The organism is Mucilaginibacter pineti (assembly GCF_900101875.1).
Lineage (GTDB): Bacteria > Bacteroidota > Bacteroidia > Sphingobacteriales > Sphingobacteriaceae > Mucilaginibacter > Mucilaginibacter pineti.
Genome location: NZ_FNAI01000008.1, coordinates 285,313 through 333,209 on the forward strand (window position 1 = coordinate 285,313; position 47,897 = coordinate 333,209).

Consider the following 47,897-nt stretch of genomic DNA (forward strand, 5'->3'; position numbering starts at 1 on the left):
CAGCCAATAAGGGTATACAAAGGCGGCCGTCACGTATGGTCAGAGAGCCATCGGCCGTCCATCCGCTTGATGATGCGTTTTTGAAGATCTGATCTATCTTTCTCCTGGCTTCCTGCTCGGCTTTGGCAATGCCCGATGTAATTTCCTGCAGATCGCGGGATGCGTTTGGTCTTATTTTTCCTTTAGGATCAATAATGGCATCTATCTTTTTAAGAATGGCCTTTTCAATGGGTAAGTGTTCAAATAAAGCTTCAAGGTTGGGGTATAATCCTTCCCGTTCACTAAAATAACCTATTACCGCAAACACGGTTTGCAACGAAGCCTGCACCTGGTAAAATTCTTCCTCGCTCAAAAAAACGCCTTCGATACGGGCTTTATTGGCAAGAGTTTTTATATCGAAAAAGTGATGTATGGGGAGTGCGGCATCGTTAACCAGGATATTTTTGAACTCATTGGCCTGGTTTAAAAACTTGTAGATCTGGTCGAAATTGCTCATCACCTGAATCTTGTCAACCATTTGCTGACCCATTTCGCTAAGGCAATGCGCTTTTATTAATTCCTTTACCTCGGTAAACCCAAGCTTATCAACACTATTTTTTGGGTATAGCATGTAAACGTTTTAAATTTAATTTCCGGATCGAATCCATTCTTGAAGATATCCTTTGTCGTGCCGACACATTTCTGGCCGAATCCATCCGCTGGGCAGGTGTGAGCGGTTTGCGGCGCGATTTTAATGCCGAATCGGTTTTTAATGAATCGGCCTTGCGGGTGATGGCCCGTTCCTTAGCGCTTGCTACGTTTACGGAATCCGTAAGTTTTTTAAGTTTATTATCCACAGAATCATATATAGCATACAACTTGCCCGATTCATTGGCATAGTAATTCATGCTTTTCCTGAATTGGGCCGAATCTACATGGAACTTTTTTAAGGCTGCCTCATACTTGCCGTGCCCGTATTTATACAAACTGTCCGGCATTTGTACACTGCTGTACAATGAGCCGTCAATAAGGTGAATTTGCAGGAGCAAGCCTGTCATTACTTCGGGTTTTATGATCCCGCTTGGGGTGCCATTGCCTTTGCAGCCACACAAAAAAAGTGTTGCTGAAAAAAACAAGATTAAATATTTATGCATTCTGTAATTTAGCGGCTAATTAATTTGATTTGAAAATTTGAAAATTCGGCAATTTGAAAATACCTGTTTAAACCGGTGAACATTTTCAAATCTTCAAATTCTCAAATTTTCAGATTGATAACGCAAATTTACGGATAAATGAGCATTGCAGATAACATCAAAAGTTTAAAAAAAGAAACGGAAGCAAGTAAGGTATTATTATTGGCGGTATCAAAAACAAAACCCGCCGCCGACCTGCAGGAAGCTTACGACGCCGGGCAGCGTTTATTTGGCGAAAACACCGTGCAGGAGCTGGTTGAAAAACACGAACAACTACCTAAAGATATTGAGTGGCACCTAATAGGGCACCTGCAAAGCAACAAGGTAAAATACATCGCTCCTTTTGTTAGCATGATACAATCTGTTGATAGCATTAAGCTTTTGCAGGAGATAAATAAACATGCCGAAAAAGCAAACCGGGTGATTGACTGCCTGCTGCAAATTTACATTGCTGATGAAGAAACCAAATTTGGTTTGGGTTTTGACGAAGCTATTGAACTGCTTCGCAGCGATGAGTTTGCCACATTCCAACACATCCGCATACGCGGACTGATGGGCATTGCCACCAATACAGACAGCGAGAAGCAGATAAAAGACGAATATTACGAACTAAAGACCTTTTTTGACGGCATAAAGCAAAGCTATTTCAGAAAAGTGGATAGTTTTAACATTTTATCAATGGGCATGTCAAACGATTACAAACTGGCCATTGAACAGGGCAGCAACATGATCCGTGTAGGCAGTACCATTTTTGGCGGTCGGGTGGTGAAGCATTGGAAGAATAATTGATTTGGGAGGTCGGAGGTGTGAGATCAGATGAGTGTGTTTTTGAGCGAGGTGCGGGGATCGAGGTGCGACTTTTGGGATCGAGCACGAAGAACAAAGCGTTAAGCGAATGACAGCGTAGCGAAATGACTTAATGACGCGAAGCTAATGACTAATGACAGCATAGCTAATGACAGCGAAGCGAAATGACTTAATGACAAAATGACTAATTTAAGAATTGCTGTAAAAGAAGATTGCCCGCGCCTGATGGAACTGGTACATGAGCTGGCACTCTTTGAAAAATCTCCGGAGGAAGTTACCGTTACTTTAGATGAATTTATTGAGGCCGGTTTTGGTGCCAAACCCGTGTGGAAAGCTTTTGTGGCCGAAGTTGAGGGGGCAATAGTGGGTTTCGCGGTTTATTATATCCGATACTCTACATGGAAAGGCAGTCGCTTGTATTTGGAAGACCTGATCATTACCGAAGCCTATCGCGGCAAGGGATTAGGCAAGCTATTGTTCAACAGGCTTATACAGGAAGCCAAAGAACTTGGTTTTAGCGGTATGGTTTGGCAGGTACTCGACTGGAACGAACCCGCCATCAACTTTTATAATAAATACGAAGCCAATATTGAGGCCGGATGGCTTAACGCTTCGTTATCAAAAGAACAGCTTTTAAACTACTAACTATGAAAACCATATACAGGTTCAGTTTATTGTTCGCGGCAATGGCCACAGCATCGTCATGCCAGTGGGGTGTTGATACCAATAAAAAGGCAGAAACCGTCTTTAAGGACACGCTTGCTTACAGCTATAAAACCATTCACGAACGCGCTGCCGATTGCGGTGATAAACCCGACAGCACCTGTACGGTAGTAAAAGTTAGATACCCTGTTTTCAATAATCAGAAAACGCTGAACGATTCTGTTACCCGCAAGCTAACCAGTCTGTTTGCTATGGATGGCAAGCCCGACAGCAGTATTGAACTAATGGGCAAAAACTTTTTAAAAGCCTACACCGATTTCAGGAAGACAGATCCGCGGTCGGTAATGTTTTTTACGCTGGACAGCTATGCCAAAGTATTGATGCAAGATTCCAGCCTTACCACTTTACAACTTGGCGGTTACAGCTTCCAGGGCGGGGCACATGGCGCATCGGCTACGTTTTTTATTAACTGGGATACCAAAGGCAACAAAAGCATCGAACTGAAAGATATACTTACAGCTGGTTACCAGGATAAGTTAAACGCCGAGGCCGAGCGAAATTTCAGGAAGGATGAAAAACTCAAAGACACCTCCTCTTTAGCGCGCGATTACTTTTTCAAGGACAACAAATTCGCGCTGAACGATAACTTTGTTATCACGCCGCTGGGCTTAAAATTCGTATACAACCAGTACGAGATTAAGCCTTATGCTGCCGGCATAACCGAGCTGTTTATTCCCTTTACACAAATAAAATCATTACTACAGCCCGGTTCGGTTGTGGCTAAATACATTAAATAAATGCTTGTTTTTAAATTCGGAGGTGCATCAGTTAAGGATGCCGGTGGTATTATAAATTTAGCCAGTGTTGTAAAAAAATATAGCGATCAGCAATTACTTATTGTGGTATCGGCCATGGGTAAAACCACCAACGCGCTCGAAAGGCTTACCAAAGCTTATGTAGATCAGACAGATGATATGCACGATATTTTTAATGACATCAAAGAATATCACTATAATATCCTCTCCGAATTGTTCGAACCATCGCACGAGGTTTTTGACGATGTGGCCAATACTTTTGTTGAGATAGACTGGGCCATTGAAGATGAACCGCATGACAGCTACGATTTCATTTACGACCAGATCGTATCCATAGGCGAACTGGTATCAACCCGCATTGTAAGCGCTTATTTAAATAAAGACGGCATTAAAAGTCAATGGCTTGATGTACGCGGTTACATACATACCGATAACACCTACCGCGAAGGCATAGTGCAATGGGATAAAACCCGCGCCAGTATTGGCAAGGATATTCCCGCGCTGCTGGCTAAGGGCGCTGTAGTTACGCAGGGTTTTTTGGGTGGCACATCTGAGAATTTTACCACAACATTAGGTCGCGAAGGTTCCGATTACACGGCATCTATTTTTGCAGCTTGCCTGGGTGCCGAGTCGGTTACTACCTGGAAGGACGTTCCCGGTATCCTGAACGCCGATCCTAAGTTTTTTGCTGATACCGTAAAGTTTGATGAACTTTCCTATTCCGAAGCTATCGAGATGACCTATTACGGTGCCAGCGTTATCCACCCAAAAACCATAAAACCCCTGCAAAACGCCAAAATCCCCCTGCTTGTAAAACCCTTTACAGATCCAACCGCACCCGGCACGGTTATTAAGGAGGATGGCGTTAATAAATTTGAAAAACCGGTTATCATCTTAAAACAAAACCAGGTACTGCTATCGGTATCCACAAAGGATTATTCCTTTATATCCGAAGATCATTTAAGCGAGATCTTCCGCCTGTTTGCGCAAAGCCAGGTAAAGATTAATGTAATGCAAACATCAGCTCTTAGTTTTTCGGTTTGTTTTGATTTTTATGAAGAACGCTTTGAAAAACTGCTTGCCAACCTGCAACAGGATTTTAAAGTGAAATACAATAACGATTTAACCCTCATTACCATACGGCACTACGGCCAAAATTCAGTTGCCGAACTAACCGCAGGCAAAAAGGTGCTCTTAGAGCAGATCAGCAGGAATACAGCGCAGGTTGTGGTGAGGTAGGGTTTTGTTGGCGTTGATTTGCGTTGTGGCATTGCTTGTCGCATATCCGCTCTTGGCCGCGGGAGGGCCAGTTACTTTGTAGCCACAAAGTAACCAAACGGCTTTCACCAGAGAGGCTTCTTTGCCGCACAAGGCCCTTGCCCTGCAAATCAGTCAGAACCACGGGCTGCAATTATTTGCCCCAATTCACTGCCCCTTCTGCAAAACTTGCTATGCCCCCGCAACCACACGAGGCCACCATTGTTCTGCCCGCTTTCGTCCGAAGCTTATCTGCTGACGAGAAAAAGAAAAAATTGTTTGAACCTTGATTTTAGGGATTAAAGGATGGCCAGTATTTTTATCTATGGTACTCCAAAAGCACCCCACCCTCGTTAACCGTAAATCCGGCATCAGCAGCTTCAGATGCACAAGCCCAGCAAAAGCAGAAACTTTCATAGAAGCTGGTGCAGCCGGGAGTTTATTCACGGCCGTTTATTTTAGACGTTCATGAGATCGCTGCGCTAAGTTTCTTTGGTTACTTTCTTTTGCGGAAAAAGTACGGCGAAGACCTCTTGAGTTCCTTTAAAAACAAACAATCACGAAAAACGTGGCATCCACTGGCTTAGATATTGCACTGCCATTACTCATAAGCACAAATAATAAGCGCGAGAACTCATCCAAACGCTTAATCAACCACCAAAACCCCATCTGCCATAATCTCAATATCTTTTTTGGGCTGGGTGATCTTAGCTATTTCGTCTTTGCTTTTGCCGGCATCGGCGGCGTAATGTTGCAGGCGGGCTACTGATGTTTCTTTTACATTGGCTTTGCCCTCAACTACTACCGTTTTACCTACAATATTTTGCGGCATAAAGTAAGCATAGTCGGTAAATCTAATCATTACGGGGCTGGCATTCTCCCGGGCTATTTTCATGAAACAACCCTTCTTGGTACAAACCTCAACCACCTTACCGGTTACCCTGCCCTTATAAACCGAATCGGTATTTAGCGTTTTGTTTAAGGCCGTAACATCTATGGCTTTATCGGCAGTTATGGTTTTGCCATAGGTTACTCCCGGTGCTGCCGGGGTTATTTTATCTTGTGCAAACGTTATGGTAGTAAGCAGTAACGCGGCGATAAAAAAGGCAAGTGCTTTCATAGTTTTAATGTAATAAATGAAATATTTGTACCAAAAATAGTAAATAAAAAGTGGTTTAGGAGGTAAACAGCACGGTTTTGAGGGCGTTTTTAGGCACAGATAAGTTATATTTGGACATGAAGGGAATGAAGATATTTAAAGATTCAATAATGATAGGGCTGGGAATCATATCAGCTGCGTTTGGCCTCAAAGGCTTTTTATTATCGAGCCATTTTATTGATGGCGGGGTAACCGGTATCTCCATGCTGGTAGCTGATCTGTCGGCCATACCTATTTCCATACTTATATTTGTTATCAATGTGCCCTTCTTGTGGCTTGGCTACAAAAAACTGGGCTTATACTTCGCCATAAAAAGCACTATAGCTATCGGTCTTTTATCTGTGAGCCTTGTGTTCATTAACTTTCCGGATGTTACGCACGATAAACTGCTTACGGCCGTATTCGGTGGCGTATTTATTGGTACGGGCAGCGGTTTGGCTATTCGTGGCGGCGCAGTGCTTGATGGCACCGAGATTGCCGCTGTGCTGGTCAGCAAAAAAACACAATTACTAAAAGTGAGCGACTTTATCCTGTTACTAAACGTATTGATCTTTGGCCTCGCTGCCTTTTTCCTGGGCGTTGAACCGGCCATGTATTCTATCCTCACCTATATGGCAGCCGCCAAAATGATAGATTTTATTTTGAACGGTATTGAGCAATACTCGGGCATTACGGTTATCTCCCTGCATAGTGAAGCCATCCGCAGGGCAATTACGGTAACATTAGGGCGTGGTGTAACTATTTACCAGGGCAAAAGCGGTTATGGGAAGGATGGCCATATTAACGATCCGCGTGATATTGTTTTCACGGTGGCTACGCGGCTCGAGATCCCTTTGCTAAAACAAACCATTTTACGGATAGATCCCAAGGCATTTATTGTTCAACAAAGTATTGACGATACTACAGGCGGATTGCTAAAACGCAAAGGGCTGCATTAATAAAACCATTTGACACTTGGTATTTAGGTTAATCATATCTGGCGAAATATTTTTTTTGCGATATAATTATATATCATAAAAAACCGTTTATTTTCGCCCCCCTAATTAATATAACAGATATGAAAAAAACCTTTACCACAATTATTATTCTTTTAGGCGCTTACACTGCAACATTTGCGCAACAAAAAAAAGGCGATGTTGAGCTGGGTGTAAACACTGGTGTTAACTTCTCTACAGTTATTAACTCACAAGCCACCAACACAAACTACCACACTGGGTTTAACGCAGGCGTAGCTGCCGACTATTATTTTTCAGACAGGTGGAGCATCAAGGCAAAAGCCCTTTATGATCAAAAAGGCTGGAATAATGGATTTATTATTTCGGATCAATCAGGATCAAGTTCGGTATTAACTACAAATTTTAAGCTTAATTATATAAGTATACCCGTAATGGCTAACTGGCATTTTGGTAAAACCCGTAACTGGTATCTTAATTTTGGTCCGTATGTTGGTATACTAACCAGCGCTTCAGAAACGGCATCAAATACCGATTTAAAAGATTATTTGAACAGTACAGATTTTGGACTTGCGTTAGGCATTGGTGTTAAAATTCCGGTGTCAGAGAAAGTGAAAGTATTCTTCGAATATGACGGTCAGTCCGGCTTTACAGATATTGTTAAAAACAACCAGGGCACTTCCCTGCAAAATAACCGGGGCAGCTTAAATGTTGGTTTGAATTTCATTTTGAAATAGGCTAAAGGCTAAAGGCTAAAGGCTAAAGGCTAAAGGCTAAAGGCTAAAGGCTAAAGGCTAAAGGCTAAAGGCTAAAGGCTAAAGGCTAAAGGCTAAAGGCTAAAGGCTAAAGGCTAAAGGCTAAAAAACACAAAAAGCGGCTTGCGCCGCTTTTTGTGTTTTTTAGCAAACCTCGTTATTGCTGTTAGGTTTTCGGTGCTTTGCTTTTGGCTTTCAGCCTTCCGCTTTACAATACGCTTACTTTCTGCTTATGCTCGTCAATTGCTACAAATGTGAATGTGCCGGTGATGGCTTTTTCGCGGTTAAAGGAGTACATCTCTTCAATGTAAATTTCTACTTGTACTTTTAGGCTGGTATTGCCAATGTGCGATACTGTACCAATCAGTTCAATGATTGTACCTGCGGGAATAGGGCGGGTAAAGTCAATTCTGTCTGACGATACGGTTACCATTCTTTTACGGGTGAAACGGGTTGCTGTAATAAAGGCCACCTCGTCCATAAGGTGCATGGCGGTACCGCCAAAAAGGGTATCGTAGTGGTTGGTGGTATTGGGGAATACTGCCTTAAATATGCGTGTTTCGGATGCTTTGATCCTTTCGTCTATGGTCATTTGAATGAAGTTTGGGTGGATGGAACACAAAGGCCTGTCATGCTGAACTTGTAGAAGCATAGCGGGCACTTACCCAGCACGCACTCTTTCTATAAGCTCAGGGTGACAGGCCTGTAAATTAAAATGTATTAAATAGAGACTATCGCAGTTTGCCCCATTTTAAATACGTTGCGCCCCATGAAAAACCTGCGCCAAAGGCGGTAAGGATCATGTTGTCGTTGTATTTAAAATCGTTTTTAAAATCCCAAAGTACAAGCGGGATAGTTGCGGCAGTAGTATTTCCGTATCGTTCGATGTTTATTTTAACGCGATCGGCAGGCAAACCCAAATTATCGCCAACGGCATGTATAATACGATAGTTAGCCTGGTGAGGTATCAGCCAGTCAATATCGTTAATTACCATATCATTGCGCTTTAAAATATCGGTACAGGCTTCTGTCATTCCTTTAATGGCGGCTTTAAAAACAACCCGTCCATCCTGGAAAATAAAATGCTTGTTTTGTTCAACACTTTCTGTAGTAGCCGGTATTTTTGAACCACCACCAGGCACTAACAAATGTTCGCGACCGTGGCCATCGGTTTTAAATACACTATCTATCATACCAATATCCTCAGTAGTTTGCTCCAGCAAAACAGCGCCGGCACCATCGCCAAACAAGATACAGGTATTACGATCTTTATAATTTATGATAGCGCTGTTTTGATCGGCACCTACAACAATAACTTTTTTGTAGCGGTTACTCTCTACCAAACTGGCGCCCAAAGTAAAAGCATAAAGAAACCCGCTGCAGGCAGCGTTAACATCCGTAGCCCATGCATTGCTTAAACCAACCTTATCGCAAACTATGCTGGCGGTTGATAAAAGCAGGTGATCTGGCGTTGAAGTAGCAATAATTATACAGTCAATTTCGGCCGCAGAAATATTAGCAGTTTCCAATAAATTTTTCACTGCTGCAGCGGCCATATCTGATGTTGCCTGCATCGGGTCGGTTAAAATTCGCCTTTCCTTAATGCCGGTTCTTGAAACTATCCACTCGCTGTTAGTTTCAACCATCTTCTCTAAATCGCTGTTACTCAATATAGTATCCGGTACAAACCCTCCAACTCCTGTAATAACTGCGCTACTCTTTAATCTCATAAATACTCAAAAATCTGAAAAAACAGGCAAGTATACGGAAATTGCCTGTTTTTTCTTTGTCATGCTACTGTTGTTTCTACAACTAACTGCCTAAGTTGTTTCGCAGCTTGTACCATATTTACCAGCGCTACCTGTGTTTCGGGCCAGTGACGGGTCTTTAAACCGCAATCCGGATTAACCCAGATATTACCGGCCGGCAACAAATTTGCAGCCTTTTCAATGAGGCTCACCATCTCGGTAACAGTAGGTACGCGGGGCGAATGGATGTCATAAACACCGGGGCCAATTTCGTTTGGATATTTAAAATCAGCAAAGGCGCTTAGCAGGTCCATTTGCGAACGCGAAGTTTCAATGGTAATAACATCGGCATCCATATCGGCAATGTTGCCAATAATATCGTTGAACTCGCTGTAGCACATGTGCGTGTGAATTTGCGTTTCATCGCGCACGCCGCTGGCCGAAACCCGGAAGGCCCGCACCGCCCAATGCAGGTAAGCCGCCCAATCCTTTTTACGTAAGGGCAAACCTTCGCGTATGGCGGGTTCATCTATCTGGATAACTTTTATGCCTGCCTGCTCCAGTGCCACAACCTCATCGCGGATGGCCAGTGCTATCTGGTAGGTGGTTTCTGACCGCGGCTGATCGTCCCGTACAAACGACCATTGCAGTATAGTTACCGGGCCTGTAAGCATGCCTTTCATCAATTTATTGGTATTGGCCTGCGCAAAGCTGCTCCAGCGTACCGTCATATCTGCAGGGCGACTGATATCGCCATATATAACCGGGGGCTTTACGCAGCGGCTGCCATAACTTTGCACCCATCCGTTTTTGGTGAACAGGAAACCATCCAAACGTTCGCCAAAGTACTCTACCATGTCGTTACGTTCAAACTCGCCGTGCACCAGCACATCAAGGCCAATGTTTTCCTGCCAGCGTATGGCATCTATGGTGGCCTTCTCAATGGCTTCATCGTATTGGGCAGTAGTTAGTTCGCCTTTTTTAAGTCGTGCCCTTAGCGAGCGGATATCATCTGTTTGGGGGAATGAGCCTATGGTAGTTGTAGGGTACAGTGGGAGTTTAAAGCGCGCCTGCTGAATTTTTTGTCGCGCGGCAAATGAACTATCGCGTTGTGCATCTGTATCAGTTATGGCTTCGGTACGCTGCTTCACATCGTGCTTATGGATCAGTTTAGACAGGTTACGGCTTGATATAGCTTGAATATTAGCCTGTAGCAGTTCGTTATCGCCATCAATAATACTGGCCAGTTCATTAACCTCGTTCAGTTTCTGTTTGGCAAAAGCCATCCAGTTTTTTATTTCGGGGTTGATGGTAGTTTCCAGATCCAAATCAAAAGGTGTATGCAGCAGTGAGCAGCCAGGGGCCACCATCACCCTGTCTTTACCTAATGCGGTTATCGCCTTTTTAATATGCGATAAAGAGCGGATATAATCATTTTTCCAGATGTTGCGACCATCTACCACCCCCAGCGAAAGGCTTATCGACGCTGGCAATAAACTCAACACATGATCCAGTTGGTGCGGTGCACGTACCAGATCGATATGAAGTGCACTTACGGGCAGATTTACTGCCAGTTCGGTATTTTCATGCAGGCTTTCAAAATAGGTAGTAAGCAGCAGCTTAACGCCTTTACAGTTTTTGCTGATCTCTTTATAAGCATAAACGTAGGCCTCCTTTTCTTTTTGGGTCAAATCAAGCGCCAGATATGGTTCATCTATCTGCACCCATCCGGCACCGTAGCCTTTTAACCTGTTCAATACTTCAATATAAACAGGCACCAGTTTTTTGATCAGATCGATCCTGTCAAAACCTGCCTGTTTTTCTTTCCCTACTAACAGATAAGTTACCGGGCCAATTAGCACCGGCTTAGGCGTGTTTTGCAGGTGTTGTTTAGCAAGATTAAATTCGTCGAAGATTTTTTCGCTAAACAGGCGAAACTGCTGATCTTTTACAAACTCTGGTACAATGTAATGGTAGTTGGTATCAAACCATTTGGTCATTTCCATAGCGGTAATGTCCAAACCATCTCTTTGATAGCCGCGGGCCATTGCAAAATACAGGTCAATTTCGGTGTTGGCTTTGTTTTGGGTAAGCACTGGGGTGTAACGCTCAGGAATGTTACCCAGCATCAGCGAGGTATCCAGCACCTGGTCGTAAAAACTAAAGTCGTTACAGGGAATAAGATCGATACCGGCATCAGTTTGAATTTGCCAGTGTTGCAGCCGCAGCTTGCGGGCAACGGCAAACAGATCATCACGGCCATACTGACCAGACCAGTACAGTTCACTGGCTTTTTTGAGTTCACGGAGGGCGCCCACACGAGGGTACCCGAGATTGTTTTTGAGCATACGCATAAAACTTTTTTGGTTAAACATTAAATTGAATTAATGCTCCTTACGGTTTTCGGTATGCTTTCGGAGGAAATGGTAATTAAAGGTAAAAGCCTAACATGCAGGCACGCGAATGCCCGGACAGGTTATTCTTTTTCTTCGACTACTGCTTCAAAACGCGAAAGCATTGTCTTAATACATTGAGGCAAGTATCCTGGCTTATAACATTGTTGCCGTCCTTCTCGCCCCGGTTGGTTGGGACAATGGACTTGATAAAGGCAACAACCTTTTGTGTTACTTACAGTTGCGCGACAGCCCGTGATTTACACACGGTTCCTTATTAATCCCTGCCTTAAACAGGGAACCACATTGCAGAAAAAAAGTAAAGAACTTTATTGGGAGCGAATATAGGGAATAATCAGATATGCAGATGTGCAGATTTCAGATGTGCAGATTTTAAATGTGAAGGGGGGGCAACAAACGCAGATTACTTACCCGCCCATCGCTGCGCTCGGGCACCCTTTCTTCAGCTTCGCTGGAAAGAGGGTTTGCATAGTTAACGCTTCAAGAAATCGATAGAAAAACAAAACATGTTATCACCCTCTTTGCGGCGAAGCCGGAGAGAGGGTCGGCCAGCGAAGCGTAGCCGGGGTGAGTCGAAACAGCAAGCAGAGCCGATTTCCATCAGCCGCACACCACACCAACCACACCTCAGAAACCAGTAACTTATTTGACCTGCTTTTTACGGCTTGATCTGCTTTTTATGAAAGAATTTACCATTATACAAACCACACTACACGCTACCAACAGGTATACTAACATTACTGATTTTTGCATTTGTTTACAATTAGATTATAAATGTAACAGATGTGATACAAACAATGCAAGTGTTTTTGAAAATAATCATTTTACCGGTTTGGATGAAAAGTCAGCAATGGCTTATTTTATCGCTCCGCGTCAAATTTACTTTTTCAAAAACAGCAACGGCAAAGCACTGCCCGCGCCTAATACGGCTCCGGTTGCTACATCTGTAGGATAATGAACTCCAAGATACATGCGCGAATAACCTGTTGCCCCCGCCCATAAATAAGCCGGAGCAATCACATACCATTTTGGATAAGCTATCGATAAAGCCGTAGCCGTAGCAAACGAGGATGAACTATGGCCCGATGGAAAAGAATAGCCGCCGGGGCGGTAAACAGGCGTAATACTTATATTTTGAATAAAGGGCCTCGGCCGTTTTACTATTTGCTTAATAAGGGTTGTAAAACCATAAGATAGCAAAGTGCTGCTGGCAACATACAATGAATTTTGGCGCATCTCTTTATCATTGCTGATGATGCCGCCAACCAGCAAACCCGCGGGTACACCTACATTTCCATACATGAGGTTTTTGCTGATGAACATGAAAAAACCAGTTTGCTCGGGCGTGCGGTTATTTGCCAGATCAATCATGATTCTGTCGTCCAGCTGTTGCAGGCGCGCCTGGGCATGTGTTGAGAATGAGCAAAAACTGGTGGCTGCCTGTATAAAAAGGAGGAGTATTAAAAATTGGGTTCGAAGGATCTTTTTCATAGATGAACGCTGCCGGCAATAAAATCACAAGGTAAATATTATTTCATCAACTTGGGGCTTCATACAAATACAGAAGTTGTCATTCTGAGCGATAGCGAAGAATCTGATCGTCGATATGCAAGCCGCTCAGTAGATTCTTCGCTATCGCTCAGAATGACAAAGTATTATTAATTATAGTTCATTCATCTTCGCAATGATCTCATCAGCGGTGCCTATCTCTCCCAGCCTTGGTAAAATATATTTCAGGCTATTAATGTGCGCGTCCATAAATAAATCTGTCACGGCATCGCTGGCAAAGGCTATGTTATAACCGCGTTCGTTGGCCTGGCGGGCGGTGCTTTCAACACCAATACTGGTGGCAACGCCGGCGAGCACAATTTGGGTGATACCCCGTTTCTGCAACTCATCATGCAGGGCGGTTTCGTAAAATGCGCCCCAGGTTGTTTTAGTAATGCGGATATCATCTGCTTCAACAGCAATTTCGGGTGTTATGTCCAGCCAATCTGCTTTGGGGGCTGCGCCGCCTGTGGGGTTACTGTCCTTGCGTGTTTTTGATGCAGCCGAACCAATCGGATTAACATTTACAAGCACGACCGGCAAACCTGCCTTACGAAAAGCGGTTACCAATTTGGCCGACTTAGCTATCACCCCGGCAATTGGATGAGCAACGTTTAACTGCACGATCATCATCTGCAGATCTATAAGTACAAGGGCTGTGTTTTTATCAATAGTAGTTATCATATTAATGCGGTTTAATTAGATGTAAGTGTATTTATTGGTGAATGTTCCAACGTGAGCTCTGTTGCTTTTTTAAGCTTACTTTTCTTTAAGAAACGCAGGTGCAGCAGCCCGATGGAAAGCGCTACCAAACCCTCGCCCAAAACGGTATCGGGTACCCCTATGCGTTGCGATACAGCCCCTACTATTAATCCGCCAAGCGGTTGCATCCCAAAGAACGCCATAGCGTAAAAACTTATTACACGACCGCGCATGGCAGGATCTACCGTGGTTTGGATGAGGGTGTTGCTGATCGTTATCTGCGACATCATGCCGAAACCGGTAACCGCTGCGAAAAGCAGCGCCAGCGGGTAATTGTTCATATGCGAAAATATCACCAGTCCGGCACCAAATACCAGCGTGTTTATGGCGAGGATCTTCTTTAAATTATGCCCCGGCTTTAACGAAGCCAGGTAAATAGCCCCCGAAAATGCACCTAACCCTATCAGGCTGTCTATCACTCCAAAAGTGGATGCCGTACCCTTGAAAATATCCTTGGCATACACCGGTATCAATGTACTAAAGGGCAATACCAGCAGACTTATCATGGATAGCATGATGAGCACAAATTTAATAGATGGTGTATTTTTGATGTAAGTAAAACCTTCCTTCAGCTCAAAAAAGATATTGTGGGTATGCGGTTTCGATTCGGATTTAGGCAACTTCATCAGCAACAACGAACCTATTACCGCTATAAAGCTGGCTGCATTGGCGCCAAAACATACGGTATCTCCAAATTTCTCCAGCACCAAACCTGCAATACCCGGGCCTATTAAACGCGACAGGTTCACCATAGATGAATTAAGCGCCAGGGCATTTGGCAAATCTTCTTTACTGTTCACCATTTCGTAAACCAACGATTGCCGGGCTGGCACATCAAAGGCATTAATAACGCCCAGCAGCGCGCTCAGTGCAATAATTTCCCAAATAAAATAATGTCCGAAAAACACGAGCAAGGTAAGTAGCACTGCCTGTACCATAGATGCAGCCTGCGTAGCCAGCAGCAAGCGGTAGCGGTTATACCTGTCTGATACCACGCCGCCCAAAAACGATAACATAAACGATGGGAACAAGCTGGCAAAAAGTGAAACTCCCAGCATAAACTTGGAGTGCGTTTGTGAATAAACCACCCAGCTTACGGCGGTTTTCTGCATCCAGGTACCTACCAATGATATGGACTGACCTGCAAAGTATAGCCGGTAGTTACGGCTCTTAAAAGCGCTAAAAGTATTAATATTCATCACTCACTATCCCCTCTCCACGGGAAAAATCAATCAAAATTTACAATTTTTGTTAATGGCCCTATTACCTGCCTAAGCATTTCCTGCTCCTGGGCCGTGCAGGTAGCCTCAATGGCATCATTAAGCCAGGCGTTACGCTCGTTACGCACTTGGTACAACATCTGCCTGCCTGTTTCAGATAAGGTGATGATGGCCTTGCGTTTGTCCGTTTCAGAAATTCGCCGGTTTATTAAGCCGCGCTGCTGCAGGTTGCTTAATATTTGCGACATGCTTTGAGTGGTTATCTTTTCCATTGCAGCCAGCTCATTGGGCAGCAATTCCTGGTGCTGATCAAGCAGGGCAATGGTTGATCGTTCGGTTAACGACAGCTTATCGGCAGTTTGGGAATGCTTCCGCAATACCTTTATCAGCCTGGTTACTACGGTTCGCAGGTCGCCTGCCAGTTGAATATCTTTTTCTTGTGCCATATTGGTAAGTAAACTTGTAAGTTTACCTTACAAATATAGGAATTAAATTATCTACCTAATGTCATATCATGATTTAACGTGGTAACTGTTTATTTCTACTGTTCATACGTAATGCTTTCTTAAGGATTATAAATATCATTTTGTAAATTTGCTTATCGCCAGCCACCAATATTAAATAAAACGGTATCGCACATGAGCACCAAACATGATATAGCATCTATCAATGATATTAAGCTATTGGTTGATACTTTTTATACAAAGGTTGCTGAAGATGATATTTTAGCCCCGATATTTAACCAACGCCTCGGTAATAACTGGCTGCCCCACCTGGAAAAAATGTATACTTTTTGGCAAACCATACTATTAGAGGAGTATACCTACAATGGCAGGCCTTTTCCGCCTCATGCCAGGCTACCGGTTGATGAAACTCACTTTAATGAATGGTTAAGCTTATTTACAAAAACTGTAGATAACCTGTTTATTGGCGAAAAAGCCGATGAGGCAAAATGGAGGGCCGGGAAAATGGCCGAAATGTTTCAGCTTAAAATTGCCCATATTAAAAACAACCCCTTAAATATATTGTAAACATCAATTTGTAAGTTTGCAGTGTGCCGCCTCCTGTTAAAAAAACAACTATAAAAGCTAAAACACCTGTAAAACGCAAGCCTGCAGCTAAAAATAAAAAGGCCGCTGGTATACCTGTGCAATGGAAAATTGCGGGTGCCGGTTTGCTGCTTATCCTGTTATCGCCATTTTATTACGGATACATTTTACGAAGCGCAAGCGCAACCTGGCGGTGGATCCTGGATATTGGGCAGGATACCAACTACCGCACCTATAAAAGTTTCAATATCCGCATCCCATCTGGGTATACGGTGCATGGTATTGATGTATCATCGTATCAGGGCAAAATAAACTGGCAAAAGGTTAAGGCCATGAATGAGGATGGTGTTCATATTTCCTTCGCCTTTATAAAAGCAACCGAAGGGGTTTTAAGTATGGATCCTTATTTTCAGCGCAACTGGCGCGAGGCACCTAAAGCCGGAATTATTTGCGGCGCTTATCACTTTTTCTTACCGCAAAAAAGCGGCGTTTGGCAGGCGCGTTTCTTTTTACAAACGGTAAAGGTTGAAAAAGGCGACCTGCCCATGGTGGTGGATGTGGAACGATTATATGGCACCACACCTGCTAAAATGCGCGAGCAGCTGCTTTCTTTTATTAAACACATCACTTCAAAAACAGGTGTAAAACCTATTATTTATACCAACCTAAGCTTTTATGCCGATTACCTGCAGGGCTATTTTGATGATTATCCACTCTGGATAGCACATTACTACCAACCCCAGCTAAGGGTGGGCAGCAATACCAACTGGCAGTTTTGGCAAAACTCCGATAAGGCCCGTATCAATGGCATTAATATGAAGGTTGATTTTAACGTATTTAAAGGCGATAGCACCGAATTTTCCCGCCTGCTTATCCCATAAACAGTTTATTTGTTGCTGCTAAGTTCGGCTTTAGGTATTGTAAATTGATCTTTAGCCTTTATTTGTACAATAACCGGGTTGCCGTTACTGCTGCCTTTGGCAAAATATTGCTTCAGGTTATTTGGATATTGATTTTGGGCTTTGGCAGCTGTTGCAAACATCAGTTCGGCTTTTATGCTGGTATACACATAAGTGCCATCGCTGGTTAAAAAGTTACGATTGTAAAAATTGCCGCCGTTGTAAATGTCGGTTATCGGCAGGTTATAATTTGTGGCATCGGGATAAATATCTTTTATGGCAGCCAGCGCGTTAGTTTTAAGGTTGTATATATACGATATGCTGCCATTCGTGCCGGCTATCGAGCTGTTTAGCCTGAAAAATATATTGTTGCCAGTTTCGTAGGCGAAGGATACTTCGCGTATTTGTTTTTGATTGGCATTAAAGTAGGTATATCTATGGCCTTTAAGCGAGTCGACAGTTAAAACATCCTGCGGGAAAACGTACTCCTGGGGTAACACCAATTTATATTTTACATATGCACGCTGGCTGGTAAGTTCATAAATATTATATTCAAAAGGGCGGCAATACAATACGGCCTTACTACTGCCGATATCAAAAAATGGTCCGTGCCATGTGTAAATATCATCGCTGTTTTGAATGCTTGCCAGTTTCATGTTATAAGGCAAATACCCGGCATATTGCCTGCCTTTACTGTACAAACGGTATTCGTGATTAACAGTGTCCGGCAGGTATTGTTCGCTAACGCGATAATCAGCATAGCCTATGCGCCCGTTTGCAAAGTAATAAGGTGTGCCGATGCTTTTTTCTGGCTGCTCGCGTAGTTTTTTTCCGTCGAAATTATAGTAAATCTCTGTACGACCTTTTTTAACCATGATCTCGCGTTTTTGGCGGTTTACGCTAAAGGCGGTGGAAAACGAGGGCACTTCTATTTTACAATGAAACTTTCCGGTTTTATCAAAAAGCAGCACATGATTGGTCTTCTGTTCGTTAATAATAAAATACTTATCGGTAACTACCAGTTGATCTATAGTATTGAAACGGCTTTGAGCAATAGTTTGCAGCGGAATGTAATTTACCTCATCAAAAACCTGCTGCTTTGTAACATTGGTAACGCTGTTAGGGTCGATATAAATTTCCTGGGGATGGGTTGGTTCCTGCGCAGCGGCAGCAATGGAAATAAAAAACAAGCAGCCCATAATGGCGGCATTTTTCAGGTTAAGGTTACGCATCATAAAATGTGTTTATAGGTTTGGCAGATTTTTTTTGCGTGATAAATAAACTTACAATAGTAAGTTTATTTATCACGCACTTTTTTTGGACTACTTGGGATGCTGATGGTTTAATCGCCTTAAAAATTAAATCAGTTTATAATATTTACAGATCATAAGTCATTAATTTGCGGTCAAAAAAAAATGGGACAAATCAATTTATGATTTTGTCCCATTACAGGGTGATAAGGTTAAAAAGAGCGGTTAAAGCAAGTTTTACCGCTCTTTTCTACATTTAAACAAAAATGTTACTATTTCTTATTGGGCTGTTTTTGGTTAATAGACCATTCTGCCAGCTGGAAATCCCTGCTATTGTTATTTCCTTTAATTTTTATGCGGAACCACTGATACAGAACGTTATTGTTGAATTGCCATATCCTTCGCATAGTACGCTTAGGGAATACTTCATTATAGGTTTGACCTGTAGCAGGGTCATAGGTAGGGTTATTCTTGCTATCCAATTGAATCCACTTGATGCCATCTGCCGAACCTTCTACTACCCAGGCTTTGGGGTCACGATCATCACTGTCATTTGCCGATGTCATGGTATACGCACCGGCAAGTTTAGGCGTATCTAACTTAAAAGTCATTACCAGATCACCGGCAAATCCCGATTGGAAGAACTTGGTATTAGGATCACCATCTACGACTTTTAATGAGCCCTCGTTGGCATTTGGGCCACCACCGTTATCACGTGATACGCTAAGTGTACCGCCTACAGTTAAAAAGTAGTTAGGCCCAACTTTGCTCAGGTCATTATTAGGGTCAACCACGTTCAACAGGATCTCTTGCTGGGCCGAATAGCCCTGTGAATTTCTTGTTGTTAAGGTTACGTAATATTTACCCTCATATACATATTTATGAAACGGGTTTTGTTCAACAGAGGTACTATCGTCACCAAACTGCCAAAGTATATCCTTAGCATTTTGTAGTGTGCTGGTAAACTGATACTCCAAAAATTTTGTAGTATCGGGTTTGGTATAAGTAAAGTTAAGTACGGGTTTAGGCTCATCGGGCACTACAGCCACCGGCTTTGCATCCTTTTTACACCCAACTGCAAACATGGCTACCAAACTAAGTACCGGTAGTATATTAAAAAGTTTTTTCATTGTATAATTCATTTACAGTTAATAATTATTGAGCGGGAAACAGCTGACTTTGCGGCACAACACGACGACTAATGCCAACAGACGGAACCTCATACTCTAATATAGCGCGCTGGCCACCTACGTTTTCACGGTGATCGGCTTCAATGGTATAGTATTCGCCACGCTGCAATGTTATTTTTGCAAAACGGCTCGGTTGATCCCATGATGTTGTATAATCGTTTATAACCGCAACACCATTAATCCAAAGCCTGCTTCCATCATCCCATTGAGTTTGATAAAATATATATTCACCTCTTACCGGTGCAAGGAACTTGCCTGTCCAACGGGTTGAGAAATTATCATGACTTATGCCCGGGGTTGCATCCTGCCACTGACCATCGTTTTGCCAGTTAATATTAGGTTCTACACGTACAAGTGTAGGTTTTCTACCATCAAAATCAGCCAGCTGGTTATCACTAAAATATTCGGCTTTTAAACCTGTACCATTACCCGTTATATAAGAGTTATTGTCGAGATTAACATTAGGATCAACTACTACAATTATTTTATACTTGGTTGGATGAAGGATGTGTTTTGTTGGCGCGCTCAGGCTTATTACAAACGCAAATTTTTTGCCGGCAACAATGTTAGCGTCAAAAACTGGCCATCCTATTTTCAACCGTATATCGGCCGAGCTGGTATTTGAATTTATCCTTACGTTTGAATCAAGGAAAAACTCATTTGGTTTTAACGCTATGGCATTTGCAGGTAGTACATTACTTTGTATAAGTGAGGGTATGGTATCTGTATTTAATTTAACGCCTACGTTAAAAGCAGAGCCTGGTATGCCAGCAAGGTTAATAGTTAAAGGAATAGTTATCCCAGCAATATCCGCTACATAACCTTTTTGATAAACTACGTTGTCTACAGTATCGCCACCGTGGAAAATTGATAAGTAATGAATTTCTTCTGGTTTTATTAATTCTGCGGTATTTATAACGACAAGGATATTAGAGCTTCCTCCTTTTATTTCATTGCCTTTACCGGGACTGCTAAGCTTAAATGCAAAGGCAACAGTTTTACCATAGTTTTTTTCAATTGCCGATAACCTTATGGTAGCTATACCCGTGCCATTATCTGACCCGAAGGCTACGTTTATAACACTTGGGAAATCGATAGAACCTGCTGGTATTATTACTGCATCCTTTAAGGTTCCGTTTGCTATAAGCTGCGTTACGGTATCGCTGTTAAAGCTCACTCCAACCTGGAAAGCCTTGGTTGCAGGTGCCGATAACAATATCTTAAAAGGTACTTTTACCGTTTCATTATCCTTTGTAATGCCGTCTGTAACTATTCCATCGCCAGATATGCTGCGATCTGTAGTTTTTATCAGATCAACATTATCAAGTTTATTATGCTTGCAGGAAACACCTGCCAGGACCAAAGCCCCTAATAGCATGCAGTATATTCTTTTTTTCATCTTCAAATAATTTAGTCTGCTATAATTCAGTTTATTGATCAGTCCACACTCGGCCATCAAGCGCCCAACTCTGCTTGCTGGCAATTTTAAACCAGTTAATGATTTGCGATGGTATATCTGTTGTTTGCGGCACCAGTACAGCCAATGACTCGGCCGGTGGCGAACATATAAGGTCATTAAAATCTTCCCAAACGTAATTGCCTTTTAGTACAAAATCACGAGCTTGCGGACCAGCATCTCTGATGAAACCGCCTTGCCCGTCGGTACCTGGCCAGTAACCTGCTATAAAGCTATAATATGGGTGACTTTCGTCAATTGAAGTTTCGCAAGCGTAGTTAGCTATTGTGTTGTCAGGCACAGCTGTTTTAAAGAACCTGATATCGCTTACATACACATCAGGCACGCCGTGATCATGACCGTTCAGGAAACCAAGTTTAAGCGGGTTACCATTGCTGATACTGCCCGAGCCTGTAATTTCTAACTCGTTGTTGAACACGCCATCGGTATAAGTACGTATAAACCTATGTCCTGCACGTACTTCTCCTTTAACTGTTAAGTGCTCCCATCTGCCTTTTTGCAAATCGGCTCCACGGCATTGGTGATAATCACCATCGTTTGTGCCGCGCCATTCAAAGTACCAGTAATGATCTTCCAGGTAAATTACCCAACCTACAGTTGGGTGACCAGGTGACCACTCGCCACGTTTACCCAATATGCTTGGCCAGAAATAAGTATCCTGGGTCTTTTTCACTTTTAACTCAATTGTAAATGGCGTTTGCGTTGTATCTTTATCGCCGCCACCAAGGTTAAATACATCAGCTGTATCAATTTCAGCCCTTACATCCTGATCATGAAGCCTTACAGTACGGCCCAGGTACCTGTTACCCGTAAAAGGTTTGGTTATAATACGCTGTTTATAATTTTGGTTATAATAAATAATAAAGCTATTTGATTGTGTTTTGCTGAAAACGGTATTATCTAAATCAGTTGCGGTGTATTTACCACCTCTGCTTGAGCTTATAACAACCAGCCAATCTTCATCTTTATAAGTTGGGCGAGCCTGCAATGCAGCCATCATATCTCCTACATAAGTATCAAATTTTTCAATAGCTCCTTTGTACTGAGGTTTTGAATTGTCATATGCAGATGCTGCACCTGCCTTATCAACGTCGTTAAATTCCCCCACAACAAATGAGGCGGTATCGGTTTTAAGATTATTCACCACGGCTGCAGATACTTCGGCATCTGTAGTATAAAGTTCGCTTACATCGGTACCTCCGGTAAGGTTGTTCTTAAACACTGCAGATGATGCAAAACTTACGATTTTATTGTTCGGTTGGATTTCCTTTATCCGCTTGAAAATCACCGGGTAAGTTTGCAGGTTTGATTTCGAAAAATCAGTAGTAAGCACCTGGTGCTTTTCTTTTTTTACACCGGTTAACGTATTTGCCCAATTAGTAACATCGGCAGTTGAATCAATATCGCTTAATGCTACCCAGCTATAAATAGAGTGCGGCAATAATTTATCAATATTGGGTGTATTGGCGCTTAATACAGATGTACCTCTTGCGCCATCAACTATTAAATACAACACTTTTCGTTTACCGAAAGTTACAGTTGCAGTATCAGTGTTTTTATCGCCGGGTATTTTTCTGGCAAACTCCTTATTACATGACACTATTGATGTTATAATTACAGTAGTTATTATTGAACTTAACAATAACCGATACTTTTTTATCTTGCTCATCTTTGCTATTATAATTTGGTATTACTTACGGTTTCTGAATAACTACACGTATAATATTATTTTGTTCGATGTTATCGAAACGGTTAAAGCTGCCTATTAACAACCATGCACGCTTGCCATCGGCCGATTTGGTGTCAACCACATCATTAAGGTTGCCCGAGAAAGGCCCTGTTGCATTATAACCTGCCTCAAGTGAACCTGCCGAATTTAATACCATGAACCCGTTACGTGTAACGTTGCCGTACTTCTTGAAGTAACCGCTTACTACAATCAAACCATCATCTAACTGACGGCCAAACCCTGCCGACCCACCATCAAACCCTGCCGAAGCGAAGGTATTATCGAAGCTGCCATCTTCATTAAGCAATGCCATACCAAACGCGGGCTGACCATTATACTGCGTAAAACTGCCCGTGATAAAATATTTTTTTAACGTGGGGTTATATGTTAATGAGTATATACTATTATTAGCTCCCGAACCGGTGTTAAAGGAGGCATCTATACTGCCATTGGGATTTAAACGTACAAGGCGGTTGGCGGCCTTACCATCAAACGTGGTAAATGATCCGTAAAGCACCAGTTTTTCAAATTCAGGCGCATCGGTATGCATAATTGAGTTTATTGGACCATTTGCACCAGGCAACCCTTGTTTTGTAGTTGGATTGTACCTAAAATTAGAATCCAGTGAACCATCAGCGTTCAAACGCATGATCTGGCGAATTTCTGTACTGTCAATTATAACCGAATCGCGGGTAAAATTGTAAGTAGGTTTGCCATATCTTCTGCGTACATAGTACCTAAAGTTGCCGGTAGCCAGTATTTTACCTTGCTGTTTGTAAATAGCACTTATATAGTCATTAGCACCACCATTAAACCTTGGGAAAAATTTAAGCGTATCTCTTGAGGTATCCTTAGGTGTAATTTTTCTATATACCTTTATTCCAACAGTATCAATGGCTCCGTTATTATTAAGTGTTGTGATGTTGCTGATGTTTTCGGTCCGTTGATCGTAACCGCTAAAGCCACCCGCTATAACAAACTTAGTACCTAACTCAATTATTTTTGATAAACCTCCGTTGGCAGCTTTACCCGGTCTGAAAGTACGGTCAAGCTCACCATCAGATGATGTTCTTACAATTCTGTTGGTTGGTGTAACCAGGCCTTTATTATTATAATTATTAAAACCGCCAATTACTATATTACGACCATCAACCAGGTTATAAACCTGAGATACAAAGCCGTTGGCGCCTAATGTAGCCCTAAAAGATGGATCGATACTGATGTAGCCCGACACGGTAAACTGTGGCCCCAATACCAATTGGTCATCAATGCTTAATGATGTAATACCTGTACTGGCATTATTCGGCACTTTCACTGTAATTTCAGTTGCTGTGATTGATACTACAGTACCCTCTTCGCCATTGAACATAAACTTAACCTTATCCTTAAACGGCACAAGTCCTGTAGCCTTAAAAACAACGGTAGTGCCTACTATACCCGATGCAGGTACAGGTACAACAGCGCGATTCAGATCGACACCTAAAGGTTGTTTAGCGCCACTGTATGGATCCGGGAAGTCTGTTTGTGACTTTTTACAGCTTTGAACTGCAATTGCCGCCAAAGCAAGTATTATTATAAATTTAAATTTTCTCATGATTTAATTTCATTACAGTTAAACAGTTACAAACAATATTATTCTGGTTTAGGCCCTAAACCTGTGTTATAAACATCATTTATAAAGTTGCCTATATCATATCCAAAATAGTATTGCTGATCTTGCAACGCATGTACCACTCCGTTTGTAGGCTTAATATCTGAAGAAGCTATGTGATTGGTATAGTAATTATCATCGGGATGTGAAATATCCGGTATGTAGCTGTACTCTAATGTACGGGCACCAAGATATTGAACTCCGTTAACTGACGCATATGAAACACCAATATTAACAACTGAACCGCTGTAGGAATAATATAATGCTCCAGGATGTATGCTTCTCAAGCTTAAATCAATCTGTGGATAATCTTTTAGCTTGTTAATTCCTTTGAACATAAAGCTCTGGATGTATTTGCGCCATACGATAGGGCTTATTTGCGAAAGGCTTATAACTGTATCGCCCTTACCACCAAGACTATAGGTGTACAAGTACCAGTTTAGTGATCCTGGCGTATGCATATTTCCAATTGTTCTTTTTATAACACCGTCATCGGGTGCAAAAAAAGTAAAATCTGTTTTACGGAAATCATCTTCTAACCCGGCCAGTTTCACGATCTGGGCTATAGTGTCAAAGCGTACGGCCTTTGTTTCAAGGTAGTTAAGCATATCGCCGTTCCAGTTTGGATTGGCCAGCCCTCCATCGGTATAATATTGGTCGCGCTTGCAGGCGTTTAACACCAGCATTAAAGAGCAACAAACAAATATCAGCTTTTTAATATTTTTCATAATTATTATAATGCTATGTTAATTAGTTACCTCCGTTAGTCCAATAGGTATTCAGGACCATATACGGGTTATTATCTCTTGCTGATCCGTCTATAGGCCAGGTCCACGCACCACGGTTAAATTTATCAAGCGTTAGTACATTGTATGACCATTCGCTACTTAAAATTCTCTTGGTGCGCACCAGGTCAAAATACTGATGACCTTCACCCATCAGCTCGCGTGATCTTTCCAGGAAAATAGCATCCTTCAAATCCTGACCGCCACCACCTGTATACCCGTCTAATCCGGCCCTTAGCCTTACCTTGTTTAGCATGGCTATGGCTTCGTCATCGCTGTTACCGAGTTCGGCAAGTGCCTCGGCGGTAAGTAATATTTCACCTGCATACCTGAAAATCATGAATGTGTTATCAGGATTGTTATCTTCCTCGCCGGTTGAAAAGTTATTCTGAGCAAATTTCAGCATCATGAACTTTCCATTATCGGCATAAATATCTTCATTAAACCATATGGTAGCTCTTTTATCGCCGTTACCTGGATATAGTTTCTGCATATACTCACCGCGGAAGTAGGCGAAGCTAACCCTGTGGGTGTATTCTGGGCGTTTATACGGGTAGTGCAAGAACATATCAGAAATTGGTGCAACATTTAAATTCTGATCGCCGTAGTTAACGCTGCGGTAAAACTCAAACAAACTCTCTTCTGAACGGCCTTTGATTACTGTTGCCCATTCTTCAATAGGTAATAACCTGAATACATTACTTGCTACTAACTCCTTACCTAAATCGGCAGTTGCACTATAATATTTAGTAGCATTAGTTTTATCAAAACCAGCATTCCACATGTTCATGTTCATCATTAGCGCAATGATGCTACCACGGTTTGCACGTACACCCCTAAGTGCGGGATCTCCGAATGACCATGGTGCATCATTTTTTGATGCAGCTAAATCAACCAAACAGTTGTTTAATACTTTCACCATGTTTTCCCTTGGTAACGGTGTAGAGTGAAATGCATCTGTATAATAAGGTACATCACCGTATAGGCGTACCATAAAGAAGTAGCATAACGAACGGATAAAAACTGCTTCGGCTTTGTATTGTTTTTTCTTTGCATCGGTAAGGCCCGGAACCCCGTCCACCTTTGCTATTAAAATATTAGCACTTTGTATTACCTGGTAATAGCCCGTCCAATATGTTATACGTTCAAAGTGGTAAATACCTGTCCAATCGCCAGGGCCATAAATTGTTCTGAGCAAATCATTACGACCCAATACCTCAACGTATTCACGTGCTGTACCCAAGTCAGATTGTGCTTCGTGCATTACTTCACCTGAGCGATACTCACCTGTTGCGCCTATAAACTGTGTTTCGTTAACTTTTGCAAACACGCCTCTTGACATATCGTAGATGCTGGCAAGAACATCATCCTCTGATTGGAAGAAGTTGTTACCTGTAAGCTTGTCAATAGGTTGTATATTAAGAAACTTTTTGCATGAAGGCAATGTTAATGTGCCCACAATTGCTAAAATATAAATTACAATCTTTTTCATAATTCTAAGTTTTAATTACCTGTGTTCAACTCAATGTTAAAGCCTAAGTTGTATAAGCGAGGTACCGGATATCCGTTTGAAATATCACGACCCAGGCTGGTTACGTTTTCTGGGTTAGGCCCACTGTAACCTGAGAAGGTAACAAGGTTATTGGTTGAAAAATATACACGTACATTATTAAATCCAAACCTCCTCACAAAATTTTTCTCAAACGTGTATGAAAAAGTTACGTTATTAATTTTCAGGTATGATCCTTCTTCGGCCCAAAGTGTTTGATCGGGTCTTAAAGGTTGTATCTGGTTAAACCGGGCGTAGTCATACGGGGTTGGATATTTTGAAACATCACCCTGTGCTCTCCAGATATCCAGGTTGTTCAATGGCACAACGGCAAGCAATGAATATGGATCACGCATGATTGACAAACGATCTGAAAGCGCATTGTTTAAAACGGTACGTTTTGCCGTAAATGTTGTATAGATATTTAAACCGAATTTTTTATAGTTGATGTTGGTTGAAATACCACCTGTAACAAGCGGCTGCGAGTTTCCGGTGATTTCGTAATCCCTGTCATCCATTATATAATCGCCGTTCACATCCTTCCATCTCGGATCTCCGCCTAAAAACGGAATACCGCCGGTTTGATATTTTTTACCTGTTACAGGATCTACAGGCACATCGGTATCTCTTGAATATACACCTTCGTTAATATGCAGGTAGTTTGAAAGTGTGTTTCTGCCAACACGGTATACTATACGCTGCGGATAAGAACTGCCATCTATTTTGATAACCTGCCCATTATACTCTTGTGGTATCCTTAGCAAAACATCGCGGTTAATTGCGCCATTTGCAGACATGGTTAAGTTAAAATCTTTAGCTGTAACAAGTTTGCCGGTAATCATTAACTCATAACCATAATTGGCAATACCAACATCATTACTTGATATGGTGCCAAACCCTGTTGAGTTTGTTAACGGGCGATCAAACAACAGGTTATCAACCTTTTTATAATAGGTATCAAACACTACATATACTTTATCCTGCCATAAGCCCAAATCAAAACCAAAGTTCCATTGAGTGGTAGTTGTAGGTTTTAAATTCGGGTTAGGGATAAAGCCATAATCAATACCAATAGTAGGCGTGTTATTGTAGTTGCCATTTAGGTTATAAGTACCATAAATACTTTGCAATGTACCGCTTGGCACAATGTTTTGTCCCCAGGTTAACCTTAAACTACCGGTTGATAACCAACTTAGGTTATTAAAAAAGGTTTCCTTTTGAAAGTTATACCTTACACCTATAGCCGGGTTTTTAGAGTATGGATTTTCTAAACCGCTTGTTGAGGTACCATCAAGGCGGTACGATAACTCTGCTACGTATTTCTTTTTATAATCATAAGAAAGTGCTGCTGCAAATGAAGCACTGGTAGCGTTTTTGTAAGTTGAAAGTACACCACCACCACGTGAGTTATAAGAGTCAAAACCTAACGGGCCCTGGTATTGATCATTAGGTGTTCTTACCTGATTAATGATACCTTGTTGTGCACCTCTTTTGTAAATTTCATTAAAGGTGTTAACAAAGATGGTATGATCGCCATTTGATCCGAAAGATTTTGCGTAAGTTATAGCGTTACGGTTATACAATGTATAGTTACGACCAACATAATCATACACTTTGGCAAACTGCGCATTTGCAGCTGCAGGTGTGAATGTTGCTTCACCATCTGATGTATAATCATAGCTTAAACTTGATGTTATTGCAAAACCTGGTATAAACTCATACCGGCCTTCAACGTTTGAACGGATGTTTCTTGTACTGTTATCATCATTTGTTTTTAAAGCCGATATGATACCGCCTGATGACTGGTAAAATGATGGCGGAGGCAATAAGGTTGATGCCTGCCCGTTGGCAGCTACTCCTGACTGTAATAAACCTAAACCATCACCTTTTTGTTGTTTACCTAACGAACCATATATCGACCCAAAGAACCTGAATTTATCGTTCGGTTTAAGCTCTACGTTCATACTAAGGTTATACCTGTCGAAACCGGTATTTTTAATTACACCGTTCTCTGTACGTAAACCAAGATTGGCCTTATAGTTAAACCGTGGATCACCACCGTCTAAAGCAAGGTTATGTTCTGTGTTGTAAGTAGTTGCGTAAAAAATATCCTGCCAGTTTGTTGAGTTGTTCCAATAGGCATTCAAACTATCGGCAAGGAAAGGTGTGGCATCAATTCTGCGGATATCATTAATGCTTGTAGCATTAAGAATGATCTGTTGAAGTTTTGCCTGGCGCTCTGAATTACCACCAAGTGTTTCGCGCAGCTTTGGTGGTGCATTCACGAAAAAGTTACTGGTTAACCTTACGCGTGGTATTTTTGAATTACCACGTTTAGTACTGATGATGATTACACCATAAGCACCGCGTGAACCGTATAATGATGTTGCCTGTGCATCCTTCATTACTTGTATGCTTTCAATATCTTCCTGCGGAATCAGTGAAAGCGGGCTCACACCCGGGCCCTGGGTTTGAAAACCGAACTCGGCTGCCTTATCGGCATCCAAAGGCACTCCATCAATAATATACAGAGGTGATGTAGGCTGCAGGAACGAATCATTACCGCTACCGCTTATGCTTAGCGTAGATAAACCACGTAATTGCACAGATCCTCTGAAACCTGGCGCACCGGTATTGTTCTGGATATTTAAACCAGCAACCTTACCTTGCAGCAATTGCTCAACGTTTGATACCGGTATATCCTGGATTTCCTTACCACTTATAATAGTAGCAGAACCAGTGGTAGTTTCTTTAGTTCTTTTTTGGTAAGCTACGATAACAACGTCGGCAAGGGATTTTTGATCCTCGCTCATGGTCACTGTTATATTTTTTGCAACTGTACCAATTTTTTCTGTTTGTGTAACGTAACCTATAAAATTGAATTTAAGTGTTGAGTTAACCGGAACTGTAACCGAGAAATGCCCGTCTACACCTGATTGCGCAAGTGCTTTATAAGGTTTTTCTAAAACTATGGTTACTCCTGGAAATGCGGTTTTTGTGGTTTTATCCATAACTGTACCGCTTATAGTAACCGTTTGTGCCTGCGCTTTCAAGTTTAAACTGATAAGGCAAACAAAAAGTGCTGTATAAAAAAGTAATTTTCTTCTCATTATTGGTTGCTTTAAAAGTTACTTATTCGTCTTTAAATCTTGGATTATCTTTTCTGAAATGAAACACTATTTCCCAATCGCCGGCACGGTAAATACCAAAATTCAATCCTAATACCGTAGTTACCCTTTGCTGTCCAAATCCAGTTCTTGAGTATTTCAGTTCAATGTAAGCGTTTGAGCCTCCTGGCGCGTAAATAGTTGACAGGTTAACCAGCGGAATAGGATAAGCAACATCATATTGTACGTATTCCTTGGTTTTTACAAGATTAAAACCGTGTACAAGCCTTACCCATTCTGTTTCATTAAAAAGGGCAGGATCAATAGCTACAGAATCTTTATTCAATACTTTAAACCTTAATGAATGACCATTGCCGCCAGTAAACGGACGAATGTATACAAGCACGTTGTTACGATGGTAATTATCATTTCCCAAATCAATATCAGTACTATCGCCAACAACATTATCCATTCTTGATGGCCTTATATAATTGCGACTGAGCACATTATAAGGAGTTTCAGGAAATGGTGCAGGACCGCCTGTGTAAAGATTCATATCATCAGCCGGGTCATAAGGACGCTCACGCCAAGGACGTATCTGAAAATCCCTGATTAATCTTTCGCCGCCGGTATTTGTGATTTTAACATCAAAAAACCTTGTATCCTGCGGATAGTTGGTACTATCGGCAGGCCTTGGCGTAACTAAATCGTTGGTAGCAGATGGCCACATGATAAATTCACCCGATGAGCGGATCTCAAAAAGAGGATGTTCCTCTAAATGACGCTTCGCTTCAATCTCGGCCAAACTTTTTTCTGTACCGGTATAAGCCGCAGTCCAAACGTAGGTTTGTGCCTTTTGAAAAATATCCGTTACCGGTCTACCATCGCCATAACGCGCATTCACAATTTCAAAATGTATTGGCTGGGTTGAATTATCCCCATTAAACCCACCTATTAAGTTAGTGCGGCCTAATACGGGTTCCAATATCTTGTTGGCGAAGTTTACATTATTACTTAAATATTCTTTTTCCTTGGGCAAATTGAATATTTTTCTGCAGCTGCTTGTAATAACCGCAGCAAACAAGAGGAAGATAAATTCTTTTTTGATGGTTGATTGCATCTGTTTAATTAGTTTAAATTTTTTAAATTCCATTCTTATTTAGCTTGATTAATGGTCCACTCGGCTAACTGGAAAGTACCGCCATCCCTTAATTCAGTTATATTAATACGATAGAATTTGTATGCCGTCGTATTACTACATTTAAATACTTTGGTCTGGTATCTTTCTTCAAAGAAAAAGTTACTTCTTCTGTCAAGTTCATCCCAGTGTGTACCATCTTGTGAGCCTTCATAAGTCCAGGCACGCGGATCGCGTTCAGGAGCATCATTGGCCGATGTTAGCGTATATACACCTGACACCGCAGCGGTTTTTAATTCAAACTGCAACCATAAGTTACCTTGCAGGTTAACCAAAAACTTAGTATGGCTATCACCGTCTATCACCTTTTTAGATCCTTCACCATTATCGGCACCACCGTCGCTTTCATGCTGTACGGTTAATGTTCCGCCAATTAACGTCATTAAATTTGGTGGTGGCGGCACAAAGGTTAGGCGTGTTACAAATTCATCAAAACCAAATATGTGCGATGCGCTTACAACATGCACAAATCCATTGTTGGTTTGAATGTTGTTTGAACCAGTTGTGGTGGTTGACCAAAACCTTACAAACTTGCTTTTTTTGGTATTGCTGAATTCTATTACCTCCGGCCCGCCGCCTACATATCCTGATGCAGAAGCATGACTGATTTGTGCGTGCATTGGATAGCCATAACGAACAGCTGATAAATCAAGTCCGTCCTGTAGCCTTAATGAATCTGAAGGCACTTTACCCCTTATTATGTAATAAGACGTCATGGTATCAAGCTGTATCCCATCAATATTCGACAGGAACAACGGATCTTTATCTGATTGCCTTCTTAAGGTATTTAAGTTGTTCAACGCAAGCTGAAAACTTGGGTTTGTTACAGCAAATAGTGTAACAGTACTATCGATAAGGGTTTCCTTTAAACCAGTCCTGTCAATTACGGCAAGCAGTGAATCATACACTCCCGGCTTACTTTTCAAATATTCATAGATGTTACCTGCAAATTTTGAGCTGTTGCCGGCTGTATCATGAAAGCCTTTATCTTTTGTACAAGCCGATTGAAAAATTGCCAGTGCTACTAAAAGCATCAGGGTTCCTCTGTTTCTTATTGGATTTTTCATAATTATTTCGGATTATTTCCAGTAAGTATTTTGAGTTAATAAACTATTTTGAGAAAGTATTTTACGAGATACAGGCCAGTAGATACCGCCAGTGCTTATAAGGCGTAACATCTTCGGATCGTTCTGTTTTATTTTGGCGTAGCGTATTTTATCGTACCAGCGTTGGCCCTCTCCCATCAGCTCACGACGCCGTTCCTGAAATATCAAATCAATAGTTTCACCTTCAAGAGTTAGATCGGTGGTGCCCGCTGGTAACCTCCTAAATATCTCATCAGTTAGTTCTTGCATGGCACCGCTCTGATCGCCCAATACGGCTAATGCTTCGGCACGCAACAGAACCATATCTTCAAGCCTGGTTAAAATAATGGCACTATTGAAGTACCTGAAATTAGGATCATTATTACCGCCCTGTATTACTTTGATTTTGCTGAAGATTGGATATTTACCATTAAAATTGGTGAAGTATCTTTCATTACGCGGATTACCTAAAGTATCTATGTTAAAGCGGTCGTCATTAGGTATCGTAAAATAGGCCAGGATAGAATCTTTAGGAAGATATATATCCGGAACGCTTTTAGTTAAAACAGGTTCGGCAAGTGTAAGCTCCTCAATATGGCCCGTTGATGAACCATCAATGTGACCATAATCTGAGTTAAAGCCAAACATTTGGCGGGTGTTTTTATTATTGAAGAAACCATTGCCGTTTGTAAGATCGTCTGATCCTGTATAACCACCATTGCTTTTGCCATAATTATCTTCAACAAATTTTGCATAGGTTGCTACATCGGTATAATCGGCAGTCCAGGCACAAACATGAGCGAGCATTGCGTAAGCAGTATTTTTTGTAGCTAAAGCTCCACCCCAGCGGGTTGCATCCTCGTTATAATAATTACCTTGCTGCTGTAAATCGCCTCCACTGTATATAAAAGGCAAATCGCCCGCAGCCTTAAGCATTTCCTGCTTTACCCATGATAAAATTTTATCTTGATTTTCGCGTGGTTTGTTTTCAAACTGCCCATCGTGCGATGCTGTAATAAAAGGTACATCGCCCCATATCCTAACCATGTAGAAATAGGCAAATGCTCTTAAAAAACGGGCCTGCGCCAAATCCACCAGCAAATTGCCTTGTGTATAGCGTTTATCTTTCGCGGCAACATCAGGTGCTTTTTCTAAAAAGATATTGGCTGCGTTAACTATGGCGTAAAATCTGGTCCAGTTGCTTAAAGCCTCTAACGTTGGATAAGCAGCATTAAGATTGTTGCTTATAATTGCTTTTAAATCCTGTCTGTTTGGGCTCGAAAACTCACCTGATCTCACGTCGCCATAAATCCAGTGCCCGTCATTATCAGATAGCGCTGCACGTGTTAAGGCATAAACACCCAGTAATCCTGCGCGGGTGTCTTCAAGCGAGTTCCACATATTCTTCTCGCCTACTACCCTTACAGAATCTATGCTCAATGTTTTGTTACATCCGGTAATTACAACCATCGAAAACAGGAGTATGTATAGTATTTTTTTCATCTTGTTTTACTAAAAGATTTAGTTGGTTACTTGTTATGATTAAAAATCAACTTTTACACCTAATGTATAGGTACGTGGTATAGGCTGCCCATAACCAGTATCATAGCCGGTGTAGTCTACAAGTTCAGGATCCTGACCTGTATACTTGGTGAAAGTGAATACATTGTTAACCGCACCGTATACATATAACCTGCTTAGTTTAAAGTTTTTCTTTGCAAATTGAGTAAGATCATACCCAAGTGATATATACCGCACTTTTACAAATGATGCATTTTCTAAAAACAGATCCTGATCAATACGGTAAGGTATTACAGTGCTCCAAGGGTTATACAGTGGATATTTGCTGTAGTCGCCACGTTTTTCCCAAAAAGTAACCTCTTTTACCGAAGTAATGTTGCTATTGCCTTCTCTGTTGATAAAGTCAAAACGGTTAGCCATTTCCTGGTTCATCAAATCGCGGCCAAGATTAAAGTAAAGACCTACGCCTAAATCCCATTTACCATATTTGAAGTTGTTATCAAACCCGCCAGATGCAATTGGCAGCATGTGACCTTTTAGTACTTTATCCTTATCATCAATATTGTTATCGCCGTTTACATCTTTCCAACGCGGATCGCCTGCGTGCATGGCTATACCATTATATTTTAAACCAGCAGGTACTTCAGCTTCTGAATTGTAAATTCCTTCGTTTTGCAATACCCAATACTGATCAACCGGCTGGCCTACTTTCAGGTACCTGTCGCCAAGCGTAATTTCCTGCAAGCCGCGCGGTAATGATTTTAGGTGATTTTTATTGTAGTTAACATTAAGCGTTGAAGTCCATGACAAGCCATCCCGCGATTTTAAGATATCGCCCCTGATGGTTAAATCAACACCTGAGTTTACTACAGACATACCACTTTCTATAGATTGGGTATAACCGTACTCGGCAAAAGCCGGGATGCCAAGCAACATGTTCTTTTCGGTTTTAGAATAGTAATCTACCGAAAGATGAAGACGGTTTTTCAGCAAACCTGCATCAAGACCAATATCAAGCTGGTTTGAGTACGACCATGGAATACCATAACCAACCCAACCACTTTGATAAGGCCTGGTTAATACAGCAAACGCGTTATATCCCGGTACAGTTAAATTACCTGTGTAACCAACCGAAGCGGTGTATTGTGGCCCTTGTGCATAATTGTCATAAGCATTTAAACGGCCCATTCTGCCGGCGCTGGCTCTTAAGATAAGGTCATTAATACCGTTGCTGGTTTTAAAGAACTCGTTTTTAAGGCTCCATGCTGCAGAAAGTACCGGAGAATAGAACCAGCGGCTTGTTGGTTGTGCATTTGATGATCCATCTGCACGCATAATAGCCGATATAGTATATTTTTTATTGAAGGTATAATCTGCCTTACCATAAAAAGACACCAGGTTTTCTTGCGTTTTATCAAGAAAACGATAGGTTAACTCTCTTGGAAACGCAGTTGGGGTTAAGTAGTTACCGTTAGGTGAACCATCTCCGTTTGTAGGGTTTGAGTCAAGCAGGTTTATCTTGATATAATCATTTGACCCTTTATAGGCATAAGCATTATCATACTTATAAGTATCCCATTGGGTTGACTGACCCGCTTCGAAATGGAAATCACTCAGTTTATCTGCTGTGGTTAAATCATAAGTTGCCTTATTATTGATCATTACACGCTGGTTGTAGCCATAGTAGTTTGATGCATAGCTATTGCCCTGCAATAAAGTACGCGCATAAAACACATCGCGGTAACCTTCGTTATAATCAACTATAAAAGTTGTGTTAAATTTAAATCGACCAAGATCGATAGCTAAGCGGGCAAAACCATCAATAACGTTGGTTTTATTATCATCAAAGCCTTTTTTAAACTGATCAAGGTATTGACCGTAATAATCCTTATTGGGCGATGGTGGCGCGCTCAGATCCGGGAAGTAATTAATTTGCGTAAACCTGTCTCGTAGTGATTTATTACGCTGACGATCTAAACGGTTAGCATTTACGTTTGCCGTAAAAATAAGCCATGGCAACGGTTTCATGTTAATGTTAAACATAGCGCTGTAACGATCGATGCCTGTTCCGTCGGCAACGCCTTCATTTTTAGTGTTACCCAATGAAAAGCGAACGTTAGCTTTATCGGTACCGCCCGAAATACCAAAATTTACACCATATATTAAAGCGTTACGATAGTAAAGGTCAGACCAGTCTGATTTGCCGCTATAAGCATTATTAAGCGAGTCGCTTAAGTAAATTGGATAGTTTTCATCATCTGAATAACGACCGTTAGTAGTATACAGATCATAAAAACGTTGTCTGAAAGCATTTTCATACTTACCGTTAATAGTAGTAACGCCTGGCCTTTGTGCCAAACCTATATAGGTATTGAAGGAGATGCTACGCGCGCTAACAGGATGTTTAGATGTTAATACTATAACGCCATTAACTGCACGCGGACCATATATAGCCGATGCAGCAAGATCTTTTAATACTTCTATTGATGCGATGTTATTCATATCAATAGCTGCAAATATGTTTGTAGCAGGACCGGGCCTGTTATAATCATATTGCTGAATATCAAAAGCAAAAGGATGCTCTGTTATTAAAGGTATACCGTCAAGCACAACTAATGGCTGCGACATGTAAAGCTCCTTTTGGCTCAGCAGCGGCATAGGAGCACCTCTGATAAACATGTTTTGAATTGTGCCGGGCTCTCCGGATGGCTCCTGCACGTATAAACCGGCAGATTTACCTTTTAAAAGTTGCTGGAGTGAAATTCCAGGGAAGGTTGCAAGAGCGCCAGGATCAAGGTTAACGCTATCGGCAAGGCGGTTGTATACCGAGCGCATTTTTAAAACGTTAATACTCTCCTTTAGCAGGCTATCTTTGGCAACGGTGGTATCTCGCTTGCCTTTAATATGCCGTATTGAGTTTGAATAGGTCAGGTTGCCTTTTTTCCCTTCGTTTCCCTTCGCCAAGCCAGAAGACGTATTTATAACTAATAAATTAAAAAAAACAAGGCACAGCCATAAGTATCGCATAGTTAATCGATCTTTAGTTTGTATTGAATAAAAAAGTTGATTACAGGATTTGAGTTGTCATAAAAATAGCATAGCTATTTTACATGTCAGGAAGAGAATCCTTTAGTTAAAAGTGCAGCGTAAATTTTTTCTCATACTTAAATTAGGTTTAATCAGGTTAATTGGTCAAAAAAAGCGTCAGAAAAGCAGCTCAGAAAATCCATCTGATATTATCTGCAAATCGTTACTGTATATTTTGAATGAATTTTGATAAAAGGATTTATCGCACAGGCAAGCAGCATAGCTACGCAACCGGCTATATAATTGATCCTTAGGTAATAATGTAGTGTAAGTTTTTTTTCATACTAAATAATTTTAAGCAGGTTTATGTTAAGTAGTCAAAAAAAGTTTCAAATAAGCAGCTCAGAAAATTATCTGGTGGTCTCTACTAATTATTACTTATCTATAATTGGTTTTAACAAATATATATGAAGTAAAATGATTTATCAAAGTAAATTGTCAGTGTAACAATTTTTAATTTTTTTATATTAAAACGTTTTAGATTTTACAACATTAGCAATTATGTAGTTATAATAGTATCATTTTTTCATAAAAATTGATTAATTACAAGCATAGTACATTATAAATTATCTGCGGGCTTTTGCTTTTCATTAGGTTTACAACCGCCAAAAGCGCGCATAAATCATTTTAACAGCGTTTTGTAAAATATTTGTTATCACAAACGTTTGCAAATATTGCAGAGAGATAATTTATGGATAATGTTTTTTTTAGTGTCAATGCCACACTATTTAATACAAACCATTGGTATCATAAAGCAAAAAGGGCCTTAACTAACTTTAAACCGTGTATTTGGTAAACAAATGTCTTTTTATGAAGGAGGTATTTTAACCCTTCTGAAGGTAAACTGGTTAATAAATCCTGAAAAAATCCATCAATCTTATTATTTGGCTAATTTTTAACTTAAAACCAATTGTAGTTGCATTGTAAAAAAAAAGACACACCCAGTATACTGGTAAAATAAAACATAATATTTTAAGTTTGCTCGGTGTTAACTTTAAGCCAACCTGTAATACTCATTCGTGGTTGATGGGTAAGCAGTACTTCGTGCGTTAACTCATTGCTCTTAAAAAATACGCCTTTCCTGTTTTGTGGTGAGATATTTTGTAAGTGATCATGATGATGAATACACAGCTCGCCGCCATCTGCAATTACCCAATCCTTATTAAGGTAAATAATCATCGAATATTTGCGACTATCGTTATTACGAAACTGATCAAGATGTTTTTTGTAGAAACTCCCCTTTTCGTACAAGGTGTAATGAAACTCATAACCGGTGATGCCGGTATAGCAGGTTTGGTTTAAATAGCTCACAAAACTATCCATCAATTTAAAGAAGGCCTTTTCGCAAGGAGTATCATGGCCCCGGTCAAGCCAGCAGATCCTGTCGCCCCGTACAGTCAAATCCTGGGATATTACCGCATTATTTCCGGTACCGGCGGTATAAAGCATTTTATTGCCATAAAGCATAATCAAATTTGCTTTTAAATCGGCGGCGAGGGCATCGCTTAAAAAATTATCGGCAATGCCTACCTGCTGCGCTATAAAAGAATCAATGAGGCAATTAAATGGATCTTCCAAAAAAGGTGGGGGATTAACTCACCAGGCAACGCCTGGTTTTGGTGAAGGTAATCTATTTAACCGGGATGATTTACTTTTAATATAGCAGGTACCAGATCTGCCTCCTATGTATATTATATATTGTGCACTGGTGGCTTTGTTTCATTTAGGAGGTAAGACTTTACCAGTTTGGAAGCATGGCTGGCTTGAACTACTTTTTTTTGCGCTGAACTGTCCTGTACTATCGCGAAGGTTTTTGGTTCGGGCGCTAATCGTCTAATCCCTTTCCGTTAAGAATTTGCGGGATACTTTTTTCAACCCTGGCGTCCCGGGTTTTGGATTGTTTGGCGGCGACAAAATACAGTAGGTATGCTTTTTGCCGCCCCGGTGTTAAAGCATCAAAAGCCGTTTGCAGGGCAGGCATTGCATTTAATTTATTTTGAAACTCTTCGGCAACGGCAAATTCCTCAGTCTTTTTAAGTTCAACTTTTAAACCGGCTTTTTCTACTTCAATGGCTTCAAAGATATATGCCTTCAGTAAGGGTTCCATCTCCTGTATTTGCCCCGCATTGGTAAACCTCATCTGGCGGGCTGCCTGCACATTTGCCGTTTGTTGTATCAGCATACCTCCGGCATCATTTAGCAAGGCACCCTTAAAAAACAAAACCGCGCAGTATGCTTTAAATACGTGTATCAATACGATGTTGTTTTTTTGAAACGTGTAACACGGGCAGCCCCACTTCAATTCTTCGGTAAGCCCGCAATCAAGAACTATCATTCTTAATTGCACCAATTCCTGCTGCCACGTGGCTTTGTTAAAATAAAAATCAACCTTGGGGTTCATAGTTTCTCTTATTTAAATTATACCCTTAGCAAACCCCGGAAGCCCCTGGCTGCGTAATAGGATTCGGCCCCGTTGTGGTAAACGAAGATGGTATTGTAACGGCGGTCGCAAAAAATGGCACCGCCAAGTTTCCTGATATCAGCAGGTGTTTTCACCCAACTGGATGTTTTCAGGTCGAAATTGCCAAGCTGCTGCAATTCCCGGTATTGTTGTTCTGATAAAAGTTCAATACCCATATCGTGCGCCATTTCAATAGCGCTATTTTCGGGTTTATATTCTTTCCTGGCTTCCAGTGCCTCATGGTCGTAACAAATACTCCGGCGGCCTTTAGGACTTTCGGCCGAGCAATCATAGAAAACATATTCACCCGTCTTTGTATCATGGGCAACAACATCCGGCTCGCCGCCTGTTATTTCCATTTCATTGAGCGACCATAATTTTTCGGCATTGGTTTCCAGTCTGTTTTGCACCTTAACCCATTCAATACCCGTATGGCGATTTATATTTTTCGCAAAACGGGTCTTTAACACGCTGAGAAGTTCTTGACTTTGCGCTGATGGTAATTCAGGTTTCATACTATTCATACTTGTTTTTAAGCGTCTTTTGCAACGTATCGATCATAAAAATCACCCGCGCCTTTTGCGTCAATTCTCCCAACAATTACTGCTACCGAACTTTTACTTAATTCCACATTGGGTTGTAAATGGTAATGTTCTCTTCCACCTATGGGCAGGTCTGTTCTATTTTCTTGATTGAAGTCGGCTATTTTATTTAAAAGTTGGGCAAAAGATCTTATTCCTTCGGGGTCGCCGTGAATTAATACTTCCTGCCATTTTTCTATCTCACCTTCAAACTCATCTTCTCTATCTGCAACAAAAATGTCCAAATGACCTGTAATTTCTAATTCGTAATGTTTCTTTTTTACCATGCTAATATTGATTTTTAACTAACCGAAACGATCTTTCTATCCTCGGGCCGTAAATACCACGACAACACAGTGAAAATGGCCAATAAAGCCGGGGCAATTATTTGCACAGAAACATCATTACTGGCAATATGCGAAATTACCGCACCGCTCATCACAAAAAATATACCCGCATAGGCCCATTCCTTAAGCAATTTAAATTTAGGGATTAATATTGCAATTATGCCCAGTACCTTCCAAACGCCAATAAGCGAAATAAAGTAAACAGGATATCCCAAGGGTTTAAAACCTTCCACAACTCCTTTTACCTGCATGGCCTGTGCCAGGCCGCCAGAGAAAATACAAAAGGATAATATTGCAGTAATTATCCAATACCAAATTAGCTTTTTCTTTTCCATGATGTATTATTTTAGTTTGTTTACGATGGTTTGCAAGCGGTTGTGCGCCATATTAAGGCCCTGGGCAAATGGTAGTTGCAACATTTGGTTGCGCAGTTCAACAGATTTATATACTATGCGGATGCTGAGTTTGCTGGTATCCCCGGTAAGCTGCTCAAATTCCAGAAACTCCAGCTGAACAGCGAATGGGGTATTCTCCATTTCAAACGTCCGCGTGATCTGTTGATCGGGAACAAAATCGTGGATTGTTCCATTAGCCCGGAATACTACGTTTCCATTAGCATCGGATGTTTCAAACTGGTAACCGCCGTGTTTTTTATTTTCAAGCTTAAGCACTTTTGTCCCCATCCACTGCTCAACAATTTCGGGCTCTACGTAGGCTTTAAAAAGCAACTCTACCGGCAAATCAAATTCCCTCGTAATTATGAGGTACTGCTTGCCGTCTTCGGCGTCGATCTTTGTTTTTAGTTCCATAACAGGTTATTTTTTGGTTTGATAGTTTTTCATTACGGCTTCCAGTTTATTAAACCTATCATCCCACATCTGGCGGAACGGTTCAATAAAGTCGGCTACTTCTTTCATTTTTTTCGCGTTAATGTGGTAATGAATTTCCCTTCCGTTTTGTTGCTGGGCAAGCAATTCGCACTCGGTAAGTATTTGCAGGTGTTTGGAAATCGTTGGCCTGGCGGTATCAAAGTTTGTGGCTATTGCCCCTGCCGTCATGGCGTGCGAAGCAACCAACAGCAGTATAGCCCTCCGTGTTGGATCGGCAATGGCTTGAAATACATCTCGTCTTAAATTCATTATGTAGCTATTTGACTACAAATATATGTGTAGCTATTTAACTACGCAAATTTTAGAAGAAAAAAAAATTCAAGGTTGATATGGCGGGGAAATTAGGTGAACATCTGGAAACTCCATCTTATTAAAGAAATTCTACGGCTCCTGTATGCAGATCATAATAAGCGCCAACAATTTTGATATCTCCATGATCTGACATTTCTTTAAGAATAGGACTCTCAGATTTTATGGTTTGAATTGTATGACGAATATTGTTTTTTGCCACCAGTTCAACAAATGCTGGATTCTTACTGCTTTTTTCACCTGCAAAGCCAGATGAAAGTGCCACCGCAGGCTTGATTTTGTAAAGCATTGACGTAATATTTCCGAGTTTTACATCATCTATCGCTGATTTAATTGCCCCGCACGATTCATGACCAAGTACCAGGATTACTTTTGCTCCTGAAACCTTGCAAGCAAATTCCAAACTACCCAAAATATCCACATTAGAAAAATTTCCGGCAACCCTGGCCACAAAGATATCTCCAATCCCTCTATCAAATACGTCTTCAACCGGTATCCTGCTGTCCACACAGGAAAGGATCACGGCTTTCGGATATTGTCCTGCGGCTGCATCCCGTACCATTGCCGAATGATCACGCAAGGTAAGATCATTGCTAACAAACCTTTTATTACCATCCTTGAGTGCTTTAATGATAAGCTCAGGAGTCAGCGCTTTTTGTTCAGATACCGTCAGCACCCTTTCACGCAGTGGCTTTTTAGGAGTTTTGCTGCTGTCTGTTATTTCCTTTTTATTACCTGTTGGGTTGCCACATGAAAATGCTAAAAAGGATATTGTTATAGCTGCAAACTTAAATAATTGAACCTTTTTCATTAGGAATTGATTTTTAATAAAAATACATATTAAGATGAAAATCACGCAAATTCAACTCACCCTTTTCCCAAAAAATCATGTTTTAAAGTCCAAACATCTAAGCACCAAGGCAGGCGATATTTTTTAATAAAAAAGCCTCTCATTTTCATAAGAGGCTTTTCGGGCTATTCAAGGCACTGATTTGGAACCAGCTTATAGCTGATTTAAAGAAAACAGCGAAGATTTGAAGACGTTGATGGTATTAATCTCGAACGACTTTAATCCTGGAATTTCCAATCCACGGAACTATCAAAATTATTTTCCTTGAAACGATCCCGATCATAATTTCTCGCCTTTTTAAGTTAATCGTATTGTAAACTCCGAAAGTGCTAAAAGGTAATATTAGTTAGTAAGAAAGCCTCCTTTACCACGATAAAGATCCAGTTTCCCTTCAACTTCTATTTTTATTACCGACATATATTTATCTTGCTGAATTTCCGGAATGTCTATATATAGTAAACCTGGTACAGAGCTCCATGAGATCTTACCTACTATCTTGTAAGCCACGGGAATATTACTACCCAATATGGTGATCGTTTTTATTTTGTTTTTTAAGCCTTTTAGCAATACCGGAGCGCTTGTTTTAGCCGGCACAAAAAGATATACCGCTGTTGAGTCTTTTGAAATTGTGCTTGCACCATAATAATGTCCCTGAGGCAAACCAGCAAGTGTATTAAAAATTCCCTCTCCATTTTTTTTGTTCCATGCTCCTAATTCTTTAAGCACATTTACCTCCTCTTCGGGTAAAGTTCCATCAGCCTTGGGGCCAATATCCAGCAATAAATTCCCACCATAGCTTACCACATCTGTAAAAATGCTGATGATCTGATAAGATGTTTTGAAATTTTTATCTTGCGGTTGAAAACCCCAGTTATCATTAATGGTCATGCAAAGTTCCCACCACTTATAACCAGGCCTGGACACCGGAAAGTTTTGTTCAGGGGTGTCATAATCACCATAACCCTGTAAACGCCCGTTTATGATAGCATTATGATTATAAGTTAACAGCTTTTTTCTGATTTCAGGTGAATTCCATTCCTCTGCACTGTGTTCCCAATCCCCATCAAACCACCAAAGATCGGGGTTGTATTGCCTTGCAATTTCATCCAATTGCCCATTCATAAAAGTTAAATATTTTTCCCATCTGACAGGCTCCTTCTTCATTTGGTACTTGCTGCTATCTTTTAAAAAGCCCGGGTAATTTGCATTGCTCCAATCAATCAAAGAGAAATAAGCACCTACTTTTATACCTCGTTCTCGCAACGCTTCATAAAACGGTTTTAACAGGTCTGTTTTAGCAGGAGTTTTTTTTGCCACATTTAGCGAACCATATTTACTGTTCCATAGCGCAACACCATCATGATGTTTTGTGGTCATCACTGCATATTTGGCGCCACTTTCTTTAATCAAATCAGCCCAGTCTTTTGGGTTATACTTCGAAGCGGTGAATCCGTTCAACTGCTTCATGTAATCCTTGTATCCAATTTTTTTATTATAAAAGCTCCAGCTTTCATCAATCCCATTTACAGAATAGATGCCGTAATGAATAAAAATCCCCAGCTTGGCATCAGCAAACCATTCCATTTTGTTTTTGATCTCATCAACTGAAACCTTGTTTTGTGCTTGTGCAACGCTGTTGAACAGGATCACAAATAATATAAGTTGTATGTGGATTAGATTTTTAAACATTTTCAAATGTAATTATTCGGTTAAAAAACGGCAAACATCTTGCATGGAGAAATCTCCTTTGATTTATTTAAGCCCCTCGTATACAGTATTTTACAGCGACATTTTATTTAACTCATTGATTATCAACCGTTCATTAGTGTTCACGAGCGTTCATGGCGTTATGAACGTGAACACTTAGGGAATCACGCAAGCATTAGGCACAAAAAAAGCCTCTCATTTTCATGAGAGGCTTTCGGGTCGGTTATGGTACAGATTTCGAACCAGTTTATAGCTGATTTGCAGAAAATAGCTCAGATTTGAAGACGTTTATGGTACGGATTTCGAACCGGTTTATTGTTCTAATAAGGAAATTTCATGTTTGGATATATTCCTTTTAGTCTATTTATTTCATCCATCTTAATTTGATCGTTTGAGGTATCATAAATGTTATCTCTTCCAAAAAAAAGATGATCATGATGGAAATAAAACAGGCACCAATTTAGGGTACTATTAAAAACAACAGTGTCATTACTAAAAAACAAATCTGGCGCATACTTAACAACAATTTTCCATGTTGTGAGAATACAATCATCTCCTAATAAAAAAACTTCTTCCTTAAATGGTATTGCTCTATTATATAGCCACTTTTTGAGTCCATTCTCATTATCCATTTGCGTATAGTGCTCAACCGTTTTGAAGTTGTTCTTACTAAATGGGTTATCATTAGTAGCAATAAGTTTTGCCACCTTTAGAAATTCATATAAGAAATCAGTAGCAGTCTTATCAAGAAAAAAGATTTGATCTTTATGCGATACAGGCAGATTATCAAAATCTTCAGCATCACCAAATAAACTCCATCTATCGGGTCTTTTGATCTGATATTGTTTAAGATTTTCTACATCTATCATATCTAAAATTACAAATTATATTTTAGGGATAAGGTATAAAAGCAATTATACAAAAAACGCCTTCCATTTTCATGAAAGGCGCCTGGGTAAATGATGGGGCTCGAACCCACGACCCTCGGTACCACAAACCGATGCTCTAACCAACTGAGCTACATCTACCGTTTGGAGAGTGCAAAAATAGAAATCTTCGGCCTATTTGCAAACTCTTTTTAAAATTACATTCGGCTTACCTGTTTTATTTAGAACGATTTTAATTAATCATTAAATTTGTAACTATGGCCGAGCAATTAATTGAACTGAATGTGACGGGAATGCATTGTAACAATTGCGCCATGTCTGTCCATAAGCTCCTCGAAAAAAAGGGCTTACATAATATCCTCGTTGATTTTGCCAGCGAAGAGGTGAAATTTTCAACCGCCGACGACTCCAAACTTCCTGAAGTAATAAAGGGAATAGAAAATTTAGGATTTAAAGTTATTGACGATATAATACAGCATTCAACCGCGTTTTATGATAAGGTGGAGAATAAATTTTTCTTCTGCGCAGTGTTTACCGCCCCGCTTTTGCTGCATATGTTGTTCCCCTGGCATTTTTTACACCAGCCGTTGGTGCAGCTTTTACTTTGTTTGCCCGTATTTATTGTAGGCTGCCTGCACTTTGGTAAAAGCGCCTGGAGTTCGGTTAAAGGAGGCGTACCCAATATGGATGTACTGATATTTATCGGCTCTACTTCGGCATTTATATATAGCCTGGTGGGTACGCTCCAGAATTTAGGCGAGCAATACCAGTTTTATGAAACCTGCGCAACTATTATCACCCTTGTTTTATTGGGCAACGTATTTGAAAAACGTTCGGTTACCCAAACAACATCTGCAGTAAAGGATCTTATAAAGTTTCAGCAGGTTAATGCCAACCGCGTTATAAACGGCGGTGTAGAATTAATTAGTGCTAAGGATGTTCGTCCGGGTGATACGTTATTGGTTAACCAGGGCGATAAAATTCCGGTTGATGGCGAAATCCTATCAGGCAACGCCTCTGTTGATGAAGCCATGCTCACCGGCGAAAGTTTGCCTGTTGAAAAGCAAAAATATGATAAGGTGATAGGTGGTACTATATTGCTTAACGGCAATATCCACATGCTGGCTACCAAGGTAGGTTCCAATACCATCCTCTCACAAATCATCGAGTTAATGAAAAAAGCGCAGGCTGCAAAACCTCCGGTACAAAAACTGGGCGATAAAGTAGCTTCGATCTTTGTACCCGCAGTAATAGGCATAGCGCTAATTACTTTTGTAGTTACTTATTTTGCGAGCGCTGCAGGCCTGCAGCGCTCGCTGATGAACGCCATTGCCGTACTGGTAATATCATGCCCCTGCGCAATGGGTTTGGCTACCCCCACAGCCGTTATGGTAGGCTTAGGCAGGGCTGCCAAGAACGGCATCCTTATTAAAGGCGGAGATACCATAGAAGCAGTAGCCAACACCAAATATGTAGTGTTCGACAAAACGGGCACTTTAACCACTGGCAAGTTTGGCATCAATGAAATTAAGGCCGAACCGGGGAATGACATTGAACTGATCAGGGGTATTATTACTGCCATTGAAGAAAGATCAAGTCACCCCATTGCTAAATCGCTGGTCGCGGGTTTAAAGGGTTCAGCACAGAAAAAAGTTATCCTGAAGATAGCCAAAGAAGAAAAAGGCCTTGGTATGCGCGCCGAAGATGTGGAAGGCAACAATTACTTTCTTGGTACCGCTAAAAATAACACGGAAGATCATTTTAACCTTTCGCTGTATAAAAACCAAGCCCTGCTGGCGCAGATTGCTATTGACGACCAGATAAAACCGGAAACAGGTGAGCTAATCATCAAACTCCGTAAAATGGGAATTGTGCCTGTATTATTAAGCGGCGACAAAAAGAACCGCTGCCTTAAAGTGGCCAGCATGATTGGCATTACTGAGGTACACGCCGAAAAACTGCCCGATGAAAAGCTGAAGGTGATCGATATTTACAAGCAAAAAGGCAAAACCATAATGATTGGCGATGGCATAAACGATGCCCCTGCCCTAACCAAGGCCGACGTTGGCGTATCCATGAACGATGCCAGCCAGGTTGCCATACAATCGGCCAGTGTAGTATTGCTAAATACCGACCTCCATTCGGTAATTAAGTTTTTGCAGATCAGTAAACATACGCTCATTACCATAAAACAAAACTTGTTTTGGGCCTTCGCTTACAATATAGTGGCTATCCCCGTTGCCGCCTTTGGCTTTTTAAATCCAATGGTAGGCGCCTTTGCCATGGCTTTTTCTGATGTGGTGGTAATTGGAAACTCGCTGAGGCTGAAAAGAAAAAGGATTGATTGCCCCCCCCAGCCCCCTAAAGGGGGAGCTTTTTGATTAGCGTATCCGTAAAGCATTTTTATTTGTTCCCCCTTTAGGGGGTTAGGGGGATTACTATATTTGCATAATGATCGAGATTTTTACAGACGGTGCATCAAGCGGTAACCCGGGACCGGGTGGATATGGGGTAATTTTGCGTTCGGGCAGCCATTATAAGGAACTGGCCGAGGGCTTTCGCAAAACCACCAATAATCGCATGGAGCTGCTGGCTGTAATAAAAGGATTGGAAGCACTAAAAACGCCTAATCAACAGGTAATGATCTATTCCGATTCGAAATATGTGATTGATTCTATTGAGAAACGATGGGTAAACGGTTGGGTTTTAAAAGGCTTTGCCGGTAAAAAAAACAAGGATCTGTGGATGCGTTACTTAGAGATCAGTAAACTGCACAAAGTAAAATTTACCTGGGTGCGCGGCCACAACGGCCATCCCGAAAACGAACGCTGCGATGTACTTGCAGTAGCCGCCGGCAAGCAAAAACCATTACTTATAGATTCTGTTTTTGAAATGGAAAACGCCAAGGCGGGGCTTTTGTAATCTGAGGTGTGAGGTGTGAGGTGTGAGGTGTGAGGTGTGAGGTGTGAGGTGTGAGGTGTGAGGTGTGAGGTGTGAGGTGTGAGGTGTGAGGTG

General features: G+C 41.2%; 43 protein-coding genes, 1 tRNA gene and 1 riboswitch (1 of these 45 running past the window's edge). Of the genes, 10 read left to right on the forward strand and 34 right to left on the reverse strand.

Going from position 1 to position 47,897, the window contains the following annotated elements; all coding sequences use genetic code 11:
• Together BLS59_RS18085 and BLS59_RS18090 are read right to left on the reverse strand one after the other, a co-directional pair.
• Positions 1-610, reverse strand: the 5' end (the start) of a protein-coding gene (locus BLS59_RS18085; RefSeq protein WP_091151184.1) for an endonuclease MutS2. Its footprint begins 1,754 nt before the window's first position; the window shows 610 of its 2,364 coding nt (coding positions 1-610); the start codon lies at positions 608-610; the stop codon falls past the left edge of the window.
• Positions 591-1,133: a DUF4296 domain-containing protein gene (locus tag BLS59_RS18090; protein WP_091151186.1), complete on the reverse strand. Its 543-nt coding sequence runs from the start codon at positions 1,131-1,133 to the stop codon at positions 591-593. Before BLS59_RS18090 ends, BLS59_RS18085 begins: the two co-directional genes overlap by 20 nt.
• A 138-nt stretch (positions 1,134-1,271) precedes the next feature.
• On the opposite strand from BLS59_RS18090, the gene BLS59_RS18095 reads away from it, so the two are divergent.
• From BLS59_RS18095 to BLS59_RS18110, 4 genes are all read left to right on the forward strand, one after another.
• Positions 1,272-1,961 (forward strand): YggS family pyridoxal phosphate-dependent enzyme, encoded by a 690-nt coding sequence (locus tag BLS59_RS18095; RefSeq protein ID WP_091151188.1) that lies wholly within the window; start codon positions 1,272-1,274, stop codon positions 1,959-1,961.
• Between the two features lie 198 nt (positions 1,962-2,159).
• Positions 2,160-2,624: a GNAT family N-acetyltransferase gene (locus BLS59_RS18100; protein ID WP_091151189.1), complete on the forward strand. Its 465-nt coding sequence runs from the start codon at positions 2,160-2,162 to the stop codon at positions 2,622-2,624.
• Positions 2,625-2,626: 2 nt separating this feature from the next.
• Positions 2,627-3,439, forward strand: coding sequence for an RsiV family protein (locus BLS59_RS18105; RefSeq protein WP_091151191.1), 813 nt, complete (start codon positions 2,627-2,629; stop codon positions 3,437-3,439).
• Positions 3,440-4,696, forward strand: a complete 1,257-nt coding sequence (locus tag BLS59_RS18110) for an aspartate kinase (RefSeq protein WP_091151193.1) — start codon at positions 3,440-3,442, stop codon at positions 4,694-4,696.
• A gap of 210 nt (positions 4,697-4,906) precedes the next feature.
• On the opposite strand, the gene BLS59_RS31255 is transcribed toward BLS59_RS18110, so the two are convergent.
• Together BLS59_RS31255 and BLS59_RS18115 are read right to left on the reverse strand one after the other, a co-directional pair.
• A complete protein-coding gene (locus BLS59_RS31255) occupies positions 4,907-5,161 on the reverse strand; it encodes a hypothetical protein (protein ID WP_143014160.1) in 255 nt (84 codons plus the stop codon).
• Between the two features lie 199 nt (positions 5,162-5,360).
• Positions 5,361-5,834, reverse strand: coding sequence for a DUF4920 domain-containing protein (locus BLS59_RS18115; protein ID WP_091151195.1), 474 nt, complete (start codon positions 5,832-5,834; stop codon positions 5,361-5,363).
• 125 nt (positions 5,835-5,959) lie between these two features.
• On the opposite strand from BLS59_RS18115, the gene BLS59_RS18120 reads away from it, so the two are divergent.
• Positions 5,960-6,811 carry a YitT family protein gene (locus BLS59_RS18120; RefSeq protein ID WP_240315267.1) on the forward strand — a complete coding sequence of 284 codons (852 nt, stop codon included), beginning with the start codon at positions 5,960-5,962 and terminating at the stop codon, positions 6,809-6,811.
• A 119-nt stretch (positions 6,812-6,930) separates the two neighbouring features.
• A complete protein-coding gene (locus BLS59_RS18125) occupies positions 6,931-7,563 on the forward strand; it encodes a porin family protein (RefSeq protein ID WP_091151198.1) in 633 nt (210 codons plus the stop codon).
• A 226-nt stretch (positions 7,564-7,789) separates the two neighbouring features.
• On the opposite strand, the gene BLS59_RS18130 is transcribed toward BLS59_RS18125, so the two are convergent.
• The 7 genes from BLS59_RS18130 to BLS59_RS18160 all read right to left on the reverse strand — a co-directional run bounded on the left by BLS59_RS18130 (position 7,790) and on the right by BLS59_RS18160 (position 15,719).
• Complete coding sequence (locus BLS59_RS18130) at positions 7,790-8,173, reverse strand: acyl-CoA thioesterase (RefSeq protein WP_091151200.1); 384 nt, start codon at positions 8,171-8,173, stop codon at positions 7,790-7,792.
• 139 nt (positions 8,174-8,312) lie between these two features.
• Complete coding sequence (locus BLS59_RS18135) at positions 8,313-9,311, reverse strand: beta-ketoacyl-ACP synthase III (protein ID WP_091151202.1); 999 nt, start codon at positions 9,309-9,311, stop codon at positions 8,313-8,315.
• A 59-nt stretch (positions 9,312-9,370) separates the two neighbouring features.
• Positions 9,371-11,677 (reverse strand): 5-methyltetrahydropteroyltriglutamate--homocysteine S-methyltransferase, encoded by a 2,307-nt coding sequence (metE, locus tag BLS59_RS18140; RefSeq protein WP_091151263.1) that lies wholly within the window; start codon positions 11,675-11,677, stop codon positions 9,371-9,373.
• A gap of 169 nt (positions 11,678-11,846) precedes the next feature.
• A riboswitch (cobalamin riboswitch) is annotated at positions 11,847-12,043 on the reverse strand.
• 579 nt (positions 12,044-12,622) lie between these two features.
• Positions 12,623-13,234, reverse strand: a complete 612-nt coding sequence (locus BLS59_RS32615; protein WP_091151204.1) for a phosphatase PAP2 family protein — start codon at positions 13,232-13,234, stop codon at positions 12,623-12,625.
• A gap of 171 nt (positions 13,235-13,405) precedes the next feature.
• Complete coding sequence (locus BLS59_RS18150; protein WP_091151206.1) at positions 13,406-13,975, reverse strand: isochorismatase family protein; 570 nt, start codon at positions 13,973-13,975, stop codon at positions 13,406-13,408.
• Between the two features lie 11 nt (positions 13,976-13,986).
• A complete protein-coding gene (locus BLS59_RS18155) occupies positions 13,987-15,252 on the reverse strand; it encodes an MFS transporter (protein ID WP_091151208.1) in 1,266 nt (421 codons plus the stop codon).
• A gap of 29 nt (positions 15,253-15,281) precedes the next feature.
• A complete protein-coding gene (locus BLS59_RS18160; protein WP_091151210.1) occupies positions 15,282-15,719 on the reverse strand; it encodes a MarR family winged helix-turn-helix transcriptional regulator in 438 nt (145 codons plus the stop codon).
• 192 nt (positions 15,720-15,911) lie between these two features.
• Between BLS59_RS18160 and BLS59_RS18165 the strand changes: the two genes are divergently transcribed.
• Positions 15,912-16,304, forward strand: coding sequence for a group III truncated hemoglobin (locus tag BLS59_RS18165; RefSeq protein WP_091151211.1), 393 nt, complete (start codon positions 15,912-15,914; stop codon positions 16,302-16,304).
• 23 nt (positions 16,305-16,327) lie between these two features.
• Positions 16,328-17,203 carry a glycoside hydrolase family 25 protein gene (locus BLS59_RS18170; RefSeq protein WP_091151213.1) on the forward strand — a complete coding sequence of 292 codons (876 nt, stop codon included), beginning with the start codon at positions 16,328-16,330 and terminating at the stop codon, positions 17,201-17,203.
• Between the two features lie 5 nt (positions 17,204-17,208).
• Here the strand turns inward: BLS59_RS18170 and BLS59_RS18175 are convergent, their stop codons facing one another.
• The 23 genes from BLS59_RS18175 to BLS59_RS18285 form a co-directional block, all read right to left on the reverse strand.
• A complete protein-coding gene (locus BLS59_RS18175) occupies positions 17,209-18,456 on the reverse strand; it encodes a 6-bladed beta-propeller (protein WP_091151215.1) in 1,248 nt (415 codons plus the stop codon).
• A gap of 287 nt (positions 18,457-18,743) precedes the next feature.
• Entirely contained in the window at positions 18,744-19,601 is an 858-nt protein-coding gene (locus BLS59_RS18180; protein ID WP_162842683.1) for a PKD domain-containing protein, read from the reverse strand.
• 25 nt (positions 19,602-19,626) lie between these two features.
• Positions 19,627-21,060: a PA14 domain-containing protein gene (locus BLS59_RS18185; protein WP_162842684.1), complete on the reverse strand. Its 1,434-nt coding sequence runs from the start codon at positions 21,058-21,060 to the stop codon at positions 19,627-19,629.
• A gap of 31 nt (positions 21,061-21,091) precedes the next feature.
• A complete protein-coding gene (locus BLS59_RS18190) occupies positions 21,092-22,807 on the reverse strand; it encodes a LamG-like jellyroll fold domain-containing protein (RefSeq protein ID WP_091151221.1) in 1,716 nt (571 codons plus the stop codon).
• Positions 22,808-22,832: 25 nt separating this feature from the next.
• Positions 22,833-24,461, reverse strand: a complete 1,629-nt coding sequence (locus BLS59_RS18195) for a DUF5008 domain-containing protein (protein WP_091151223.1) — start codon at positions 24,459-24,461, stop codon at positions 22,833-22,835.
• A 38-nt stretch (positions 24,462-24,499) separates the two neighbouring features.
• Positions 24,500-25,246, reverse strand: a complete 747-nt coding sequence (locus BLS59_RS18200; protein WP_091151225.1) for a hypothetical protein — start codon at positions 25,244-25,246, stop codon at positions 24,500-24,502.
• Between the two features lie 22 nt (positions 25,247-25,268).
• Positions 25,269-26,795 (reverse strand): RagB/SusD family nutrient uptake outer membrane protein, encoded by a 1,527-nt coding sequence (locus tag BLS59_RS18205; RefSeq protein ID WP_091151227.1) that lies wholly within the window; start codon positions 26,793-26,795, stop codon positions 25,269-25,271.
• Between the two features lie 11 nt (positions 26,796-26,806).
• Positions 26,807-29,962: a SusC/RagA family TonB-linked outer membrane protein gene (locus BLS59_RS18210; protein ID WP_091151228.1), complete on the reverse strand. Its 3,156-nt coding sequence runs from the start codon at positions 29,960-29,962 to the stop codon at positions 26,807-26,809.
• A 22-nt stretch (positions 29,963-29,984) separates the two neighbouring features.
• The gene (locus BLS59_RS18215) at positions 29,985-31,112 is read right to left on the reverse strand and encodes a DUF5007 domain-containing protein (RefSeq protein ID WP_240315268.1); all 1,128 of its coding nucleotides are present in this window, start codon (positions 31,110-31,112) and stop codon (positions 29,985-29,987) included.
• A gap of 2 nt (positions 31,113-31,114) precedes the next feature.
• Positions 31,115-32,224, reverse strand: a complete 1,110-nt coding sequence (locus tag BLS59_RS18220) for a fasciclin domain-containing protein (RefSeq protein ID WP_240315269.1) — start codon at positions 32,222-32,224, stop codon at positions 31,115-31,117.
• A 12-nt stretch (positions 32,225-32,236) separates the two neighbouring features.
• Positions 32,237-33,745, reverse strand: coding sequence for a RagB/SusD family nutrient uptake outer membrane protein (locus tag BLS59_RS18225; RefSeq protein ID WP_162842685.1), 1,509 nt, complete (start codon positions 33,743-33,745; stop codon positions 32,237-32,239).
• A gap of 39 nt (positions 33,746-33,784) precedes the next feature.
• Positions 33,785-36,790 carry a SusC/RagA family TonB-linked outer membrane protein gene (locus tag BLS59_RS18230; RefSeq protein WP_240315270.1) on the reverse strand — a complete coding sequence of 1,002 codons (3,006 nt, stop codon included), beginning with the start codon at positions 36,788-36,790 and terminating at the stop codon, positions 33,785-33,787.
• A 1,032-nt stretch (positions 36,791-37,822) separates the two neighbouring features.
• Positions 37,823-38,428 carry a 2OG-Fe(II) oxygenase gene (locus tag BLS59_RS18235; protein WP_091151229.1) on the reverse strand — a complete coding sequence of 202 codons (606 nt, stop codon included), beginning with the start codon at positions 38,426-38,428 and terminating at the stop codon, positions 37,823-37,825.
• Between the two features lie 247 nt (positions 38,429-38,675).
• Positions 38,676-39,251 carry a YdeI/OmpD-associated family protein gene (locus BLS59_RS18240; protein WP_091151230.1) on the reverse strand — a complete coding sequence of 192 codons (576 nt, stop codon included), beginning with the start codon at positions 39,249-39,251 and terminating at the stop codon, positions 38,676-38,678.
• Between the two features lie 17 nt (positions 39,252-39,268).
• A complete protein-coding gene (locus BLS59_RS18245; protein WP_091151231.1) occupies positions 39,269-39,835 on the reverse strand; it encodes a DUF4256 domain-containing protein in 567 nt (188 codons plus the stop codon).
• 8 nt (positions 39,836-39,843) lie between these two features.
• A complete protein-coding gene (locus BLS59_RS18250) occupies positions 39,844-40,179 on the reverse strand; it encodes an Imm32 family immunity protein (RefSeq protein WP_091151233.1) in 336 nt (111 codons plus the stop codon).
• A gap of 14 nt (positions 40,180-40,193) precedes the next feature.
• Positions 40,194-40,574 carry a DoxX family protein gene (locus tag BLS59_RS18255; protein ID WP_091151234.1) on the reverse strand — a complete coding sequence of 127 codons (381 nt, stop codon included), beginning with the start codon at positions 40,572-40,574 and terminating at the stop codon, positions 40,194-40,196.
• 6 nt (positions 40,575-40,580) lie between these two features.
• Positions 40,581-41,048: an SRPBCC family protein gene (locus BLS59_RS18260; protein ID WP_091151236.1), complete on the reverse strand. Its 468-nt coding sequence runs from the start codon at positions 41,046-41,048 to the stop codon at positions 40,581-40,583.
• 6 nt (positions 41,049-41,054) lie between these two features.
• Positions 41,055-41,378: an ArsR/SmtB family transcription factor gene (locus BLS59_RS18265; RefSeq protein ID WP_091151238.1), complete on the reverse strand. Its 324-nt coding sequence runs from the start codon at positions 41,376-41,378 to the stop codon at positions 41,055-41,057.
• Positions 41,379-41,499: 121 nt separating this feature from the next.
• Entirely contained in the window at positions 41,500-42,249 is a 750-nt protein-coding gene (locus BLS59_RS18270) for a carbonic anhydrase family protein (protein ID WP_091151240.1), read from the reverse strand.
• Between the two features lie 381 nt (positions 42,250-42,630).
• Positions 42,631-43,977 carry an alpha-L-fucosidase gene (locus BLS59_RS18275; protein ID WP_091151241.1) on the reverse strand — a complete coding sequence of 449 codons (1,347 nt, stop codon included), beginning with the start codon at positions 43,975-43,977 and terminating at the stop codon, positions 42,631-42,633.
• Positions 43,978-44,315: 338 nt separating this feature from the next.
• Positions 44,316-44,864 carry a hypothetical protein gene (locus BLS59_RS18280; RefSeq protein ID WP_091151243.1) on the reverse strand — a complete coding sequence of 183 codons (549 nt, stop codon included), beginning with the start codon at positions 44,862-44,864 and terminating at the stop codon, positions 44,316-44,318.
• Positions 44,865-44,949: 85 nt separating this feature from the next.
• Positions 44,950-45,023: transfer RNA gene (locus tag BLS59_RS18285), tRNA-His, on the reverse strand.
• A gap of 116 nt (positions 45,024-45,139) precedes the next feature.
• Here BLS59_RS18285 and BLS59_RS18290 point away from each other — a divergent pair.
• Positions 45,140-47,263: a heavy metal translocating P-type ATPase gene (locus BLS59_RS18290; protein ID WP_162842686.1), complete on the forward strand. Its 2,124-nt coding sequence runs from the start codon at positions 45,140-45,142 to the stop codon at positions 47,261-47,263.
• Positions 47,264-47,333: 70 nt separating this feature from the next.
• A complete protein-coding gene (gene rnhA, locus BLS59_RS18295) occupies positions 47,334-47,804 on the forward strand; it encodes a ribonuclease HI (protein WP_091151247.1) in 471 nt (156 codons plus the stop codon).
• Positions 47,805-47,897: the final 93 nt, after the last annotated feature.

Coding starts and splice junctions, on each gene's coding strand:
- BLS59_RS18110 (WP_091151193.1), top strand. CDS start 3,440: ATGCTTGTTTTTAAATTCGGAGGTGCATCAGTTAAGGATGCCGGTGGT.
- BLS59_RS18260 (WP_091151236.1), bottom strand. CDS start 41,048: ATGGAACTAAAAACAAAGATCGACGCCGAAGACGGCAAGCAGTACCTC.
- BLS59_RS18130 (WP_091151200.1), bottom strand. CDS start 8,173: ATGACCATAGACGAAAGGATCAAAGCATCCGAAACACGCATATTTAAG.
- BLS59_RS18210 (WP_091151228.1), bottom strand. CDS start 29,962: ATGAGAAGAAAATTACTTTTTTATACAGCACTTTTTGTTTGCCTTATC.
- BLS59_RS18180 (WP_162842683.1), bottom strand. CDS start 19,601: ATGAAAAAACTTTTTAATATACTACCGGTACTTAGTTTGGTAGCCATG.
- BLS59_RS18115 (WP_091151195.1), bottom strand. CDS start 5,834: ATGAAAGCACTTGCCTTTTTTATCGCCGCGTTACTGCTTACTACCATA.
- BLS59_RS18185 (WP_162842684.1), bottom strand. CDS start 21,060: ATGAAAAAAAGAATATACTGCATGCTATTAGGGGCTTTGGTCCTGGCA.
- BLS59_RS18090 (WP_091151186.1), bottom strand. CDS start 1,133: ATGCATAAATATTTAATCTTGTTTTTTTCAGCAACACTTTTTTTGTGT.
- BLS59_RS18195 (WP_091151223.1), bottom strand. CDS start 24,461: ATGAGAAAATTTAAATTTATAATAATACTTGCTTTGGCGGCAATTGCA.
- metE (WP_091151263.1), bottom strand. CDS start 11,677: ATGCTCAAAAACAATCTCGGGTACCCTCGTGTGGGCGCCCTCCGTGAA.
- BLS59_RS18200 (WP_091151225.1), bottom strand. CDS start 25,246: ATGAAAAATATTAAAAAGCTGATATTTGTTTGTTGCTCTTTAATGCTG.
- BLS59_RS18160 (WP_091151210.1), bottom strand. CDS start 15,719: ATGGCACAAGAAAAAGATATTCAACTGGCAGGCGACCTGCGAACCGTA.
- BLS59_RS18220 (WP_240315269.1), bottom strand. CDS start 32,224: ATGAAAAATCCAATAAGAAACAGAGGAACCCTGATGCTTTTAGTAGCA.
- BLS59_RS18255 (WP_091151234.1), bottom strand. CDS start 40,574: ATGGAAAAGAAAAAGCTAATTTGGTATTGGATAATTACTGCAATATTA.
- BLS59_RS18155 (WP_091151208.1), bottom strand. CDS start 15,252: ATGAATATTAATACTTTTAGCGCTTTTAAGAGCCGTAACTACCGGCTA.
- BLS59_RS18265 (WP_091151238.1), bottom strand. CDS start 41,378: ATGAATTTAAGACGAGATGTATTTCAAGCCATTGCCGATCCAACACGG.
- BLS59_RS18245 (WP_091151231.1), bottom strand. CDS start 39,835: ATGAATAGTATGAAACCTGAATTACCATCAGCGCAAAGTCAAGAACTT.
- BLS59_RS18120 (WP_240315267.1), top strand. CDS start 5,960: ATGAAGATATTTAAAGATTCAATAATGATAGGGCTGGGAATCATATCA.
- BLS59_RS18135 (WP_091151202.1), bottom strand. CDS start 9,311: ATGAGATTAAAGAGTAGCGCAGTTATTACAGGAGTTGGAGGGTTTGTA.
- BLS59_RS18270 (WP_091151240.1), bottom strand. CDS start 42,249: ATGAAAAAGGTTCAATTATTTAAGTTTGCAGCTATAACAATATCCTTT.
- BLS59_RS18205 (WP_091151227.1), bottom strand. CDS start 26,795: ATGAAAAAGATTGTAATTTATATTTTAGCAATTGTGGGCACATTAACA.
- BLS59_RS18240 (WP_091151230.1), bottom strand. CDS start 39,251: ATGAACCCCAAGGTTGATTTTTATTTTAACAAAGCCACGTGGCAGCAG.
- BLS59_RS32615 (WP_091151204.1), bottom strand. CDS start 13,234: ATGAAAAAGATCCTTCGAACCCAATTTTTAATACTCCTCCTTTTTATA.
- rnhA (WP_091151247.1), top strand. CDS start 47,334: ATGATCGAGATTTTTACAGACGGTGCATCAAGCGGTAACCCGGGACCG.
- BLS59_RS18215 (WP_240315268.1), bottom strand. CDS start 31,112: ATGGAATTTAAAAAATTTAAACTAATTAAACAGATGCAATCAACCATC.
- BLS59_RS18150 (WP_091151206.1), bottom strand. CDS start 13,975: ATGATAACTACTATTGATAAAAACACAGCCCTTGTACTTATAGATCTG.
- BLS59_RS18105 (WP_091151191.1), top strand. CDS start 2,627: ATGAAAACCATATACAGGTTCAGTTTATTGTTCGCGGCAATGGCCACA.
- BLS59_RS18250 (WP_091151233.1), bottom strand. CDS start 40,179: ATGGTAAAAAAGAAACATTACGAATTAGAAATTACAGGTCATTTGGAC.
- BLS59_RS18230 (WP_240315270.1), bottom strand. CDS start 36,790: ATGCGATACTTATGGCTGTGCCTTGTTTTTTTTAATTTATTAGTTATA.
- BLS59_RS18095 (WP_091151188.1), top strand. CDS start 1,272: ATGAGCATTGCAGATAACATCAAAAGTTTAAAAAAAGAAACGGAAGCA.
- BLS59_RS18100 (WP_091151189.1), top strand. CDS start 2,160: ATGACTAATTTAAGAATTGCTGTAAAAGAAGATTGCCCGCGCCTGATG.
- BLS59_RS18225 (WP_162842685.1), bottom strand. CDS start 33,745: ATGAAAAAAATACTATACATACTCCTGTTTTCGATGGTTGTAATTACC.
- BLS59_RS18280 (WP_091151243.1), bottom strand. CDS start 44,864: ATGATAGATGTAGAAAATCTTAAACAATATCAGATCAAAAGACCCGAT.
- BLS59_RS18165 (WP_091151211.1), top strand. CDS start 15,912: ATGAGCACCAAACATGATATAGCATCTATCAATGATATTAAGCTATTG.
- BLS59_RS18290 (WP_162842686.1), top strand. CDS start 45,140: ATGGCCGAGCAATTAATTGAACTGAATGTGACGGGAATGCATTGTAAC.
- BLS59_RS18125 (WP_091151198.1), top strand. CDS start 6,931: ATGAAAAAAACCTTTACCACAATTATTATTCTTTTAGGCGCTTACACT.
- BLS59_RS18275 (WP_091151241.1), bottom strand. CDS start 43,977: ATGTTTAAAAATCTAATCCACATACAACTTATATTATTTGTGATCCTG.
- BLS59_RS18175 (WP_091151215.1), bottom strand. CDS start 18,456: ATGATGCGTAACCTTAACCTGAAAAATGCCGCCATTATGGGCTGCTTG.
- BLS59_RS18190 (WP_091151221.1), bottom strand. CDS start 22,807: ATGAGCAAGATAAAAAAGTATCGGTTATTGTTAAGTTCAATAATAACT.